This window comes from Micromonospora marina (assembly GCF_900091565.1).
Taxonomy (GTDB): domain Bacteria; phylum Actinomycetota; class Actinomycetes; order Mycobacteriales; family Micromonosporaceae; genus Micromonospora; species Micromonospora marina.
Map to the genome: position 1 here is coordinate 54423 of NZ_FMCV01000024.1, position 55267 is coordinate 109689.

A 55267-nucleotide genomic window follows, 5' to 3' on the forward strand; every position below is an offset into this window, starting at 1 on the left:
CCTGCGCCGGGTCGGCGCCGACCTGGAGGACTCGCTGGCCCGGCTGACCGACCTGGCCGCCGTCGGCTGACCGAGCCCGTCCCGGCGTCGCCCGCGATGGTGACGGCCCGGCGTTCCCGCCAGGGACGCCGGGCCGTCGTCGTCTCCGCCCGAGGTGTTAAGAAGGGGCCCCTCCTCTACCGGAGGCGTTAAGAAGGGGCCCTTCCTTCAGCTGTCGCCGCCGGTCTCGCCGACCGGAGCGGCGTTGACGTCGTCCAGCGCGTACTTGCGGGCCGCGTCGGCCGGCACGTGGGCCGGCACCACGCCGCGCAGCGCGAGCTGGCGCAGCGTGGCCACCGCGACCGACTCGGCGTCCACATGGAAGTGGCGGCGCAGCGCGTGCCGGGTGTCCGACATGCCGAAGCCGTCGGTGCCGAGCGAGGTGTAGTCCCCGGGTACCCAGCGGGCGATCAGGTCCGGTACCGCGCGCATCCAGTCGCTGACCGCGACCTTCGGCCCGTCGGCGTCGGCCAGCTTCCGCGCGACGTACGGCACCCGCGGCTCCTCGCCCGGGTTGAGCAGGTTGTACTCCTCGCACTGGACCGCGTCGCGGCGCAGCTCGGTCCAGGACGTCACCGACCACACGTCGGCTGACACGCCCCAGTCCTCGGCGAGCAGCTGCTGGGCCTTGAGCGCCCACTGCATGCCGGTGCCGGAGGCGAGGATGTTCGCCTTCGGCGCGTCGTCGCCGACCTGCGGTGCGGGGGAGTAGCGGTGGATGCCCTTGAGGATGCCCTCGACGTCCACGCCCTCCGGCTCGACCGGCTGGAAGATCGGCTCGTTGTAGACGGTGAGGTAGTAGAAGATGTTCTCCTGCGCCTCGCCGTACATCCGGTGCAGGCCGTTCTCCACGATGTGCGCCAGCTCGAAGGCGAACGCCGCGTCGTAGGAGACCACCGCCGGGTTGGTGGCGGCGAGCAGCAGCGAGTGGCCGTCCTCGTGCTGGAGGCCCTCGCCGTTGAGTGTGGTCCGGCCGGCGGTCGCGCCGAGCACGAAGCCCCGTGCCATCTGGTCCGCCGCCGCCCAGAACCCGTCGCCGGTGCGCTGGAAGCCGAACATCGAGTAGAAGATGTACAGCGGGATCATCGGCTCACCGTGGGTGGCGTACGCCGTGCCCGCGGCAGTGAACGAGGCCACCGACCCGGCCTCGTTGATCCCCTCGTGCAGGATCTGGCCGGCGGTCGACTCCTTGTAGGACAGGAACAGCTCCCGGTCCACCGAGGTGTAGCGCTGGCCGTGCGGCGAGTAGATCTTCTGGGTCGGGAACAGCGAGTCCATACCGAAGGTACGGGCCTCGTCCGGGATGATCGGCACCCAGCGCTTGCCGAACTCCTTGTCCTTCATGATGTCCTTGAGCAGGCGGACGAAGGCCATCGTGGTGGCGACCTTCTGCTTGCCCGACCCGCGCTTGACGTCGGAGAACCGCTCGGTGCCCGGGATGGTCAGCGTCTTGCGCGCGGTGCTGCGCGTGGGCAGGTAGCCGCCGAGCTGCTGACGCCGGTCCTTCAGGTAGGCGACTTCGTCGGACTTCTCACCCGGCGTGTAGTACGGCGGGAGGTAGGGGTCCTCCTCCAGAGCCTTGTCCGGGATGTCCAGGTAGAGGCGGTCGCGGAAGAGCTTCAGGTCCTCCAGCGTCAGCTTCTTCATCTGGTGCGTGGCGTTACGGCCCTCGAAGTGCGAGCCGAGCGTCCAGCCCTTGATCGTCTTGGCCAGGATCACCGTCGGCTGGCCGGTGTGCTCCATCGCCGCCTTGTAGGCCGCGTAGAGCTTGCGGTAGTCGTGGCCACCCCGCTTGAGGTTCCAGATCTCGTCGTCGGAGAGCTGCTCGACCATCTTGCGGGTCCGCGGGTCGCGGCCGAAGAAGTGCTCCCGGACGTACGCCCCGGACTCCGCCTTGTAGGTCTGGTAGTCACCGTCGGGCGTGGTGTTCATCAGGTTGACCAGCGCGCCGTCGGTGTCCGCGGCGAGCAGCGGGTCCCACTCGCGGCCCCAGACGACCTTGATGACGTTCCAGCCGGCGCCCCGGAAGAACGCCTCCAGTTCCTGCATGACCTTGCCGTTGCCGCGGACCGGTCCGTCCAGACGCTGGAGGTTGCAGTTGATCACGAAGGTGAGGTTGTCCAGCTCCTCACGGGCGGCCACGCCGATCGCGCCGAGCGACTCGACCTCGTCCATCTCGCCGTCGCCGAGGAACGCCCAGACGTGCTGCTGGGAGGTGTCCTTGATGCCCCGGTGCTGCAGGTAGCGGTTGAACCGCGCCTGGTAGATGGCGTTCAACGGGCCGAGACCCATGGAGACGGTGGGGAACTCCCAGAAGTCCGGCATCAGCCGCGGGTGCGGATACGACGGCAGCCCGCCACCGGGGTGCGACAGCTCCTGCCGGAAGCCGTCGAGCTGGCTTTCGCTGAGCCGGCCCTCCAGGAACGCCCGCGCGTACATGCCGGGGGAGGCGTGACCCTGGTAGAAGATCTGGTCGCCGCCGCCCGGGTGGTTCTTGCCCCGGAAGAAGTGGTTGAAGCCCACCTCGTAGAGGGACGCCGAGCTGGCGAACGTGGAGATGTGCCCACCGACGCCGATCTCCGGGCGCTGCGCCCGGTGCACCAGCATCGCGGCGTTCCACCTGATGTACGCCCGCAGCCGCCGCTCGACGTGCTCGTCGCCCGGGAACCACGGTTCGCGCTCCGGCGGGATCGTGTTGATGTAGTCGGTGGTGGTCAGGGACGGCACCCCGACCTGCCGCTCGCGGGCCCGCTCCAGCAGGCGCAGCATGACGTACCGGGCTCGCTTTGTCCCGCGCTCGTCGATGACACCGTCGAGTGACTCGACCCATTCGCTGGTCTCTTCAGGGTCGATGTCCGGAAGCTGGCTCGGCAGACCAGCGGTGATCACCGGGCGCTTGCGTTCCGTAGCCACAGGCGTTCCCTCGGTTTCGTGTGGGATAGGTCTCTAGCGCCATCCTGCCCCCTGGTGGCGTGTGCCGTCACCTCTCCCACCCTCAGACGCGACGCTGAACACAGGTACCCACCAGTAACTTTGCGCGATGACCGGGTGCGCTATCACCGGGCGCGGCGGGGAACCGGGCACTGCGGCAGAATGCGCCGTATGCGCAGTGAGGTGATCACCGTCCGGACCGGCTCCCGGCCGACCGTCCGGGACATCACGAGCGAGGCCGAGCGGTTCGTGTCCGGGGCCGGCGACGGCCTGCTGCACGTCTTCGTCCCGCACGCCACCGCCGGGCTGGCGATCATCGAGACCGGCGCCGGCTCCGACGACGACCTGCTGCGGGCGCTCGACGACCTGCTTCCCAGCGACGACAGGTGGCGGCACCGGCACGGCTCACCCGGCCACGGCCGCGACCACGTGCTGCCCGCCTTCGTGCCGCCGTACGCGACGCTGCCGGTGCTCGGCGGGCGGCTCCAGCTCGGCACCTGGCAGTCGATCTGCCTGGTCGACACCAACGGCGACAACCCCGACCGTCAGGTGCGCCTCTCGTTCCTGGCCGGCTGACCGGACCGGGCGCCGCGCGCCCGGCCCGGCCGCGCCGTCACGGGCGGACCGTCTCCGCCTCCACCGTCTGCCGGCCCTGGTCGACACCGGGGGCGGCGGTACGCGCCGCGGCCGGCGGCCGGTCGTACGTCAGGTTCAGTCCGGGTACGCGGTCCTCGATCACGAACGTGGCCCGGGTGTACGCGGGCGCGTCCGGCCGGCTCACGTACGGCAGCACGTCGAAATTCGCGGTCAGCTCGGTCGGCGTGATCGTGGTGCGCACGTACCCCCGCAGGCTGTTCTGGAAGCGCAGGTGCGGGTTGAACGCCAGCCACGGGTGCGAGCCGGTCGGCGAGTCGGCGCCGTCGCCGGTCGAGGTGATCGACGAGCAGACCAGTTCGCTGCCGACGGTGCGCGAGGTCGGGTCGGCGTAGTCCAGCTTCAGGTCGCTGGCCCAGTGCGCGTGCACGTCGCCGGTGAGCACCACCGGGTTGCGGACCCCGGCGGCCGTCCAGCCCCTGGTGATCCGGTCCCGGGAGGCGGCGTACCCGTCCCAGGCGTCCATGCTCGTCACCGTCAGCGGACCGGAGTTGTTGTCCCGCTGGGCGAAGAAGACCTGCTGGCCGAGCAGGTCCCAGCGCGCCTCGGAACGGCGGAAGCCGTCCAGCAGCCACGCCTCCTGGGCGGCGCCGGTGATCGAGCGGGCCGGGTCGGACGCGTCCGCGCAGCTCTTGTAGCCGTCGCCGCACGCCTGGTCGTCCCGGTACTGCCGGGTGTCGAGCATGTGGAAGGTGGCCAGCCGCCCCCAGCGCACCCGCCGGTAGAGCTGCATGTCGATGCCGCGCGGGATCGAGGTACGGCGCAGCGGCATGTTCTCGTAGTACGCCTGGAACGCCGCCGCGCGCCGCGCGGGGAAGTCCGGATCGGGCGCCTCGGGCACCTCGTCGGCCCAGTTGTTCTCCACCTCGTGGTCGTCGAAGACCACCACCCACGGCGCGACCGCGTGCGCCGCCTGCAGGTCGGTGTCGGTCTTGTACTGGGCGTGCCGCTGCCGGTAGTTCGCCAGCGTCCGGGTCTCCGGCCCCTCGTGGTCGCGCGGGTTGCCGCCGGGGACGTTGTAGGTGTCCTTGGCGTACTCGTACTGGTAGTCGCCGAGGTGCAGGATCAGCTCCGGCTCGGTCTCGGCCAGCCGCCGGTACGCGGTGAAGTAGCCGTGCTCGTACTGGGAGCAGGAGGCGAAGCCCATCGCGAGGGCGGACGGCATCGTCCACGGCGCCGGGGCGGTCCGGGTCCGCCCGGCCGGGGACAGCCAGCGCTCGGCGCGGAACCGGTAGAAGTACTCCCGCCCGGGCAGCAGGCCGTTCAGTTCGACGTGCACGCTGTGCGCGGACTCGGGCCGGGCCAGCCGTACGCCCCGGCGTACCACGTGCCGGAAGCGTTCGTCGGCGGCCACCTCCCAGGCCACCGGCACGACCCGTGACGGCATGCCGCCCAGGCCGTCCTCGGCCAGCGGCTCCGGCGCCAGCCGGGTCCAGAGCACGAAGCCGTCGTGGTCCGGGTCGCCGGAGGCCACGCCGAGCGTGAACGGGTCGTGGCGCAGCGGGCCGGGCGACGCGGCGGCCGCGACCGGCAGGCCGGCTGCCGCGCCGGCGGCGCCGAGCGCCGCGCCGCTGAGCAGGATGGTACGTCGGGACAGAGCCACGGTTTTCCTCCCGGAGTCCGGTTCGTCGACTCCGGGCAGCCTCACGGACGTCGATGGCCGGAAGGTGACGCGCGGACGACCGGCCGGGGATTTCCGCCGAACAGCGCTTCATGATCGGCAATCGGTTGCAGGAGGTGCCCGACCGTTCGGCTGATCGAAGATCGACTCGCCAATACGATGACCGGATGGCGCAATCCACCGTTCCCGCCGTCCACGACCGGGCGGACCTGGCCGGGGAGACCGTGCGCCGGATCCTGCACGTCGCCGCCGCGATGCGGCACCACCAGGACGAGGGGATCGCGGCGCTGGGCCTCACCCCGGCGGTCGCCCGGGCGCTGCACGAACTGGACCCGGACCGCCCGCTGCCCGCCCGTGACCTCGCCGTGCAGCTCGGCTGCGACAGGTCCAACGTCACCGGCCTGGCCGATCGCCTGGAGCAGGCCGGGCTGGTGCAACGGCGTACCGACCCGGCCGACCGGCGGCAGAGGACGCTCGTGGTCACCGGGCGGGGGCGGCAGGTACGCGACCGGCTCCGTCAGGTGATGTCGGACTCCCGACTCCTCGACGGACTGAGCACCGACGAACTGGCCATCCTGCGGGACCTGGTGCTCAAGGTCGCCGACGGCGGCTGCCCGCAGGAGTGTGGCCAGGTCTGAGCCACGCCGGGCGGAACGTGTCCGACTGGGCGAGGCGGGCCCGAGTCGGTAATGCTGTCCGCGTGACCACCCCGCGCGATCTCGACGACCGGCTCCGAGCCGAACTGGCCGCGCTCGGGGCGCCCGACCAGCGGCGCGACCTGGGCGAAGCACTGCCCGACGGCGGGCCGTTGACCGGGGCGCAGGCGCTGGCCCTGTTCGACGCGCAGCTCACCAGCCGGCTGCTCGATCTGGCCGGGCGGTGGCTGTCCGGCTTCGGCGAGGGGTACTTCACAGTCGAGTCGGCCGGTCACGAGGGCGACGCCGCGGTGGCCGCCGCGCTGCGCCCGACCGATCCGGCGCTGCTGCACGCCCGTTCCGGCGCGTTCTACTGCCTGCGCGCCGCCCAGGCCGCCGGCGCCTTCCCGCCCGCCCCCGACGCGCCGGAAGCGGACGGGTCTCGGCGCGGAAGCGACCCTGCGGGGGACGGTTCGCCCGGAGATCTCGACGCCGGCCCGGGGGAGAAGGAGGCGGAGAGCCTTCCCGTGGGCGCCGGGATCGTCGTGGACGCGGACGGTGACGCGACTGTCGCCGTACCCGATCTGCCGCAGCCCGCGCCCGACGACGCCTACGCGGCGGCGGCGCGCGACGTGCTGCGCGGCATCGTCGCCTCGGCCGAGGAGCCCGCCGCCGGCGGGCGGGCGAAGGTCTTCGGCCGCGCCGACCTGGCCGTCGTGCCGACCACCCCGGCCGCCGGCTCGCACCTGCCGCGCGCCGTCGGCCTGGGGCTCGCACTGGAGCGGCTGCGCCGCGGCGCGCAGCCCGCCGACGGCGAGGCCGAGCCGGCGCCCTGGCCCGCGGACGCCGTGGTGGTCTGCTCCTTCGACGACGGCGCGGTCGACCACGCCACCGCCACCGCCGCGCTGAACACGACCGGCTGGTACGACCACACCGGCCTGCGCATCCCGGTGCTGTTCGTCTGCGCGGACGGCGGCGTCTCCACCGAGGGCTGGGTGGCCGCCACGCTGCGGGCCCGGCCCGGCATCGAATACTTCGCCGCCGACGGCACGGACGTGGCCGCGACCTACCGGGTCGCGGCGGAGGCGGCGGACTGGGTACGCCGGCAGCGCCGCCCCGCCGTGCTGCACCTGAGCACGATCCGGCTGATGGAGCAGGGCGACGGCGACGCGGCCCGCGACCCGCTGCTGGCCACCGCGCGGCTGCTGGTGACCTCCGGGTACGCCAGTGGCGAGGAACTGCTGGCCCGGTACGACGAGCGGGGCTGGCAGCTGCGCCGCGTGGCCGAGGAGGTGCTGGACGAGCCGAAGCTCGCGTCCCCGGTCGAGATCGTGCGGGAACTGGCGCCGCGCCGGCCGGTCCGGGTGTCCCGCGCGGTCGCCGAGGCGGCGGCACACGCGGCCGGGCCGGGCGCCGGGGCGCGGGCGGAGGCGTTCGGCGGCAAGCCGCCGGAGCTGACCGGCCCGCTGACGCTGGCGCAGAGCATCAACGCCGCGCTCGCCGACGGCATGCTCGACCACCCCGCGACGGCGGTGTTCGGCCACGAGATCGCCGCCCGGGGCGGGGTGTACGGGGTTACCGAGGGGCTGCGGAACCGGTTCGGGGCGGCGCGCGTGTTCGACACGCTGCCGGACCCGACGTCGATCCTCGGGCTCGGGCTGGGCGCCGGACTGGCCGGCCTGCTGCCGGTGCCGGAGATCCGCCACCTCACGTCGCTGCACGGGGCCGAGGACCAGCTCCGCGGCGAGGCGGCCACCATGCGGTTCCTGTCCCGCGGCGCGTTCCGCAACCCGATGGTGGTGCGGGTGCCCGGCCTGGCGAGCCCGGACGGACTCGGCGGGCACGACCGCGACGACAGCTCGCTGGGGGCACTGCGGGACGTACCGGGGCTGGTGGTGGCCGTGCCGGCCCGGCCGGACGACGCCGCGCCGATGCTGCGCACCTGCCTGGCGGCGGCCCGGGTGGACGGCAGCGTCTGCGTCTTCGTGGAGCCGATCGCGCTCTACCACGTCCGTGACCTGTACACGGACGGTGACGACGAGTGGGTCGCCGAGTATGCCGAGCCGGGCACCTGGGCGGACCGGCACGTGCCGATAGGGCGGGCCCGCGTCTACGGGATCGGCTCCGCCGAGGACCTCACCATCATCACGTTCGGTAACGGGGTACGGATGTCGTTGCGCGCCGCCGCCACGCTGGCCGAGGAGGGCGTGGGCAGCCGGGTGGTGGACCTGCGCTGGCTGGCCCCGCTGCCGGTGGCCGACATCATCCGGGAGGCGTCGGCGACCGGCCGGGTGCTGGTGGTGGACGAGACGCGGCGAACGGGCGGGGTGGGCGAGGGTGTGCTGTCCGCGCTCGTCGACACCGGGTACGTGGGCGCCGCGCGCCGCGTAGCCGCACTTGACTCGTTTGTACCATTAGGTTCGGCTGCCCGTCAGGTTCTGGTCTCCGCGGAAGCCATCACCCAGGGTGCCCGTACGCTGCTGGCACGGTAAATTCCGTTCCACCCGGTGCGCCACTTGCGCGGCGAGCCGCAACTGTGTGGACTGGGCCCGACGGTGTCACCCGACGCCACGAGCAGGGATAGATGAGGAGGCACGCGACAGTGAGCGCGACCGCTGGCCAGGCCGACGGGGTACGCAGCCTGGCGGACCGGTTCGGTATCGAGCCGGGCATGGTCGTCATGGAGATGGGCTACGACGACGACGTCGACACCGATCTCCGGGACGCCCTGACCGACCGCTGTGGGGAACTCGTCGACGAGGACACCGACGAGGTGGTCGACGCGGTTCTGGTCTGGCACCGCGACGGCGACGGTGACCTGTTCGAGCTCCTCGTCGACGCCCTCGGGCCGCTCGCGGACAACGGCGTGGTCTGGCTCCTGACCCCGAAGGCCGGCCGCGACGGACACGTCGAGCCGAGCGAGGTCGCGGAGAGCGCGCAGACCGCCGGGCTCCAGCAGACCTCCACCATCAACGCCGGCCGCGACTGGAGCGGAGCCCGCCTCGTCATGCGGCGCGGGTCCAAGAGCAAGAAGTAGGGCGCGCCGCACACCCGGCGACCACGGTCGCCGGGTGTGGCAGGCTGATCACCTCCAGATCGATTCCCCCGAGGGAGCACGCATGCCCATCGAGGTTGGCGCCGAGGCGCCCGACTTCCTGCTCAAGGACCAGAACAACCAGGAGGTTCGGCTCTCCGACCTCCGCGGTCGCAAGACCGTGCTGCTGGTCTTCTACCCGCTCGCCTTCACCGGCATCTGCCAGGGCGAGCTGTGCGAGGTGCGGGACAACCTCAACGAGTACCTCAACGACGACGTCCAGGTGCTGACCGTCAGCGTCGACTCCGTGTACGCCCACAAGATCTGGGCCGACCGGGAGGGCTACCAGTTCCCGCTGCTGGCCGACTTCTGGCCGCACGGCGCGGTGGCGCAGGCGTACGGCGTCTTCAACGACGTCGCGGGCATCGCCAACCGGGGCACCTTCGTCATCGACAAGGCCGGCGTGGTCCGGTTCGCCGAGATGAACATGCCCGGCGAGGCGCGCGACCAGCAGGGCTGGCGCAAGGCGCTGGCCGAGGCCGTCGCCGCCTGAGTCCCACACCCCAGGCACGTCGTTGCGCAGGGCCGGAGGCGGACAGGTAAGCTGGCCGCTCCGGCCCGCCGTACGGGCGTCCCGGGCGCGTAGCTCAGTGGGAGAGCACTCGCCTTACAAGCGAGGGGTCGCAGGTTCGAAACCTGCCGCGCCCACCCTTCACAAGCAGCGGAAGCCGCGGACCTGCGAGCCGGGTGGTTCAGTAGCCCGGTTGGCCGCCGGCGGCGAGGCGTGCTGCTGCCTCGGCGGGTTGCGGCCCGTGGGTGATTGCGTGGGCCATCCCGCCCGCCGACGACCCGGGCGAGCCGAGCAGATCAACGCCCGACCCGCCAGCGTCCGGACGTGCGTCAAGGCCGTCTTGACATGGCGGGCCGGGCGGCAGCCCGCTCCCCGGTGGGCGGGCCGATGGCAGACCGACGGTTGCTGTCCTCATCCCGATCCGTCAGCCGTCCTGGTGGCCCCGCGATCTGGCGGAGAGCGCTGACGGCCTGCTCTACTGGCGACATGCAGGCCCGCTTCCTTTTGTGCGTCATTCTGCTGGCAGCCGGCGTGATGGTGGCGGGGGTAGGGCTCCTGGTCGCCTTCAGGTACGTTGACCAGCCAGGACCGTTCAATGAGGCGATTCTCGGCACTGCAGGCGGTTGTATGGCCGGGGCGGGTCTTCGCCGGTGGAGGAAGTACCGCCGTTTGGGCTTGGGGCACGTGCAGGGCTCAAGACAGTGTGAAGCGTCGGCAATCAGTCACCAATGACGTGGAGTTGAGGCACCGGCGACGGCTGGGCCAGGCGGCCTATGCCGCAGCGACGGCGCACACCATTAGGCAGACGAACAGGCAACTCAGCGCGCCGCAGAGCATCAGTGCGACCGTCCCAAGGCCCTCCACCGGCATATCGTAGGCGCTGAATCAGCCGGGTTGTCGCCCTGCACTGTCGACAGCAACAGGGCCAGACAGGCCGGGCCGAACCCGAATATCGATGGACTCCCCCCGAGGTCAGAGGCACGTGCGAACTGGGCTGGACCAAGCGCCCAGGACTGACAAGCGAGGGGTCGCGGGTTCGAAACCTGCCACGCCCGCGACCCTGCCCCGAGAAGATCGTTTCAGCGGGCGACAGCAGGCGCGAGATGAGAAGTTCGTGGCCGGTTCCGGTGGATGGTGTTTGACTCTTGCCGGTGATCAGTGACGGAAAGCTGCGTGCCTGCATCGAGGCTCACTGGGGACTGGCGGACGCGACGGTCCAGGTGCACAACGGCGGAATGAATTCGGCGACGTGGTTCGTCTCTGAGGGCGGCGAACGATGGGTAGCCAAGGCAGTCGAGCCGGGATCACGCCGTTTCTTCATCGGCGGGCTTCAGGTCGCGGCTCACGTCGAGGCGGCAGGCGTTCCAGCGGGCACCCCGGTAGTGACGAGGCACGGAAGCCTCGTCGCCGATGTCGACGAAGTGCCGCTCGGATTGTTGAACTGGGTCGCGGGCGCCGGGCTGCTCGGCGGGAACCCGGACGAGCAAAGGCTGATCGGGGCGACCCTGGCGCGAGTGCACGCAGCACTGAGCGGCGTGACGATCAAGGATGCTGACCGGTTTCACTGGGTTGAGACGCAGGCGCCTCATCTCGCGGTTCGTCCTTGGGTCCGAGCCTCAGTGGCGGACGCCCTTGCAGGGTACGAGGCGCTTGATGCCGGATCCTTGTCGTGGGGTCTGCTACATACCGATCCGGCTCCAGAGGCATTCCGGCTCGACCGCATGACGGGAGAATGCGGGTTGATCGACTGGAGTATCGCGATGAACGGTCCGCTGTTGTACGACCTCGCTTCGGCAGTGATGTATGTCGGGGGCATCGATCAGGCCGATCACCTGGTGGAGGCATACCTGGAGAGCAAGATGATGACGCGCGCCGAGGTGAAATACGGCTTGCCGACCATGCTCCGGTTTCGCTGGGCGGTGCAGGCTGACTACTTCGCCCACCGCCTCTTCACCGACGATCTGACCGGTGTCACGAGCGCGTCCGACAACGAGATGGGCCTGGAGAATGCGCGCCGATGGCTCGGTCGCCTGGGAGCCGAGAAGCCCTCCGGAATGCACACGGGCCACAAGACAGCGTGAAACGTCACCAGCCAGCGTGGACTCCCTGGACTCGGTGGACCGTTCGAACAGCTCTGCCGCCGACCCGGGCGGGCCAGTGTTCCATGCCCGACCCGCCATTACGTACGTGCGTCAAGATTGGCATGCGTGCTGTTACTCGCCACCGCGGCAAGGCCGTCCGTCGGCTCCAGGTGTCTCGAGGCTGACGAAGTAGCCGATCGGAACGCTTTGCCGGCGCTGCATGCCCAAGACGTCGAATCGCACGCGTTGGGTTGCGAGCGAAATCCCCGCACACGGAGGCTGGTAGTTCAGAAGGAGATCGTCGGAGAAGCGCAGGGTCACCCACACGAATATCTGATCGCCCGCCGCAAGGTCGATCGGCTTGAAGGGAGTGGCCTTCCCTCGCTCGAAGCCCTCACGGCCGGCATCCACGTTCACGTGAACCTGATCAACGGTGTAGGCTGGGCGGCCGTCGCTCGTCACTTCCTTCAGGCGGATGGTGAGCGGTCCCCGGTTGGCGATGCTGAACCCGTACTCGATGCTGCGACCGGGCTGCGCAAGGTAGCGATACTCCGTATAGGGGCCAGCAGCGGCGCTCGACAGCGCCTGCGGATTGGCACCGAAGTTCCCGTGGTCCAGCTTGTACCGCAGCGTGATCGTGAGGTATGTGGCTAGCAGCGCGAGCGCGACAATCAGGGCGGCCACTATGATCTTGCTTCGACGTCTGGCGCGGCGGCCAGCGTTCTGTACCACGGCGGAATCATAGAGCGACGACGGTGACAACCGCCGCCCGGAAACGACGGGCTGGATCGTGCTCCGCAGAATCGGATGCCCGTTCGCTGCCGACGTCAACCAGTCGGACAGGGCGGGCCGCCACCGACCGGCAGATCGGCCGCACCGACGACTTCCCGGGTCGGGGTGATGTGCCTGACATCGAACGTCGGTATCAGCTCGGGCAGCGGGTGCCGATGCCAGCAGGGGCGCCCCGTCCTAACCTGGCGCGGGGACGGTCTTGACGATCGCCGTTGCCAGGGACGTCGCCTTCTCCTGAGCGACTGCGGTGACCTCGGTGGCGGTGCTCAGTTTGGGCGGCCAGAAGGTGAGCGCCTCGACACTGATGAGCAGCGAGCCGTGCGCGAAGATCAGCCGCGCGTTGCCGGGCAGGAACGGCATTCCTTCGGCACTTTCCGGGTTCACCCGGCGCACCGTCGCCGTGGTCAGCCGCGCGCTCGTCGACCCGATGGTCATCGTGCGTGCGCCCCACCGCGCGGTGGCCATCCCGATGTTGAGCCGGAAATCCTTACTCGGGCAACGTGCGGTGCGCGCCTTACGCGCGGCCGCAGCGGCCGCCGAGGCATCGCGCAGACCGATCACCGTGACGTTCAGAAGGGTTGTCGGGGGCCGGACGTCGACGAAGATCCCTACGGGATTGACCTCCAGGCCCGCACCCCACACCTGATCGAATTCCAACCCGCCACCGTTCGACCGGTCGGGGTCGGCAATGAGCAGGTCGCAGGGTTCATAGGGCTCGCCGGCCTCGATCGTGCGTTCCCGGATGTCGTCGCCGAGATCGGCCCGCCCGACCAGCTGGCGAATCGTCGCCATCAGCGCCTCTTGCCCGGTGGGCGATGCCGACGGTGCGGGATCGACCGAGGGCGGCGGGGGTGGCGGCGGGTCGGCTTCTGTCACACAGCCGGCAAGCCCCACCATCACCAGCACGCCCGCGACGAATGATCCGCCGCGAACTCGATCGGCAAGCCTCATGAGTCCCCGCTTCCACTCGGGGTGCAGCATATGGCTGATCACGGGTCAACGAATGCCCGCGGCGTTGAGGCGCCGGGTGGCGTCCGGGTCGATGCCGGTCCGCACGAGCGAACCGGGTGTCCCCGACGAACCGGTACTGAACGCGCTCACCATCAGCACGACGAAGAGAACCGGCATGAACAGCGTCCGGACCAGCATGGCCCAGCACGCCTTGACGCCGATCCGGCTGCCGTCCTTGACGCACACGAGCTGCGTGCCGGTGAGGACCCCGCCGAGCGCCCGGCCGTTGCCGTAGCAGAGGCCGTAGAGAACCGGCACCAGTACGAACCACGACAGCGCCGCGCCGGCGAGGGCACCGCCGGAGAGGGTCACCGCACGGTCCACCACGGACAGGGCGACGACACCTACCGCGACAGCGAACAGGCACACCACGAAATCGATGAGCCAGGACATGACCTGCGTCATCGTGTCGGCCTTGACATACAACGCGCCGTTGCCGAACACCGCGATCCGCTTGGCCCTCCGGGCACCGAGCACGTGCCCTGCCTGCGCCTGGGCGGCTTCCAGTCGGGTCAGCGGCCGGTCCGTGGCGCGGACTGTCACAGCGTTCTCCTGTTGTATCGCGGGCACGACGCGCGGCTTCGCTGGATACGGGCACCGTGCCGGGCCGTGTTCCGGTGCAGAGTAGTCGACGCGAGCACCGCTCCTGTCCGACGTCGAGGCGATGCGCGGCGTTTGCTACGTCGCTGGTGTGTTGTACCGGTCCAGCGTCGCCTTGGACGTCGACGCGTCGCGGAAGACAAGCTCCCACGGACCGGTGTTCACGTCCATGTCCTTGCCGAACCCGACCCACTTCCCGGCCATCCTTCGGCCCGTCGGCTCGGCCAGGAGCTGGATCGCCCCGTGATAGCGGGCGCCCCGGTAGTAACCGGCCGGGTCGGTCTGTTCCACCCAGGTGCCGGTGATGACGGCGCCGTCCACGGTCAGGTCCAGCGACAGAGACGAGGACGCCGATCCGGGCAAGCTGCGTGCGGTCAGCCTGTCGCCGTGCTGCAACAGGACGACGAAGTGCTGCCCGGCGAAGGACTCCTCCCGGCCGCTGGAGTAGTACTGGTAGCGGCTGAGCCACACGCCCTCGAACGACCTGTGGGCCGTGGCCGGCTTGGAGGACGGCGCCGGCGTGGCCAGGCTCGATACGGGTGATGTCAGGTCGTGGCCGCCGTGTTGGTCGTCGGCCACGTGTCCACCGGGCACTGCGGCGAAGCCGAGCAGTGAGATGGGCAGACCGGTGACGACCTCCAGGGCGCGGGCGTAGACGGGACGCGGTGCGGCGATCGCACCGGACTCCCACCGCTGGACGAGTCGCTTGTTGGCGTCGTTGGGCTCGCCGACGCGGTGGCCGGCGGCTTGGAGCGCGCGGGCGAAGTCGTCCTGGCTCATGCGCATTCCGGTACGGACGCCGCGCAGCACCGTGTTGGGGGCGGTCATGCTCGCCACGATAATGCCATGTCGCCTAAATGTCGCCACCTATGTGGTCGGATTGTCGGCTCTTGTGCCGTCGCGATCGGTAACACCCGGACGTCACTGTGGACAGGCGGCGGCCGAGAGGGCCACCGCGTTTCTGCTGGCGGAGGTGGAGATGCCGAGCACTGGCGACGAACCGTCGATGAGCCGGAGCGAACAGATCCACGCGGTGGACCGAGGGGCGACGAAGAGGCGACCTCTCGCCGCTGCCGAGGTAGCTCGCGGCGAGCACGTCGGTGGGCTCAGGACCGCTCTGTCCCGGTACGGGATTCCCTTGCTGCCGCGGCGACTCGTCGGTCGGTACCTTCCGTCGTCGGCGGTGTCCGGCTTCGGCGAGCGCCTTCAGGCCCTGGAGCAGGAGATCGCCCGACGCCGTCTGCTGGACCAGGCGCGAGGTGGGCAACGGTCCCTGGACGGCGACGCCACGCGGGAACGCCGCGTCTCGTACGACGCGTACCTGTCCGCCGCCGCGTTGACGTTCGCCCGGCGGCATCGGCCGGTCTGGTGCTGGCGACGGTGGAGACGGGTCTGCCGGTGCGGCGCCGACCTGCCCTGTCATTCGCGGCACCGGCTTCCGATCAATCGTGGTCACTGGCCGCAGGGGAGTGACGAGTGATCGGCGGGCCGGAGGAGACGATCCTCGCGGTTCACGTACGGGGACTCGACGGTATGTGTGCCGGCTGCCGGGCGTGGTGGGCGCGGCTCACGCCGTACCCCTGCTGGCAGGTGGAATGGGCGACCAGCCGGCAGGCGCGGGCGGTCACCGCGCGGTTCCTGGAGGGTGCGCGGTGACCACCCACGGCCCGGTCATGCCGGTCTGGAGCTGCGGTGGCTGCGACCTGCCCTGGCCGTGTCCCACGCGGAGACGGGAGCTGCGCGCGGAGTACGCCGGTGCGCCCGTGTCGCTGGCCCTCTACCTCGGCGCCTACCTCGTGCAGGCCTCCGAGGACATGCCGTGGGCGCCTGCCTGCGCGCTGCACCGCCGCTTCGTCGGGTGGACCCGGGAGGCCGGTCCGCGGGGGCGGTGACTGCTCAGCCGCGCCGCTCCCGCAGCCGCCGCCGGAACCGCATCCACTCGGCCGGTACGACGAGGCAGCCCGCCACGGCGCGGGCGGCGCCAGCGCCGCGAGAAAAGTGGGGACGGAAATGCGATATACCTGAGAGGCATATTCATGACTCTCAGGCATATCGCTCGGAAGTGTCACCCTTCAGAATGGGGATGACCCTCCGTGATCGAACGACCCGGCTTCGCCGGGGGGCGCGAACGCCGTCACCCGCCGGTCCGGGACCGGGGCGGTGAGCGGCAGCGTGGGCCAGGCCGCCAGGTCGTGGAGCATCTGCCGGTCGTGGGTGGCCACGACCACTGCCGCCGGCGTCGTCAGCAGGGCCGCTGTGAGGTCGTCGACCAGCGGCGCGGACAGGTGGTTCGTGGGTTCGTCGAGGATCAGCAGGTCGGGACGTTCGACCAGGCGTAGCGCCAGGTTCAGCCGCCGTTGCTGTCCGTGCGACATCCGGCCGACCGGGGTACGCCGGGCCTCGGCGTCGAGCAGGTTCGTCGCGCCCAGCGGCAGGGCCGCGCCGGAGCCGAGGCGCCCGGTGGAGCGCAGCCGGCCCACGTGCTGCTCGTACAGGTCGTGGGCGAGCAGCAGGGGAGGCCAGTCGGGCACCTCCTGACCGAGGTACGCGACGCGCGCCCCGGACGGGTGGCGGACCTCCCCGGTCGACGGCACGAGGTCGCCGGCCAGCACGGAGAGCAGCGTCGACTTGCCCGCACCGTTGGGTCCGGTCACCAGCAGGCGGTCCCCGCCGTCGAGCGTGAGCGTGACCCGGGTACGCAGGCGTCCGGTCACCGTCACGTCGTGGCACTGCAGGATCGGCAGTCCGGCCCGGGTGTCCAGCGGCGGCCAGCGCAGCGGCTGAGGTGGCTCCGGGACGGTGATCCGGTGTTCGTCGAGCGCTTCCTGCCGGCGTCGCAGCGCCTGGACCAGCCCGGGGGCGCGGGACTGGCGCTGGTGCTTGCCGTGGCCCTTGTCCGGACGCCAGCCGGTGCTGAGCCGGCCCTGCGCCTCCCGTACCGCGTCGGCCAGGCGCTGGTGCTCGGCCTGCTGCGCCTCGTGGTCGCGTACCCAGTGCGCGAAGTCGCGGCGGCGCCCGTCCTGCCAGGCGGTGTAGTCCCCGGCGTAGCGGCGCGGGCGGCCGTCCGCGCTGGGGTCGAGGTCGAGGAACTCCGTGGCCACGTCCCGCAGCAGGGCGCGGTCGTGGGTCACCAGCACCACACCGCCCGGGTGGTCGCGCAGCCGCGCGGTGAGGAAGGCCAGGCTGTCCGCGTCGAGGTGGTTGGTCGGCTCGTCCAGCATCAGCAGGTCGACCCGGGCCCCGAGCAGGCACGCCAGCCGGACCCGGTAGCGCTGGCCGACCGACAGCGTCGCCAGCGGGCGGTCCCGGTCCGGGCAGGCGTCGAGACCGGCCAGCGCCACGTCGACGCGCCGCTGCGCGTCCCAGGCGTCCAGCCGGGTCGCCGCGTCGAGCGCTGTGGCGTACGCGTCGTCCGCGCCCGCCCGGCCGGCGGCCAGCGCGTCGGCGGTGTCGTCCAGCGCCCGCAGTGCGCATTCGGACTCGCGGATCGCCTCCCGGACGAGCGTGCCCACTGTCTCGCCGTGGCGCGACTCCAGGTTCTGCCGGGCGACGCCGAACGTGCCCAGCCGTTCCACTGCGCCCTGGTCGGGCGCGATGATGCCGGCCAGCACGTGGAGCAGTGTGGTCTTGCCGCGGCCGTTCTCGCCGACGATGGCCAGGCGTGATCCGGCGGAGACGGTCACGCTGACGTCGGACAGCACGACCCGGCCGCCGCGTACCACGCGGACGCCGTCGGCGCGCACGTGCGCCCGGTGCCCGGCGGGCAGCAGGCCGCCCTGGGTGGGAATGTTGTCGAGGTTGTTCACAGTCCGCTCTCGGCTCGTCGTGGAGCCGGGCAGCGCGAGGACACCGCCCGGCGGGAACGCCAGGACGGCGGAGCAGAGCTGGTACGTCAGAAGAAGCCGGTCACCCTGCCGCCGTCAGCGGAGGGACCAGGGCTTCACGACGGTGGCGTGGAATTTCATGCGGGCGAGCCTACCCGGGGCCGGACCGTGGGTCGCCGGGATTATCGGCGGAGGCGGGCGTCGGCCTCGGCGTCGAGCAGGTTGTTGAGCGTCAGCGCCGAGTTGATCAGGGCGAGGTGGCTGAACGCCTGCGGGTAGTTGCCGATCTGCTCACCGGTGGAGGCGATCTCCTCGGCGTACAGGCCGAGGTGGTTGCTGAAGGTGAACATCTTCTCCAGGGTGAGCCGCGCGTCGTCCAGCCGGCCGGAGCGGGCCAGCGCCTCGACGTACCAGAACGTGCACATGTTGAACGTGCCCTCGTGGCCGGGCAGGCCGTCGGGGGAGTGCAGCGGGTCGTAGCGGTGGACCAGGCTGTCCGAGACCAGGTCCCGCTCGATCGACTCCAGGGTGGACAGCCAGAGCGGGTCGGTGGGCGTGACGAAGCCGACCGCCGGCATGTAGAGCAGCGCGGCGTCGAGCACGTTCTCGTCGTACGCCTGCACGAAGCTGCCGCGTTCCCGGTGGAAGCCGCGGGCCATGACCTGGTTGTAGATCTGGTTGCGCTGCTCGGTCCAGCAGCTCATGTCCCCGGGCCGGCCGGTCCGGTCGGCCAGGCGGATGGCCCGGTCCAGCGCCACCCAGGACATCACCCGGCCGAACGTGTAATTGCGTGGGTGGTGGCGGCTCTCCCAGATGCCGGCGTCGCGCTGGTCCCAGTTGTGGCAGAGCCAGTCGATCAGGCGCACGGTGCTCTTCCACACCTGGTGCGACACGCGGATGCCCTGCTCGTCGGCGAGGTGCATGGCGTACAGCGCCTCGCCGTGGATGTCGAGCTGGAGCTGGTCGGCCGCGCCGTTGCCGATCCGCACCGGTTGGGAGCCCCGGTATCCCTCCAGGTGGTCGAGCACCTCCTCGTGCAGGTCCGAGGAGCCGTCCACCCGGTACATGATCTTTAGTGGATCCTGGTGGTCGCCGGCCTCACGGATGCGCTCGTCGAGCCAGTCCATGTACCGGCTGACCTCCTCGGTGAACCCGAGGCCGAGCAGGGCGTGCACCGAGAACGAGGTGTCGCGTACCCAGGTGTAGCGGTAGTCCCAGTTGCGGGTGCCGCCGACCAGCTCGGGCAGCGCGGCGGTCGGCGCGGCGATCATCGCGCCGGTCGGCGCGTACGTCATGAGCTTGAGCGTGATGGCGGAGCGCTCGACCATCTCCCGCCACCGCCCGGTGTAGCGGGAGCGTTCGACCCAGCGCCGCCAGTAGTCCCGGGTCCACTCGAACATGCCCTGGACCTCTTCCGGCGGGATGATCCGGGGTTCCTCGCTACCGGTCTCCAGGATCACCCCGCCGGTGTCGCCCTCGTTGAGCGTGCCGTAGACGATGAGGTCGCCGCCCTCGATCCGGACGTCCGCGGTCTGCGCCCACCGTTGCCGCGCCAGGTCGATCGGGTTGAAAGTGAGCGTCGCCGACGGGCTGCGGAACAGGAAGCCGTTGCGGTGCCGCTCCAGCCCGTGGCTCTGGCGCGCGTAGTCGAACCGGGGCCGGCACTCCACCCGGAAGCGCATGCTGCCGCGCACCATGGTGACCATGCGCACGATGCGGTGCGAGTCGGTGACCCGTTCGCCGGTGACCGGCATGAAGTCCACCACCTCGGCGACGCCGTCCGCACTGATGAACCGGGTGATCAGGATCGGGGTGCCGGGCAGGTAGAGCTGCTTGGTGACGTACCGGACGTCGTGCGGGGCGATCTGGAAGAAGCCGCCCTTGTCCTTGTCCAGCAGTCCGGCGAAGATGCTCGGCGAGTCGAAGCGCGGCGCGCAGAACCAGTCGATCGTCCCGTCGCAGGTCACCAGCGCGGCGGTCTGGAGGTCGCCGATGAGCCCGTGATCCTCGATCGCCGGATAGCCCTTCACATCGCCCCCCAGGTTCCGCCTGCCTTCTCCGACCCAACCTAAGGGAACAATTGTCAGGTTAGGGACGATTCGTGGTCACTCACCCTGCCGCGCGCCACGCCGCGCCTCGACCGCCCGGCGGGTCTCCTGCTGCACCAGGTCCGCGTTGATCATCGCCGCGGTCCGGGCGCCCGCCGCCGCGGCGGCCCCGACCTGCGCCGACAGGTCGGTCACGTTGCCCGCCACCCACACCCCGGGGACATCGGTACGCCCCGACTCGTCGGCCGGCAGGTACTCACCCATCCCGCTGGGGTGCGGTTGCGGGCGCAGGCCGACCCCGGCCAGGAATCCGGCGCGCGCCACCATCCGGGGAGCGACGCTCAGCACCTCGCGGTCGACCGTGCGGCCGTCCCGCAGGCGTACCCCGGTCAGCCGGTCCCCGGCCGTCTCGACCGCCGCGATCTCGCCCTCGACCACCGGTACGCCACGCGCGGCGAGCTGCTCGGCCTGCTCGTCGGTGAGCGGCGGCGCGGTGTGCCGCAGGTAGACCACGTCGTCGCTCCACTGCCGGAACAGCAGTGTCTGGTGCACCGACATCGGGCCGCTGCCGATCACTCCGATCGGCCGCTCGCGTACCTCCCAGCCGTGGCAGTACGGGCAGTGCACCACGTCCCGCCCCCAGCGCTCGCGCAGGCCGGGCACGTCGGGCAGCTCGTCGACCAGGCCGGTGGCGACCAGCACGTGCCCGGCGCGTACCCGGCGGCCGTCGGCGAGCGCCACCGCGAACCCGGCGCCGTCGCGGTCCACCGCCTCGACCCGGCCCTCGGTCAGGTGCCCGTCGTGGCGGCGCACCTCGTCCCGGCCGCGCGCCAGCAGTTCGGCCGGCGGCACGCCGTCGTGCCCCAGCAGGCCGTGCACGCCGTCGGCGGGCGCGTTGCGGGGTTCGCCCCCGTCCACCACCAGCACCGACCGGCGTGCCCGCGCCAGCATGAGCGCGCCGTTGAGCCCGGCCGCGCCGCCGCCGATCACCAGTACCTCGTAGTTCTCGGTCATCGTGACCACCTCCGCGACCAGAGTGCCGCCGCGCCCGGCGGACTGCAAACTCCTTTGCCGATGCGGCAAACTGATGGCATGGACGACGACCTCGACCAGGCCCTCGACGCGGTCGGCCCCCGGCTGCGCGCGCTGCGCCGCGAGCGCGAGACCACCCTCACCGACCTCTCCGCCGCCACCGGCATCTCCGTGAGCACCCTGTCCCGGCTGGAGTCCGGCGGTCGCAGGCCCACGCTGGAACTGCTGCTACCGCTGGCCCGCGCGCACGGCGTCACGCTCGACGAACTGGTCGGCGCCCCACCCACCGGCGACCCGCGTATCCACCTGCGGCCGGTCGCCGCGTACGGGATGACCATGCTGCCGCTCACCCGCCGGCCCGGCGGCATCCAGGCGTACAAGCTGATCATCCCGGCCGGCGGCCGGTCCGAGCCCGAGCCGAAGACCCACGAGGGGTACGAGTGGGTCTACGTGCTCAACGGGCGGCTGCGGCTCGTGCTCGGCGAGCACGACCTGGTGCTCGAACCCGGTGAGGCGGCCGAGTTCGACACCCGGGTACCGCACTGGTTCGGCTGCGCCGACAGTGAGGGGGTGGAGTTCCTCAGCCTCTTCGGCAGCCAGGGGGAACGCGCCCACCTGCGCGCCCGCCCCCGCGCGTCCCGCTGAGACCGGCACTGCGGCAAACGCACCCGCGACGGCACCGGCGGCGCGACGATCGGCGGGTGACCTATGCGGACGTCGGCGGGCTGCGGATCTGGTACGAGGAGCACGGCGACGGCCGACCGCTGGTCCTGCTGCACGGCGGATACGGGTCGGCGGAGACGTTCGCGCCGGTCCGGCAGGCGCTGGCCGCGCGCCGCCGGCTGATCGCCGTGGACCTGCGGGGCCACGGCCGCACCGGAGGTCTGGACCGGCCGCTGCGGTACGAGTCGATGGCCGACGACGTGGCCGGGCTGCTGCGTCACCTCGGGCTGCCGCGGGCCGACGTGCTCGGCTACTCGCTCGGCGGCGCGGTGGCCCTGCGGACCGCGATCCAGCATCCCGCCCTGGTCCGCCGCCTGGTGCTCGTCTCCACGCCGTTCCGGCGGCGCGGCTGGTACCCGGAGACGCTCGCCGCGATGGCCGCCCACGACGAGCGCACCGCCGAGCGCATGCGCGGCACCCCGTCCCACCAGCGGTACGCGCGGGTCGCGCCCCGCCCGCAGGACTGGCCCCTGCTCTGGGCCCGCAGCGGGGACCTGCTGCGGCGGGACTACGACTGGTCCGCCGAGGTGGCCGCACTGCCGATGCCGGTGCTGCTGGTCTTCGCCGACGCGGACGAGATCCCGGTCGGCCACGCGGCTGAGTTCTTCGCCCTGCTCGGCGGTGGCCGGCGGGACGCGGGCGGCGACGGCGCCGACCGTCCCGCGTCCCGGCTGGCGGTGCTGCCCGGGTTGACCCACTACGACGTGGTGGCCTCACCCGCGCTGCCGGCGGCGGTGCTGCCGTTCCTCACCCATCCGGCGCGCGCGCCCGGCTGACTCACCCCATGAGCACGCAGTGCACCGGGTGGTCAGCCTGATCTCGGCGAGCGCCGCCGCCACCCGGGTACGCAAGACGTGGCTGGTGTGGTCGAGTGGACACGACAGGTCCGGGGTGCTCATCCGCCCGGCGTATCGACGATTTCGTGCCGGATGATCCGGCTCGGACCCGGTACGGGCCCGGATACGATCTTGTGAGATGTCGTCGGCGAGAGAGGTGTGGTGCGGTGAGCGACGTGCGCGGCAGGCAGGTGTTGGTGGGTTACGACGGGTCTCCGGCCGCTAGCGCCGCCATCGAGGCGGGCGCGCTGCTGTTCCCCGGCGCGCACGCGTGGATCGGGCATCTGTGGACGCCTCCGTTCGCCAGCGAGGAACTGCGTAAGCGGCTCTGGACCGGCACCCGCAACATCAACGTGTTCGTCGAGGCGATCGAGCGCGAGGGTGGCCGGGAGGCCGACCGGATGACGGCGGTCGGTGTGATGCTGGGGCGGGCCGCCGGCTGGGACGCCGAGCCGCTCGTGTGCCGCAGCTACGGCGGCGAAGGGCTCCGCCTCGCCGAACTGGCCGACGAGAAGCAGGCCGACGTGCTGCTGCTCGGCTCGCGGGGCCTCGGCGGCGCCCGCGCCGTGCTCGGCAGCGTCTCCGACATGGCCGTGCACTACAGCCCGCGTCCCGTGCTGGTCGTGCCGCACCCGCTGCTGACCGACGAGTACGACGCGCTCGCCGCCGGGCCGGTGGTGGTCGGCTGGGACGCCTCGTCCGGGTCCGAGGCCGCACTCGCCGCCGCCCGCCGCCTCTTCCCCGAGCGGGAGATCGTCCTTGCCGCCGTCGACGGAGACGAGGGGGACACGCCCGCCCCGGAAACCGCCGACGGGCAGCCGGTGACCACCGTGCGCGTGCGCGCCGGCGGCGGTGCTCCCGGCCGCGCGGTGGCCGACGCGCTCTCCGCCGTCGCCACCGAGCGCAAGGCGAGCCTGGTCGTGGTCGGCTCGCGCGGCCGGACGGTGGTCCGCAAGATCCTGCTCGGCAGCGTCGCGATGGCCACGCTGCACCGCGCCCACCGGCCGGTGCTGGTGGTGCCGCAGAGCCCGGTCCGGGAAGCCGAGTAGCCCTCCGCGCCGATCGGACCATCGCGGGTGTCTCCTCGGCCAGGGAGACACCCGCGTCACCGCCGTCCGCGGCGCAGCCGCCGGTTCGCCGCCAAGCCGCCGAGCACCAGCGCGACCAGGCCCACCCCCCACCACACCCGGCCGCCCGGGCCCCACGGTGGATCGGCCTCGCGGACCCGGCCGGCGTGCACCACCGAGTCCGCCACGTCGACGGCGAGCACCTGGTCCGGCGCGGTGAGCACCGTGACCGGGGCGGCGGCACCCGGTGTCAGGCTCAGAACCCGGATCGACCGCACGTTGCCGTACGCGGTCCGCTGGTCCATCTCCAGCCCGTCGGCGTACCAGCTCGGCGCGCTCGGCTCGGGCCGGTACGCGACCACCCACGCGGTCCCGTCCGGCAGCCAGGCCCCCTTGCCGGCGAGCGCGGTGCCGGGCGGCAGCGGTAGTGCGGCTGTCTTGCGTAGCACGAGCGTGTACGGTCGGCCCGGCACCGGAAAGGCGATCGGGCCGAGACCCCGCACCTCCAGCGACAGGTGATCAGCACGAGCCGTGCGGCGCGCACTGAACGCCCCCACGCTCGGCTGCCCCAGAAGGCCCACAAATCGGTCACGCGGCGCGGCGGAGGTCGACATGGCCGTACGGTAGCTAACCACACCGCGGCGCTCTACGTTGGTAGCCCGATCAGGGTGTGGACACGGAAGCCGGTTGGAGTGGACGGTGCTGGACATCGAGCGGTTCGACCTCGACGAGATCGCGTTCGCGCTGTCGGACCAGAATCTCTACGACGAGCATCGGCATCTGATCAACCCGGAGAACGGAGAGATCATCCTGTGGACTCGGGAGGGTGGCATCGACGGCACGAATCCGATCGATCTCGACGATTTGGATCTTCCCGCGATCCGACCCTTGCCGTCGTGCATCTGGTACCAGGGCATGGCAGACTTCACGGACCTCGTCAGCGACGACCGAGCAGCCCACCGACTCGCCCGCGCGATCAACGGCCGCGGCGCGTTCCGCCGGTTCAAGGACGAGCTGCACGAGAAGTACCCACACCTCCTGCAGGCCTGGTACGACTTTCGAGACACCCGAGCAGCCCGCCGGGCGGTCGAATGGCTACTCGACGAATCGCTGCTCAGCCAGCAAGCCGCAGAGCGCTTCTCCGCCGAGCATCCCGACCCACAAGTCCCCTGACCACGGCCCGGCACAGCGATGCGGAAATTCCAGCCGCCCGCAAAGCCGGCATCGGCCGGCCACGCGCCGTGAACCATCGGATCCGCCTCGCACGTCCGTCAGGCTGCTTCGGACAACTCCACAGCGCCGTTTGCCACCGCCAGATGAAACGTCAACCCGGTGACAGCGGTCATCCGCGCCAGCTCCTTCAGGGTGGGCGTCTTCTCGCCGCTCTCCAGCCGGGCGACGTTGGGCTGGTGGACCGTGAGTAGATCGGCCAGCTGCTGCTGGGTCAGACCGTGCTCGGCCCGGTAACGGACCAGAGTGATCGCCACCTGCCGGGCGAACACTCCCTCGTCCCACGCCTGGCGAAATGCCGGGTCCTGCCGCTGCTCGGCGATGACGGCATCCAGCGGCGCCATGTCGGAAAGGTTCATCAGTGCCCCTCCTCATCCTGCTCGATCTTGTTGAGCCGATCCTCCGCGCTGCGGACGGCCCGGACGAAATCGCGCGGTTTGACGGCCGCCTCCGGACCGATCGCCCCCACCACGAAGATCACGTCCCCCATCTGACGGTAGAACGCCCGCCACGGACTTCGCCCGGCCCTCGGCCGCAACTCACGCAGCCGATCGGCGTCCTTGATCGCACTGGAATGCGGAAACGGCAGTGTCGGCCCCAGCGCCTCCAGCTTCTGAAAGGCGTTGACGATCGCGACTCGCTCCGGAGTCGGCAACGCTGCCAGCTCCGCGACCGCCTCGGGGTGCACAACCACAGACCACACCAGGCGACTATACCAAAAATTGTATAGCCGCCATTCGCGAGCCTGGTCTCGAACACTCGGACCCGGGCGCCATCAACGCGAGCCGTGGCGCGATCCGCCGAGGGCGGCTCGGCCGACGTCAGGAGTCGCTAGCGGGCTCGTTCCCCGACCGGCGCAGTCTCATCTCGGCCTCGGATGCCTCTTCGGGGTGTCGACCGAGCAGCCGAGCACCTCGGCCACCTGCGCCTCGGTCAGGTCCTCGTAGTACCGCAGCACCACCACGGCCCGCTGCCGTGCGGTGAGCCGCCGCAGCGCCGCCACCACGCTGAGCCGCAGCGCCGTCTCGTCGGTGTGGTCCCCTCCGCCGTGCTCGGCCGGCGTCGCGTCCAGCCGCTCGGCCACCCGCCGGCGGCGCCACCAGGAGACCTGCTCGTGGTACATGGCCCGGCGCACGTACGCCTCCGGATCTCCCTCCCGGATCCGCCGCCAGTGGCGGTAGGTGCGGGCCAGCGCGCTCTGCAACAGATCCTCGGCGAGCTGGTGATCGCCCGTCAGCAGGTACGCGGTCCGCGACAACGCCGGTGACCGCTGCACCACGAACTCCCGGAACGACTCCGACATGCCCACCCCCTCACCGCAATGAATGCCGGTCGGGCCCTCGATGGTTGAGGCGGCCGTCCCCGCGGCGGGCGCTGGCCCCCGTCGATGTGCGGCAACTGCGGCCGGGCCGGACGCCCCTCGCATGTGGTCAGTCCCGCCTCCGACACCGTCTACGTCCTCGCCTTCGACATCGCCGTGGACCGGCTCGTGGCCGCCCGCGTCGGGCTCGGCGGTGTGGTGTCGGCGCGGCTGGAGGCGGAACGGCCACGGGCCGGGGCCGACCTCGACTCCGTGGTCTCGGTGCTCGCCGACTTCGGGCGGGCGCTGCACCACGCCGCGCCACCGGGATCGGCGTGCGTGGGCGTGGGCGCCTCCTACTGCGGCATGATCCGGCCCGGCGACGGGATGGTGCGGTTCGGACCGGACATGGGGTGGGTGGACCAGGCGTTCGGCTCCGAGCTGGCCCTGCGGCTGGATCTGGGCCTGCCGGTCCTGGTCGGCAACGAGGCGCACCTCGGGGCGCTGGCCGAGCATCAGCGCGGTGCCGGAGCCGGCGTGCAGAACCTGGTCTACCTGTACGGTGACGTGGGCGTGGGCGGCGGGATCATCGTGGGCGGGGAACTGCTCGACGGCGACGGCGGGTACGCCTCCGAGGTCGGGCACATGCTCGTGAACCCGTACCAGGGGCGGCCCTGCGGCTGCGGCTCGCGCGGGCGCCTGGAGGCGGAGGTCGGCGAGCGGGCGCTGCTCGACGTCGCGGGCCGCCCGGCGCAAGAGAAGGGGCGGGAGGCGGTCCGGGCGGTGATCGCCGCCGCCGTGCGCGGAGAACCGGCCGCGCAGGACGCGCTGCGGCCACATCGGTGACTGGCTGGGCATCGGCGTGGCGAACGTGATCAATCTGTTCAACCCTGGCGTGGTGATCTTCGGAGGCACGCTCAGCGAGGTCTTCCCGGTCTGCGCCAGCCACGTCCGCAGCCGGATCGCGGCGAACGTGCTGCCCATCTCCCGCGACAAGGCCCCGCCTGCGCGTGTCCGCACTCGGCTACGACGCCACCTTGATCGGCGCCGCCGAACTGGGCTTCTCACCCTTGTTCGCCGACCCGCTGGCCGTCCCCGCCTCCGGGTGACTCCGCGCCCTGCGCCGCCGCGCGTCCAGCCCTCTCAATCGCGTTGATCTTGCATTTCCGGCCCTGACAAAGCGCGCCAAAGCGGCATCCAGGGGGCCGAAACTGCAAGATCGCCGGGGCGGGGCGGGGCGGGGCGGGGCGGGGCGGGGCGGGGCGGGGCGGCGGCGGTCAGGGCGTGAGGCGGTGGGTCAGCCAGGGGAGCAGTGCCTCGCCCTGGAGACGCTGGAACTCCCGCACCGTGGGGATGCCGGGCGGCGGGGGCTGGCGGGCGCCGTCGAGGAAGAAGCCGGTGAACCCCGCGAGCACTCCGGTCAGGTCGGCCGGGTCCACGCCGACTGTCAGCGCCCGGGCGGCCAGCAGCGCATCGGGGTCGTGGCCGCCGTACACCTGCACGTTGACGACGGTGAGCAGCGTGTCCAGCCAGGCCGGGCCGCGACACGCCCACGGCCAGTCGACGACGGTGACCGATCCGTCCGGGCCGACCAGCAGGTTGTCGGCACGCACGTCGATGTGGCAGAGCGTGTCGCCGTCCAGCGCGGCCAGTCCCCGGTCGGCAGCGGCGCACAGCTCGGGCAGGTGGGACCGGGCCCACGGGTCGAGGCCGCCCGGCGGGTCGGCGGCGAGGCACCGCCAGCCGCCGAAGTCGTGGGCGAGGTGTTCCGCGGCGGTGGGTGTGGTCGCGTCGGCGGGTGCCGGGGTGAGCGCGGCGGCCATCGTCTCCAGCGTGGACAGCACGGCGGTCAGCTCGTCGGCCCGCCACGGGGTGGCCGGATGCCGGCCCTCGACGTCGGCGAAGACGAGCGCGATCCAGTGGCCGTCGTCGTAGCTGCCGAGCAGCCGGGGCGCGGGCGTGTCCGGCGGCAGGGCGGCGGCGATGCGGGCCTCGGCGCGGTGCAGGCCGGGGCTGCGGTCGTTCTGCGCCGGGCTGACCGCCTTGACGAAGGCCCGGCCACCACCGGCGGTACGGACGCGGTCGGCGGTGCCGGGGGAGAAGCCGCCCGGCTGGGTCACCGCCGCCACCACCCGGTCGCCGAGGACGGCCTCGACGCCGTCGCGGACGTGCGGGGGCAGCTCGTGCCAGTGCAGCCGGGTTTTCGTCACGGTCCCACGGTGCGTGACGCCCGCCGCCGGGGCAACCGGGTTAGCCGTTGCGCGTGTAGCTCAGGACGACCACCCCGGCGTCGAACGGGAGCGCGGAGGTGAGCGTGAGCCGCCGCGGGTCGAAGCCGCTGTCGACGAGCTTGATGCCGCTGCCGACGACCACCGGGTTGAGCTTGACCACCAGCTCGTCGATCTCGTCGAGGAGCTGACCGGCGAGCTGCCCGCCGCCGCAGAGCCAGATGTCGCGCCCGGGCCGGGTCTTCAGCTCGCGGACGAGGGCCACCGGGTCGCCGTCGACGACGTGCACGTCCGGGTAGTCGGCCGGCGGCAGGGAGCGGCTGAACACGTACTGCTCCAGGTGGGCGTACGGGCTGGTGACGCCGAGCTTCAGGCCCGGCTCGTAGCTGCCGCGGCCCATCAGCACGGTGTCGAAGCGGCCGCTGGGCGGGGAGTCGACGCCGAGCTGGGCGTGGGCGAACGTGGGCAGCGCCTGGGGCCACTCGGCCACCAGGTGGGGCGCCAGGTCGGGTGTCAGCGGGAGGAAGTCGAACGTCCCGTCGGGTGCGGCGATGAAGCCGTCGAGGGTGCTGGCGACGAAGTACACGAGCTTGCGCAAACCGGCTCCGATGTCCGAGGTGATCCACGACGGCTGTCGTGGTTCGGCAGCGAATGTACAACACCTGTCGTGGTTGTTGCTAGTGTGTTCGCGTGGCCAGGAATCCGGAACGCCGTACCCTGCTCGCCGACGCCGGGCTGCGGGTGCTCGCCGACGCGGGCGCGCGGGGGCTGACCCACCGCGCGGTCGACGCCGAGGCGGGGGTGCCCACCGGCACCACCTCGAACTACTTCCCGTCCCGCGCGGCGCTGCTCGCCGGCCTGGCCGAACGGATCTTCGACCGGATCGCGCCCGACCCGGCCGTGCTGGCCGACCTCGGCCGCCGCGAGCCGTCACTCGCGCTGATGACCGACTACCTGCGCGACATCGTCGCGCGCACCACCCGCGAGCCGGGCCTCACCCGGGCGCTGTTCGAGCTGCGGCTGGAGGCCGCGCGCCGCCCGGAGCTGCGGGCCGCACTCGGCGGTGTGCTGCGCCGGGGGTACGCCGACGACGTCGCCCACCACACCGCCGCCGGACTGCCGGGCGGGTCGTACGAGGTGGCGCTGCTGCACTACGCCGTCGACGGGCTCCTGCTCGACCTGCTCACCACCTCCATCGACGCCGGGTTCGACACCGATCAGGTGGTCTCGGACCTCGTCTCCCGTCTGGTCGGCGACGCCGCCGGTTGAGCCTCCTCGCCGCGCGTTAACCCGGGGCGGCCAGCGGGAACGCTGGCGCGGACGCCCCTGGGAAGGAGCAACGGATGAGGGAACGCACCGGACTAACCATCGGCGTGCTCGGCTCCTACGGCGGTCGCAACCTCGGCGACGAGGCGATCCTCACGGGCCTGCTGGACGATCTGCGGCGACACGAGCCCAACGCCCGGATCATCGTGTTCTCCCGCAACCCGGCGCACACCGCGCTGGCCCACCCCGAGGTCGAGGCGGTGCCGTGGGAGGGCGTCAGCCGGGTCGACTCGTCCCCGGTGCTCAACCAACTCGACCTGCTCATCCTCGGCGGCGGCGGGATCCTCTACGACAAGGAGGCCCGGCGCTACCTGCGGGTGGTCCGGGTCGCCCAGGAGCGAGGGCTGCCGCTGATCACGTACGCGGTCGGGGTCGGTCCGCTCACCGACACGCTGGACAGCGGCATGGTGCGCGAGACGCTGGCGCAGGCCGTCGAGGTGACGGTCCGCGACCAGGAGTCGCGGATGGTGCTGGAGGAGGCCGGCCTGGTGAACCCGATCACCGTGACCGCCGACCCGGCGTTCCTGCTCGAACCGGAGGAGTTCCCCCAGCAGTGGCTGCGCGAGGAGGGCGTACCGGCCGGCTCCCGGCTGGTCGGGCTCAGCGTGCGCGAGCCGGGCCGGGCCGCCGAACGGCTCGACGTGGACGGCTACCATCGCCTGCTCGCCCAGATCAGTGACTTCCTGGTGCACCGGATCGACGCGTACGTGCTGTTCGTGCCCATGGAGCGCGACGACATCCGGCACTCCCACGGCGTGCTGTCGCACATGACCGCCGCCGACCGGGGCCGGATCCTGCACGGCGACTACCGTCCGGCCCAGATCCTCGGGCTCATGCGCCACTTCGACCTCGCGGTCGGCATGCGGCTGCACTTCCTGATCTTCGCGGCCATGATGGGCACGCCGTTCCTGCCGCTGCCGTACGCCGGAAAGGTCTTCGACCTGGCCCAACGGCTCGGTGTGCCGGCGCTGCGCGGCGTGGAACGGGAGGTGGAGGGCCCGTTGCTGGCCGAGGTGGACCGGTTGTGGGACGAGCGGGCGGCCCGCGCCGACGAGACCGCGCGCCGGGTGGCGGAGGTCTGCGAGCAGGCACGCGGCACCTCGCAGGTGACCCGCAGCGTGCTGGACAGCATCCGTGCCCGCACGCTGACGCCGGCGGTGTGAGCCGGGCCGTCAGACCGCCGGGCCGCGCCAGGAGTAGACCCACTCCCGGCCCGGCTGGTCGTCCGACTCCAGCTCGTAGATCTGCGCCTCCGCGAGGCCCTTCGACCCGAGGTGGTGATGGGTCAGCGGCGGGCGGCCGTTGCTGTCCAGCTCGACCATGACGGTCTCGCCGTCGGCCGCGCCGCCCACCAGAGGGATCTGCACCGTGGAAGCCATGGGCCCATCCTGCCCCGGCCGGCCCGCCCGCGCAGGAGGATCACGCGGGGCGGCGGACCGGACACACCGCGTACTAGGGTCCGGGGATGGCGCACCCGACGATCGATCCGGCACTCGGTCCGGTCCTCGCCCGCACGGGCGACGAACGGGCGATCCTCGACGCGTTCCTCGACTTCCACCGGGCCACAGTGCTGCGTAAGACGCGCGGCCTGACCGACGCCGACGCCGCCCGGCGCCTGGTGCCCTCGCTGACCACCCTGGCCGGGCTGCTCAAGCACCTGACGGTGGTCGAGGGGAACTGGTTCCGCTGCCTGTTCGCCCCGGAGCCGGGCGACGTCTACGTCACCTCACTGGACGACGCCGACGCCAGCTTCGCGCTGGGCGCCGGCGACACCGTCGAGTCGCTCGTCGCCGCGTACGAGGCGGCCTGCGACGAATCCCGCCGGGTCGCCGCCCGGTTCGACCTCGACCACGTGGTGCCGCACCCGCAGCTCGGCGAGGTGTCGCTGCGCTGGGTGCTGGTGCACCTGATCGAGGAGACCGCCCGGCACGCCGGGCACGCCGACATCCTGCGCGAGCTGACCGACGGCGAGACCGGCGCGATCTGACCGGTCACTCGCGGGGCAGCAGCCCGTCCGGATACTCCATCCCGTCGTGGGTGCACGCGGCGGCCGCCACCCGGGCGGCGTACCGGGCCGCGTCGAGGACGCCCGCGCCGCGCAGCCGGGCGGCGATCACCCCGGCCGCGAACGCGTCCCCGGCGCCGTTGGTGTCCACCACCGGCCCCGGCGGGGTGGCGGCGGGCACGTGCGTCGGCGGCACGCCGGGCGTGTGCAGCGTCGCGCCCGCCGCCCCGCCGGTGACCAGCACCGTCCGCGGCGCCAGCTCGGCGGCCTCCTTCGCGGCCCGCTCGCCGAGCCGCGTGTCGCTCACGAAGACCAGGTCGGCGATCCGGGCGAACGGACGGTGGTAGTCGTTCTCGCCGTCCCAGTCGTGCAGGTCGGTGGAGACCGACGTGGCGGCGCGCAGCACCCCCAGCGAGTCCCGGGCCCAGTCCATGATCGACAAGTGGACGTGGGTCGCCTCGGCGACGAGAGCGGCCAGCTCCGCCTCGCCGAAGGGCGCCGGCCCTGACCACGGACGCGGATCGTGCAGCGACATCCGCCGCCCCGCCGGATCGACCAGGTTCACCGAGCGGCGGGTACCGGTCGGTGCGTCGGCGAGCGTGGTCCGGATCGAGGTACGCGCCAGCGCCGCCCGCACCACGTCCCCGGCCGCGTCGGCGCCCAGCACGTCGACGAGCGCCACCCGCAGGCCGAGCGCGTGCGCGGCCAGCGCCACCCCGGAGCCGGTGTTGCCGATCCGCAGGTCGATCGGCGGCACCAGCAGCGAGTCGGCCACGGGCGGTGGCAGGGCGGGCACCCGGGCGCGGACGTCCACACCGAGCCCGCCGATCACGAGAAGGTCGACCATGGCGCCGACGATAGCGGCGTCCGGCGGCCTATCCTGACTCCCCGGGCGCCGCCTTCGGCCCCGGCGTCGGCGAGGGGGAGCAGTGCTGGTCATCCACGGGTTGTGGCTGCCCGGCGCCGGGCTCGCCCTGTGGGCCGAGGACAGCACGCTTCCGGCCCGCGCGCCCCGCCGCCCCGGCCGCGTCCCGCGTGAGCGCCCGCACCCGTTCGCCGCCGGCCACGTCGCGCTCGCCGCCGCGCTCGACGGCGTGCCGGGCGAACCGGTCTCCGTCCTGCTGGACCTGCCGACCCGGGCCGGCTCGCCGCTTGACTCGCCGGAACTGGTCCGGGCCACCGTCGGGGAACCGGTCCGCGGCCCGGTCACCCGCGCCGGGTGGCGGGCGCCCGCCCTGGGGTACGCCCCGGACGCCGCGTACGCGCTGCTGCGCGCGCCCGTGCCGGGTGCGGTCGGGGCGAGCCTGCGTCACCTGTGCGAGCTGGCCGACTTCGCCGCCGACCTGGTCGTACGCGGGCGGCTGCTGCCGGTCGCGCTGGAGGCGTACCCCGGTGGTCTGTCCGACGGCGGGTCGGCCGCGACCGGCCGCCGGACCCCGGCGGCGCGGGTGCCGGCGGCCTCGGGCGTCGCGGGGTCCGGGCGGCGGTTGCGGGCCGTGGGGGCGGACGACGTGGCGACCGGGTGGGCGCTCTGGCGGCCACTGCTCACCGGCACCGACGCGACCTGGACGCGTGACCTGGCGATGGCGTCGCCACCGGCCGCCCGCGCCGCCCGGGAATGGCGACCGGAGGCTTGGAATGCCCCGGGCGGCGGCGGGCGCTCGCCGGGAGGGGCCGTCCGGGGCGGCGGGGACCGCGGCGGGGCGAGCGGTCCGGCGGACGACGCGTGGGCCGGGCGGGCCGACGACATCGGGGCCGGTGAGCTGGTCGCGGACGCGCTGGACGGGCTCGTCGACGCCGCCGCCCGGGTGGCGCTGGCCGACACCCGGCTGCACCGGGGGATGCGCCCGGTCGGTGCGGTGCCGCGCTGGCTGGCCGCGCTCACCGGACCGCAACGCGCCTTCCCGGCCGAGCCGGCCGCACTGGCGACGCTGCGCGAGGAACTGGACGCCTGGCAGCGCGACGCCGCCGGCGGTGCGGTACGGGCCACGTTCCGCCTCGTCGAACCGGCCGTCGACCCGGTCGCCGAGCTGGTCGAGGACGCCGCCTGGCGGGTCGAGTTCGGCCTGCACCCGGCCGACGAGCCGGGGCTCGTGGTGGACGCCGCGCACATCTGGCAGCGGCCCGCGCCCGCGCTCGCCGCCCGGGGCGTGGAGCCACAGGAGACGCTCCTGGCCGAGCTGGGCCGGGCCAGCCGGCTGTGGCCCGAGGTGGACGCCGCGCTGCGTACCGCCGCGCCCGAAGGCATGGAACTGGACGCCGACGGCGCGCACCGGTTCCTGCGCGAGGGCGCGCCGGTGCTGCACGCGGCCGGGTTCGGGGTGCTGCTCCCGTCGTGGTGGCGGCGGTCCTCGTCCCGGCTGGGCGCGCGGTTGCGGGCGCGCAGCCGTACCGCGCCGGGCGCGGTCGCCACCACCGCCGGGAAGCTGGGCCTGGACGCACTCGTCGACTACCGCTGGGAGCTGGCGCTCGGCGACCAGCCGCTGACCGCCGAGGAACTGGCGTCGCTGGCCGACCTGAAGTCGCCGCTGGTCCGGCTGCGCGGCCGGTGGGTCGAGCTGGACCCGCAGCGGCTGGAGGCCGGGCTGAAACTGCTGCGGTCCTCCGGCGAGCTGACGGTGGCAGATTTGCTCCGGATGGGACTGTCCGGTGACGACCGGGCCGGTGAACTGCCGGTGCTGGACGTGGTCGCCGACGGCGCGCTGGGCGAGCTGCTGGCCGGTGAGGCCGAGCGGCGGCTCACCCCGGCCGACCCGCCGCCGGGCTTCACCGGGACGCTGCGGCCGTACCAGCGGCGCGGGCTGGCCTGGCTGGCGTTCCTCCAGTCGCTCGGGCTCGGCGGGATCCTCGCCGACGACATGGGCCTGGGCAAGACCGTGCAACTGCTCGCGCTGCTCGCCGGTGACCCGCCGGAGGCCGGGCCCACACTGCTGGTCTGTCCGATGTCGCTCGTCGGCAACTGGCAGCGGGAGGCGGCGAAGTTCGCGCCCGGGCTGCGGCTGCACGTGCACCACGGCGCCGAACGCGCCCGGGGCGAGGGCTTCGCCGCCGCCGTGCGGGAGGCGGACCTGGTGCTCACCACGTACTCGGTGGCGGCCCGGGACGCGTTCGAGCTCGCCGGCGTCGACTGGCACCGGGTGGTGGTGGACGAGGCGCAGGCGATCAAGAACGCCGCGACCCGGCAGGCCGAGGCGGTCCGGTCGCTGCCCGCGCGGCACCGGGTCGCGGTCACCGGTACGCCGGTGGAGAACCGGCTCGCAGACCTCTGGTCGATCATGCAGTTCGCGAACCCGGGGCTGCTCGGACCGGCCGCGACGTTCCGCAAGCGCTTCGCCGAACCGATCGAACGGCACGGCGACGCCGAGGTGGCCGAGCGGCTGCGCCGGATCACCGGCCCGTTCGTGCTGCGCCGCCTCAAGACCGACCCGTCGATCATCACCGATCTGCCGGAGAAGCTGGAGATGGAGGTGGTCTGCAACCTCACCGCCGAGCAGGCCGCGCTCTACCGGGCCGTGGTCGACGACATGATGGCGAAGATCGAGTCCAGCGACGGGATCGAGCGGCGCGGGCTGGTGCTGGCCACCATGACCCGGCTCAAACAGGTCTGCAACCATCCCGCCCAGCTGCTGCACGACGGCTCCACCCTGGGCGGCCGGTCCGGCAAGCTGGAACGCCTCGACGAAATCGTCGACGAGGTGCTCGCGGCGGGGGAGAAGGCGCTGCTGTTCACCCAGTACGCCGAGTTCGGCGGCATGCTGCGCGGGCACCTGTCGGCGCGTACCGGCCGGGAGGTGCTGCTGTTGCACGGCGGCGTCGGCAAGGCCGAACGGGACGCCATGGTGACCCGGTTCCAGTCGCCGCAGGGGCCGCCGCTGTTCGTCCTGTCGCTCAAGGCCGGCGGCACCGGGCTCACCCTGACCGCCGCCAACCACGTGGTGCACGTGGACCGGTGGTGGAACCCGGCCGTCGAGGACCAGGCCACCGACCGGGCGTTCCGCATCGGCCAGCGCCGCCGCGTCCAGGTCCGCAAGTTCGTCTGCGCCGGCACGGTCGAGGAGAAGGTGGCCGCGATGATCGCGGACAAGCGCAGCCTGGCCCGGTCGGTGGTGGGCAGCGGCGAGCAGTGGGTCACCGAGCTGTCCACCGACACGCTGCGCGACCTGTTCCGGCTGGAATCCGGGGCGGTGGTCGAGTGAGCCCCGGTTTCGACGACTACGGGCCGCCGGTACGCGTCGAGGGCGGCCTGCGGGCGCGCAGCACCCGGGGCGCGATCGGGCAGTCCTGGTGGTCCCGGCGGTTCGTGGAGGTGCTGGAGTCGTTCGCGCTGGGCTCCCGGCTCACCCGCGGCCGGGCGTACGCGCGGCGGGGGCAGGTGCTCCGGCTGGACGTGACACCCGGGACGGTCACCGCCGAGGTGCAGGGCTCCCGGCCGCGGCCCTACCCGGTACGGATCGGGCTGGCCGCGTACCCGGAGAAGACGTGGCGGCGGATCGAGGCCGAGCTGGCCGGGCAGGCGTTCTTCAGTGCCCGGCTGCTCGCCGGTGACCTGCCGGCCGAACTGGAGGAGCTGTTCGCCGAGACGGGCGCGCCGCTGTTCCCCGCCGCGATCGGCGAGCTGGACCAGAGCTGCGGCTGCCCCGACTTCGCGGTGCCGTGCAAACACCTGGCGGCCACGTTCTACCTGCTCGCCGAGGCGTTCGACGCCGACCCGTTCCGCCTGCTGCACTGGCGCGGCCGGTCCCGTGCCGATCTGCTCGACCGGCTGCGTATGCTGCGCGGCGCCCACCCGGGCGGTGCGCCGGAGCCGGCTGCGCGCGTCGGTCCGGAGTCGGCCGCGGGTGCCGGTCCGGAATCGCCTGCGGGCGGCGGTCCGGAGTCGGCTGTGAACGCCGGGCCGGAGCTGGCCGGAAACGCGACGAACGGTGTGCCGGTGGTCGGCGCGGCGCGGGCCCTGGCCGGGTTGCGGGCGGTCGAGCCGGACGCCGAGCTGGACCGGTTCTGGCTGGCCCCGGTGGCGCTGCCGGACCGGCCGCCCACGCTCGCCACCGGCCCGGAGCTGCTGCTGCGTCAGCTCGGCCCACCCGGGGCCGCGGTCGGCGGGCCGGGCCTGGCCGAACGGCTGCGCCGGGCGTACCGGGAGTTCGGTCGCGGCGAACCCGCGTCCCCCAGGGAGTCCAGCAGCGGCCAGGCCGAGCGTTAAGAAGGGGCCCTTCCTCTACCGAATGCGTTAAGAAGGGGCCCTTCCTTCAGAGCAAGCGGCGGCGGAAGCGCCACATCACCGCGGCGTTGGCGACGAGCACCACCGCGCAGATCGCCCCGGCCAGCCGCCCGACGAGCACTGTCATCGCCGGCAGCGAGGCCCACAGCACTATCGTCAACAGCATCATGTACCGGCCCCGGCGGCCCTTGATCCGGCTGTCCAACCTGGCGAAGAAGCGTGGATCACTCTCCCGCAGATGACGGGTGATCTGTTCGAACCTGCGCTGATCCTCTTGGCTGAGCATGGCGGTGCCTTCCCCTCACGGCTTCAGCGGTTCGGCGGCATACCCGGATCGGAGGGCGGTCACGCGCCGCCGCTGCTGCTGTTTCGGGGGACCGGACATGCGGAACGAGGTTCTCAGCGCAGGCTTATCCGTACCTTAAGTTTCGGTGAGGCGACGAATGCCCCCGGCGGCGTGGCCGGGGTGCGGAACCTCGCGTCCGGGCGGTGCGCGCCCGGGTCGGCCCTGCTCCGGAGGCCGCCGTGCCCCCGCCGCCGCGACGGGTCCGCCCCGGCGGGCCTGAGCACCGTCTTAAGTGCGCGTACGAGCGCCTCCGGCGTGCCTTGAGCTGCCGGGACCGCATGGCTAATTTCCGTAGGCAACTCTCCGGCAACCGTCGCCGCCCCTGCGACACCCGACCCCCCGGGTGGCAGGCGAGCCGGCGCTCGAAGAAAACGGGATAGGTACATGGCCGACCTGAACGTGCCACCGCGTCGCCCCCGGGACGACCGCGGCTGGGACGGATACCAGCACCCCCATCCGGACGGGTACCGCGACCCGCACGCCGCGCCGTACGCCGGTGCCCAGCCCGCCGCGGGGCCGCAGTGGGTCGGGCCGAACGGCTTCGCCCCCGCCGCGCCCGCCCCCGCCGGTTACCCCCAGCCCGGCGGCTACGCCCAGGCCGGCGGCTACCCCCAGGCCGGCGGCTACGCCCAGCCTGCCGGCGGGTACGGCCCGCCGCCCGGCGGTGGACTGCCCGACCTGGACGACGACGGCGACGAGGCCCCGAAGCGGGGCCGCCGCCGGGCGCTCGCCACCCTCGGCGGCGCCGTGGTGGTCGCCGGTGGCGCCGCCCTGGCGATGTCCCCGCAGGTGCGCGGCCTGTTCGGTGACGCGCCGGCCGGTGACGCCACCGGCACCGTGACCACCGACGGCAGCGCCGCCCGGCCCAGCGGCCAGCAGCCGAGCACGGTACGGACCTACACCGAGCAGAACGAGAGCTACATGGGCTCCCGGGCCGGTGAGGCGCTCAAGCGCAACGCGCCGTCCGGCGGCCAGCTCTACGGCAGCCCGGCCGAGGCCGCCGCGGCGACCAAGGTGACGGTCAAGACGGTCCTCGCCAAGGATCCGATCCGGCACCTGCTGAGCCGGACCACCTTCGGTCCGACGTCGGAGATGATGGCCGAGGTCAAGCGCGTCGGCATCGACGACTGGCTGCGCGAGCAGCTCCAGCCGGAGAAGATCACCCCGACCAGGGCCGAGCTGAAGCTGGCCGAGCTGCAGTCGCTCAAGCTCAGCCCGACGCAGCTGCGCGACCAGCGTGAGCAGCTCAAGGAAAAGCGCGTCGACCCGGCCCGGGAGACGGTGGACGCGACCATCGCCCGGCAGATCTGGTCCGACCGGCAGCTGTTCGAGGTGATGGTCGACTTCTGGAACGACTTCCTGCACGTCGCCGCCGACTTCGACGGCGGGGAGAACTACCGCAACGCGTTCGACCGGGACGTCATCCGCAAACACGCGCTCGGCAGCTACCCGGAGATGCTCGTCGCCGCGAACAAGCACCCGGCGCTGCTGCTCTACCTGAACCAGGTCGACTCCCGTAGGAACGCGGTCAACGAGAACCTGGCCCGGGAGAACCTGGAGCTGTACTCGGTCGGCGTCGACGGCGGCTACACCGAGAAGGACGTCCGCCAGGCCGCGCTGCTCCAGACCGGACGCGGTGTCGCCGACGGCAAGTACAAGTTCTTCGCCGAGCGGCACTACCTCGGCAAGGTGCAGATCCTCGGGTTCAGCCACGCCAACAACTCCGACGATCCGGTGGCCGCCGACAAGGTCATCGACTCGTACATCCGCTACATCGCGACGCACCCGTCGACCGCGCGGTACGTGGCACAGAACCTAGCCACCCGGTTCGTCTCCGACACCCCGCCGAAGTCCGTGGTGGACCGGCTCGCCAAGGCGTACACCACGAACAAGGGTCAGATCCGCCCGGTGCTGGCGACGCTGTTCAGCTCGTCGGAGTTCTGGGCCGCGGTCGGCCAGAAGGTACGCCGCCCGATGGAGTACCTGGTCGCCACGTACCGGGCGCTCGGCGTCTCGCCGGACGCGGCCCCCGGATTCTCCGGCGACCAGCGGCGCACCCCGTTCGCGCAGGGCCTGCGGCAGATCCAGGACAAGATGCGCGAACTCGGCCAGTACCCGATGGGCAAGCCCACCCCGGACGGCTACGCCGACGTCTACCTGGCCTGGACCTCGGCCGGCACCATGATCGACGGCTGGAACGAGGCGGGCGACCTGATCGCCGGCCGGCGCAAGCAGTTCACCTTCGTCAAGCCGGAGAAGCTGGTGGCGAAGCCGCCGTCCACCGCCGGGGCGTACGTGGACGCGCTGGCCCAGCGGCTGGTGCAGCAGAAGCTCAGCGCCAAGGAGAAGTCGCTCGTGCTAGCCGTGGCCGGCGTGGCCGAGAGCGCCAAGGTCGACGCCACCTTCAACGGGGCCATCGCCGCTGTCGCGCGGACGATCCTCGCGTCCCCCCAGCACCACCTCCGGTGAGGCATTCGATGGAGATGACCGTGAACCCGTACCCCCTGCACCCCGAATGCCCCGACCTGCGGCGGCTCGCGGACAACCCGGCCGAGGCGCTGCTGCGCGCTGAGGCGGACATCGTCGCGGCCGAGAACGCGGCCGAGGCCGACCGGTACCGCCGGCTGGAGGAGATCGAGGAGGCGCAGCAGGACGGCCGGGGCGTCACCCGGCGTACCTTCGTCGCCGGTGCCGCCGCGACCGCCACCGCGCTGGCGACCGCCCAGTTCGTCACCACCTCGGCGTCGTTCGCCGCGACCAAGACCGGCACGCTGATCCACGTCTTCCTCTACGGCGGCCTGGACGGGCTGAGCCTGGTCGCACCGGCGAACGACCCGGTGCTCGCCAAGGCCCGCCCCGAACTGCTGCTCGGTGAGGACTCGCTGGCGCTGGCCCGCGGCTTCAAGCTCACCAGCGCGTTCGCGCCGCTGGACAAGTGGCTCAAGGCCGGGCAGCTCGGCTTCGTGCCGGCCGTGTCCGACCCGCGGCTGTCCCGCAGCCACTTCCAGGCCGCCGACGCCTGCAACCTGGGCGGCCTGCCCGGTGAGACCGGTGGCCGGGGCTGGCTGGACAGTCTGGTCGACTCGCTCGGCAAGGGCACCGCGTTCCGCAGCGTTGGCATCGGCAGCACGCTGCCCCGCTCGCTGGTCGGCGTGAACGGCGCGATCTCCCTCAACAGCGTCGGCGACCTGCGGCTCAACGGCGACGACAAGTACCGGGCGGCCACCGAGAAGGCCATCCGCGGCCTGTTCACCGGCATCAACCACCCGGTCGAGGAGGCGGTGCAGGAGGGCATGGGCGCGCTGGCCACCGCGCAGAAGCTCGCCGCCAAGCCGTACGCCGCCGCCGAAGGCGTCGAGTACCAGGGCGTCGGGAACGCGTTCAAGCAGCTCGCCCAGCTCATCAAGGGCGGCGCGAACGTGCGGGTCGCCACCGTCGGCATGGGCGGTTACGACACCCACGAGAACCAGGGCACCCGCGAGGGTGGCCAGCTCTGGCGGCGGCTCAACGAGCTGGCGAACGCCATGGCCGCGTTCTTCACCGACCTGGGCGACCGGGCGGCCGACGTGACCATCATGGTGTCCAGCGAGTTCGGCCGGCGGGTCGGCTCGAACGGTGGCGGCACCGACCACGGGCACGGCGGCGTGGTCACCGTGCTGTCCGGCCGCAAGCTCGCCGGTTCGCTGCTCGGCACCTGGAACGGACTGGACAAGCTGGACAGCGGCGACGTGCCGGAATACAACAACATGTTCAACGTCTACGGGTCCGTCGCGCAGGGCCGATTCGGCCTGACCGCCGCTGAGGTGGACAAGGTCTTCCCCCGGCAGAAGTTCACCCCGGTCAAGATCTACGCGTGACGTACCAGGACACCCGCGCCGCCGGCCGCCGTACCGGGCACTCCGCCCCGTACGGCGGCCATCCGGCTGCCCCCGTACCCACGGGTCGTCCGCGCCGCGGACCCGGCGGCCGGCGTGCGCTGGCGGTGGCCTTCTGGCTGGGCCTGGTCGCCGCGGTCGTGCCGTGGTGGCTGGACACCCCGGCCGGATCGCTCGCCGACACCGCCGACCTGCTCACCGCCGGTGGCCGGATCACCGGGCTGATCGCCGGCTACCTGCTGCTGGTGCAGGTGCTGATGATGAGCCGGCTGGGCGTGCTGGAACGCGCGCTGGGCGGCGAGCGGATCTCCCGGCTGCACCGGGATCTCGGCGCGACGCTGCTGGTGGCGGTGCTCGCGCACATGTCGCTGGTGGTGGTCGGCTACTCCCGTCAGGAACGCAGGACGGTGCTCGGCGAGGTCGGCGCGCTGCTGACCGACTACGAGGACATGGTCTCCGCGTTCGCCGCCGCGGGCATCCTGGTCGCTGTCGCGTTCACCGCGGTACGCGCCGTGCGGCGCCGCCTGCCGTACGAGCTGTGGCGGCTGCTGCACGCCGCGAGCTACCTCACGCTGCTGCTCGGCTACGCGCACCAGTTCAGCAACGGCGCGCAGCTCTACGAGTCCGGCCCGGTGCGTACCGGCTGGATCGCCGCGTACCTGCTGGTCGTGGCCGCGCTGGTGTGGGGCCGGGTGCTCGCGCCGCTGGTGTTCAACCTGCGGCACCGGTTGCGCGTCGCCGACGTGGTGGCGGAGAGCCCGGACACCGTTTCGGTCTACCTGACCGGGCAGCGGCTCAACCAGATCGACCTGCTCGGCGGGCAGTTCTTCCGCTGGCGGTTCCTCAACCCCGGCTGCTGGTGGCAGTCGCACCCGTTCTCCGTCTCCGCCGCCGCCAACGACCGCTGGCTGCGGATCACCGTCAAGGTCGTCGGCGGGTACACCGCCGAACTGCGCGACCTCACGCCCGGTACCCGGGTCTGGGCGCAGGGCCCCTCGGGCACGTTCACCGCCGCGCACCGCACCCGGGAACGGGCGCTGCTCATCGCCGGGGGCAGCGGCATCGCGCCGCTGCGGGCGATGCTCGAGGAGCTGCCGCCCGGCGCGGCGCTGATCTACCGCGCGCGTACCCCGGCCGACGTGCTGCTGCACCAGGAGCTGGACTGGCTCGCGCAGGCCCGGCAGACGTCCGTCTGGTACGTCGTCGGCCGCCGCGACGACCCCGGCCCCCGCCAGGTGATGAACCCCGAGGGCCTGCGCCGCCTGGTGCCCGACCTGACCCGCCGCGACGTCTATCTGTGCGGTCCCGGCGGCCTGGTCGACGAGGCGGTCGCCGCGCTGCGGGCGGCAGGCGTGCCCCGCCGCCAGATCCACCTGACCGCGTTCGAGCTGTAGAAAGGCGTAAACGATGCGTCGCGCGCTGCTCGCGATCACCGGCCTGGCCGCCGGCACCACCGCACTGGTGGTGCTCAAGGGCGCGCCGGGTGTCGGTTCGTCAGCCCAGGACGTGCCGACCGCGCTCGCCCCGGTCGCCCCGGGCGGTTCGGCCGCGCCCGAGCCGCCGTCGCCCACCGGCTCCGCGCCCGCCGTCGTCACCCCGTCGCCGCGGACTTCGGCGAAACCCACGCCGAAGCCGTCCGCCGAGCGCAGCGCGGCCAGCCGGGGCGGCACCCGCACCAGCACCAGCACCGCGCCCGCCGCGCCCCGGACCACCACCAGCGCGCCGAAGGTCGCCACCCGCACGGTGACCGGGCCGTCGGTCAGCTACGATTACGGCTCGCTCCAGGTCCGGATCACGCTCAGTGGCAGCCGGATCGTCGACGCCACGGGGATCGGTCTGCCGCTGGGCGGGCAGTCCGGGCAGCGCAGCGACGACGTGCAGGCCCGCTACAGCGGTACCTCCGGCGAGGTGGTGGCCCGGCAGAGCGCGAACCTGAGCACCGTGTCCGGGGCCACCTACACCAGCACCGCGTACCAGCAGGCGTTGCAGGCCGCGCTGGACAAGGCGTGACGGCTGTTCGTCCCGGCCTGCGCCGGGTCGAACACATCATGGGTACGGCGATCAGCCTCGACCTGGCCGACGACCTGCCCTTGGACACCCTGCACGATCTGGCCGGGGAGACGTTCGGCTGGCTGCGCGAGGTGGACGCGCGGTTCAGCACGTACCGCGACGACAGCGAGGTGTGCCGGGTCGACCGGGGCGAGTTGCGGGTCGCCGACGCCTCCGCCGACCTGCGGGAGGTGCTCGCGGCCTGCGCCGACCTGTGGACCGCCACCGACGGGTTCTTCGACGCGTACGCGACCGGGCGGCTCGATCCGTCCGGCTACGTGAAGGGCTGGGCGGCGCAGGTCGCCTCGGACCGGCTGGTGGCCGCGGGTGCGCCGAACCACTGCGTGAACGCGGGCGGCGACGTGCGGGTACGCGGCCACGACGCGACAGGTGAACCGTGGCGGATCGGGGTGCGTCATCCGTGGGAGGCGGCGGCGACCTGTCTGGTGCTGACCGGCACCGACCTGGCGGTCGCCACCTCGGGCGTGTACGAGCGCGGCCACCACGTGCTGGACCCGCGGCGGGGCGTACCGGCGACCGGCCTGCGCTCGGTGACAGTGGTGGGTCCGGACCTGGGTGTGGCCGACGCGTACGCGACAGCGGCGGTCGCCATGGGCGAACCGGGCCTGGCCTGGCTGGACCGCCTACCGTCCCCCTGGCAGCACGCCGTGGTGACGGAGGATTCCCACCTGCACCACTCCCGCACCCTCCCCACCCTCCCGCCTTCCTGACCCGCCCCCTCGCCCCGTCGAGGTCAGCGGAGGGGGCGGTGGAGGATGGCGGGGCGGGAGCCCGTCGGGCGGGGGCGGCCGGGCCGTACGCCCAGGGGGCGGGTGAAGGCCCACGGGTGCAGGCGGCGGCGGGGCCGCGCCGGCTCGGTACCGCCGGTGTGGCGGGCAGCGTCGTCCCTGGACATGGTCAAACCCCCGCTCTGGCGCACGCGCGCCCTCGCCAGGTTCAACGAGTCCGGTGCCGGGGAGGTCGCTGTCCGCCACCCGTCCGGGTCACCGGACCGGCCATGGCCAGGAGGATCGTCAGCGGCCCCGGCGGGGCAGCGGGAGGTGGCCGGGGAACAGGTCGGCGCCGAGCGTCACCCCGGCCGCCCGTAACGCGGCGATCAGCGCGTTCTGCACCAGGTAGGAGTCGGGTAGCTGCCAGCGTGCCTGCTCCGGGGCGACCACCCAGCGCACCGTCCCCTCGGGCAGCCGGGTCGGTGGAGCGGGGATCCACGAGCCGGGTCCGTGGCGTACCACGTGGAAGCAGTGCTCCAGCTCGGGCCGCAGCGGGTCGCCGGGCCGGACCAGGAACATCCAGCGGCCGGTCGGGGTGACCAGCGCCGGTCCGCGTACGCCGAAACCGGCGGGATGGGTGGCGACCGCGTCCAGGACCTGCCGGCCCAGGTGGGTGGCGACCTCCAGGACGTCGAAGGCGCGGCCGGTGGGCAGCAGGATGCCGTGCGGGCGGCTGCGCCACCAGGTGGCCACGCGGGCCGGGTCGGCGCTGGCGCCGTGTTCCCAGTCCTCCAGGGCGGGGTGGCAGCCCACCGTCGGGCAGCCGGCCCGGCCGCAGACGAACCGGCTGTTGGCCAGGCAGGCGCCGGGGGTGACCGGCCAGCCGTGCAGCGCGTACCGCACCGCGACGCGGCGCAGCCGGACCCGTTCCAGCGGCGACAGGTGAGCGACGCGCGGCCGGACGTTCCTCCACATGTCTGCCGTCCCCTCTGGTCCCGCCGAACCGTCCACAAGCCACATGTCGAAAGCCGTCACTGCCGTCACCCACGCTCGTTGAGGTGACTAACGGTCGGTGCAACTTGCACGAAAACTACGAGAACTGGCTGGACGGTGGACGCACAACCTGTGCGATCGGCGCGAGCCTGAGGGACGTGGGGGGAACGGCCGGGGCCGTGAGGGGGAGGGAGCAGGAATGGACGAACTGCCCATAGGCCGGCGGGTGGCGTACTGGCGGAGTCGCCGCAAGATGTCCCAGCAGGTCTTCGCCGACCGGCTCGGCAAGTCCAAGAGCTGGGTGGACAAGGTGGAGCGCGGCGTCCGCCGGCTGGACAAGTTCTCCGTGCTCTACGAGATCGCCGACATTCTCCAGATCGACGTGCAGTTGCTGCACGGCAAGGATCCGGAGCGGCGTACCGACGCGCTCAACTGCATCGACCAGGTCGAGGTGGAGGAGATCCGCACCGCCCTGGAGCGGTACGACTCGATGAGCGCCTACTTCGACGCGGCGCCCTACCCCCCGCCGCTGGCCGACATGCGCAAGGCCGTCAACCACGCCTGGCTGACCTACCAGTACGGCCGCTACGGCATGCTCACCCGCGCGTTGCCCAAGCTGCTGCGCGACGCCCAGGCGGCGGACGCCGGCTACGCCGGTGACGACCAGGTACGCGAGGCCGCCCACCTGCTCGGGCAGGTCTACCAGATCGCCTCCTCGGTGCTGCGCAAGCTCGGCGAGTGCGACCTCGCCTGGCTCGCCGCCGACCGGTCGATGGCGGTGGCCCAGCGGGCCGACGACCCGCTGCTGGCCGGCATCGCCACCACGAGGGTCTGCAACGCGCTCGTCGCGATGGGCCGCCCCCGCCCGGCGCTGGAGCTCAACGTCCGCATCGCGGGCCGGCTCGCGCCCGGCGGCGACAACGACGTCGGGCCGGAACGGATCTCCGTGTACGGCATGCTGCTGCTCCAGGGCGCGATGGCGGCCGCCCGGATCGGCGACTCGGCGACCGTGGACGACCTGCTCACCGGTGCCGAAGAGGCGGCCAGGCTGCTCGGCGGCGACCACAACCACTACTGGACCTCCTTCGGCCCGACCAACCTGGAACTGCACCGCGCGGCGGCGGCGGTCGAGCTGGGCGACGGCGGCCGGGCGGTGGAGACCCACCTGCGGCTGGCCGAGCCCGCGTTCAACGCGCTGCTGCCGGAGCGGCGCGCACACCACCTGCTCGACCTGGCCCGGGGCTACTCCCAGATCGGTGACGTCGCCAACGCCGGGGACATGCTGCTGCGCGGCGACCGGCTCGCGCCGTCGGAGATCCGGTGCCGGCCGATAGCGCACGAACTGATGTCCGAGATTCTCCGTCGCACACGTGGTGCGCCGCCTCCGCCGATCGCGGAGTTGGCTGAACACATGGGAGTCGGAGTATGAGCGGTCCGGAGACCGCCAACGGGCACCGGCGGGTGCTCTACGTCATCGCCTGCGGTTCGCCGCTGGCCCGTCACGTCGGCCGGCTGGTCGACCTCGCCCAGCGGGAGGGCTGGACGGTCTGCGTGGTCACCACGCCGGACGGCGCGAAGTTCGTCGACCGGACGGAGCTGGCCCGGCAGACCGGCCATCCGGTCCGTACGCACTACAAGAACCCGGGTGACCCGGACGTGCTGCCCCCGGCCGACGCGATTCTGGTGTGCCCGGCCACCGTCAACACGATCAACAAGTGGGCGGTCGGCATCACCGACACACTGGCGCTGGGCCTGCTGGTCGAGGCGCAGGGGATGGGGGTGCCGATCGCCGCCGTCCCGTACACGAACGAGGCGATGGCCGCGCACCCGGCGTTCCGGGCCGGCCTCGACCGGCTCTCGCAGTGGGGCGTCCGGGTGGTCTTCGGCGACCACGTCGTACGCCTGCACCCGCCCGGCACGGGGGAGCGGCACGCGGACGCCTTCCCCTGGGACGCCGGCCTGGCCGCCCTGCGCGGCGCGGACCGCCCGGTCGCCCCGGTCGGCTGAGGCGCGAGCGTGGCTCCCGGCGCGCCCGGGAGCCACGCTCGGCGGCGCTCGGCGTGTACCGGCCCGGACGCCGGTAAGCTGGCCGCCCGTGAGCACAACAGTCGCCGGCGTCGTGGCCGCGCTGGACCGCCGTTATCCGCCCGCCTGGGCCGAGGAGTGGGACCGGGTCGGCCTGGTGCTGGGCGAGCCCGACCGCCCGGTGCACCGGGTCGCCTGCGTGGTGGACGTGGTCCCGGAGACCGTGGACGAGGCGCTCGACGCCGGCGCGGACATGATCGTCGCGCACCATCCGCTGCTGCTGCGCGGCGTCTCGTCGGTGGCCGCCACCACGTACAAGGGCCGGATCGTGCACCGGTTGATCAAGGCGGACGTCGCGCTGCACGTGGCGCACACCAACGCCGACGTGGCCGACCCGGGAGTGTCCGACGCGCTCGCCGCCCGGTTCGGGCTGACCGGGCTACGCCCGCTGCACCCGCCCCGCCCCGGCTCGCCCGCGGCCGGGCCCGGCCGGGGCATCGGCCGCATCGGTGAGCTGCCCACCCCGATGACGCTCGCCGAGCTGACCCGGCTGGCCGCCGCCGTGCTCCCGGTCACCGCCTGGGGAGTTCGCGCCGCCGGGGATCCCGGGCGTATGGTTCGTACCCTCGCCGTCAGCGGCGGCTCGGGGGACGGCTTCCTCACCGAGGCGACCGCGGCCGGGGTGGACGCGTTCCTCACCGCGGACCTGCGTCACCACCCGGCCGGGGAACACCTCGCCGCCGGTGGCCCGGCGCTGCTGGACGCCGCCCACTGGGCGACGGAGCGACCCTGGCTGGACGACCTGGCCGCCTACCTGGCCGCCGAGCTGGACGTCGAGACCGTGGTGTCCGACCTGGACACCGACCCGTGGACCGTGCACGCCGCCGCGCCCCGGCCGGACGACAAGGAGCCCCGACGTGAAGGCTGACCCGAAGGTGCAGCGCCGCCTGCTCGACCTCCAGGCGATCGACACCACGCTGGCCCAGCTCGCGCACCGCCGCCGCACCCTGCCGGAGCGCGCCGAGCTGGAGGCCCTGGCGCGTGAGCTGTCCGCGCTGGAGGACGAGCGGGTCCGCGCCCAGGTGGCAGTCGACGACCTGGACCGGGACATCGCCCGGATCGAGAAGGACGTCGACCAGGTGCGGGCGCGCAAGAGCAAGGACGAGGCCCGGCTGGCCTCGGGCAGCGGCCCGGCCCGGGAGCTGGAGGCGATCCAGCACGAGCTGGTCTCGCTGAACCGCCGGCAGAGCGACCTGGAGGACGCCGAGCTGGAGCTGATGGAGCAGCGGGAGACCGCGCAGGGTGTGCTCGACGGCGTGGAGAGCCGGATCGCGGCGGCCCGCGAGCGCCGCGCCGCGACCGAGCAGCGCCGCGACGAGACCCTGGCGGAGATCGCCAAGGAGGAGGATTTCAAGCGCTCCGCCCGCCAGCCGCTCGCCGGTGACCTCCCGTCGGACCTGGTCGGCCTCTACGACAAGATCCGCGAGGACACCGGCCTGGGTGCCGCGCTGCTGACCGGTGGTCGCTGCGGCGGCTGCCGGCTGGAGCTGTCGGGTGCCGATCTGGCCCGCATCCGCAAGACCGACCCGGAGGACGTGGTCCGCTGCGAGGACTGCCGGCGGATCATGGTCCGGACCAACGAGTCGGGACTGTAGCCGCCGTGGCGGTGCGCGCGGTCGTGATCGAGGCCGACGGCGGTTCCCGGGGCAACCCCGGCCCGGCCGGCTACGGCGCGGTGGTCCGTGATCCGGAGTCCGGTGAGGTGCTGGCCGAGCGGTCCGAGTCGATCGGTACGGCGACGAACAACGTCGCCGAGTACCGGGGCCTCATCGCCGGGCTGGAGGCCGCCGCCGAGCTGGGCGCGGCCGAGGTCGAGGCGCGGATGGACTCCAAGCTGGTGGTCGAGCAGATGTGCGGCCGCTGGCAGATCAAACACCCCGGGCTGCGCCCGCTCGCGGCCCAGGCCGCCGGGCTGGTCAGCCGGTTCGCCGCCGTACGGTTCACCTGGGTGCCCCGCGACCGCAACCGGCACGCCGACGCCCTGGCCAACGCGGCCATGGACGCCGCCGCATCCGGCGCCGCACCGGCCGAGGTCGTACCGCGTGGCGTGGCCGCGCCCGAGCCGGGCGTACGGGAGGCGGCGGTCGTGCGGGCCACCGGCACCGACCCGGCCACCACGCCGGCCTCCTGGGAGCCGCGCCCGACCGAGGAGGCCACCCGGCTGATCCTGGTGCGGCACGGCGAGACCGAGCGCACCGTGCAGAAGCGTTACTCCGGCCGGGGCGACGTGGCGCTCACCGAGCGCGGCCGGGCCCAGGCCCGGGCCACCGCCGCCCGGGTGGCCGCGCTGGCGCCGTCCGTCGCGGCAGTGGTCAGTTCCCCGCTGTCGCGGTGCACGGCCACCGCCGAGGCGGTCGCCGCGCAGGTCGGCAACCCGCCGGTACGCACCGACGACGACCTGATCGAGTGCGACTTCGGGGTCTGGGAGGGGCACACGTTCGCCGAGGTACGCGAGGGCTGGGCGGCCGAGCTGGACGCCTGGCTCGCCTCCACCCGGGTGGCCCCGCCGCGGGGCGAGTCGTTCGTGACGGTCGCCGAGCGGACCGGGCGGGCGGTCGACCGGCTACGGTCGGCGTACCCGGGGGAGACGGTCGTGGTGGTCTCCCACGTCTCGCCGATCAAGCTGGTGCTGCGCGACGCGCTCGCCGCCGGAGACGCGTTCCTGCACCGGCTCTACCTGGACACGGCGGGCATCTCGGTGCTGGACCTGTACCCGGACGGCGGCGTCGCGGTCCGCTCGGTGAACGACACCTCGCACCTCACGGACGTCTGACGGCCGTTCGGCGCATGCCGGCGGCCGTTCGGCGCATCGACATCACCTGATCGGACGTGACCCCCGTCACAGGGTCGTAGCCTCCGGCCGTCAATGGCCCGCTACGAATGCCCGGAGGGTGTCACATGTCCGCACCGGAACCGGAGGCGCTCGACACGGCGCGATCCAGGGCGAAGGACAAGAGTCCCTGGAACTGGTTGCTCTTCATCCCGATCGTGGTGCCGCTGATCCCGGCACTGTTCAACGCCGACTCGCCCCGCCTGTTCGGGTTCCCCCGCTTCTACTGGCTGCAACTGGTCTGGATCCTGCTGGGCGTCGGCACCACCACGCTGGTCTACCAGATGACCAAGAAGCGGGGTGACCACTGATGTGGCGGGACCACCTCACCGAGATCATCGTCTTCACGCTGCTGTTCCTGCTGGTCAGCGCCATGGGCTTCGTGGCGGCCCGGTGGCGCAGGCCGACGGACATGGCCCACCTGGACGAGTGGGGGCTGGGCGGGCGCAGCTTCGGCGGCTGGATCACCTGGTTCCTGGTCGGCGGTGACCTCTACACCGCGTACACGTTCGTGGCGGTCCCGGCGCTGATCTTCGGGGCCGGCGCGGCGGGCTTCTTCGCCGTGCCGTACACGATCGTCATCTACCCGCTGGTGTTCCTGGTGCTGTGCCGGCTCTGGTCGGTCTCGCACCGGCACGGGTTCGTCACCCCGGCCGACTTCGTCCGCAACCGGTTCGGCTCGCCGATCCTGGCGCTGCTGGTCGCCATCACCGGAATCGTCGCCACCATGCCGTACATCGCGTTGCAGCTGGTCGGCATCGAGGCGGTGCTGAAGACCATGGGCGTCACCGGGGACACCGCGCTGGCCCGGCACCTGCCGATCATCATCGCGTTCGCGATCCTGGCCGCGTACACGTACCAGTCCGGCCTGCGCGCCCCGGCGCTCATCGCGTTCGTCAAGGACTCGCTGATCTACGTCGTGATCCTGGTCGCGGTGATCTGGCTGCCGTACAAGCTCGGCGGCTGGGGCGCCATCTTCGACGCGGCCGACGCGAAGTTCCAGGCGTCACCCGCGCCCGGCGACGGCATCCTGCTCAACCAGAACAACCAGATCCAGTACGTGACGCTTGCGTTCGGCTCGGCGCTGGCGTTGTTCCTCTACCCGCACAGCATCACCGGTGTGCTGGCCAGCCGGAACCGCGACGTGATCAAGCGGAACATGTCCGCGCTGCCCGCGTACAGCCTGCTGCTGGGGCTGATCGCGCTGCTCGGCTACATGGCCATCGCGGCCAACGTGAAGCCGCTGCCCGGCGCGAAGGAGGGCACGACCGACGGCAACACGGTGGTGCCACTGCTGTTCGACCAGCAGTTCCCGGACTGGTTCGCCGGGGTGGCGTACGCCGCCATCGGCATCGGCGCGCTGGTGCCCGCGGCGATCATGTCGATCGCGGCGGCGAACCTGTTCACCCGCAACATCTACAAGGAGTACCTGAAGCGGGACGCCACCCCGGCGCAGGAGGCGAACGTCTCGAAGATCACCTCGCTGGTGGTGAAGGTCGGCGCGGTGGCCTGCATCGTCTTCCTCGACCCGCAGTTCTCCATCGACCTTCAGCTCATCGGCGGCGTGATCATCCTCCAGACGCTGCCGGCGGTGGCGCTGGGCCTCTACACCCGCTGGTTCCACCGGGGGGCGCTGATCGCCGGCTGGGCGGCCGGCATGGGCCTGGGCATGTGGATGCTCTACCAGATCGGCAACCCGGCGACCGGGAAGAAGCACTTCGCCGGGTCGGCGTTCCCGCTGGACAAGTTCGGTCTCGACACGCCGAAGACCATCTATGTCGGCATCGTGGCGGTGCTGGTGAACCTGGTGGTGGCCGCGCTGCTCACGCTGGTGCTGCGCGCGGCGAAGGTGGCCGACGGCCCGGACGGGACCACGCCGGACGACTACTTCGCCGACGAGGGCGACCCGCGCGTGACGCCCGGCGCCAACCGTGACGCCGCCTCCGCGCACGAACCGGTCGCGTGAAGGAGGGGCCCCCTATTAACGCCTCGTGCATTGAAGGGGGCCCTTCCTAACAACCACCTCAGCGACGGCGGTTGCGCGCGTCGAGCGCCTCGTTGAGGCGGTGCAACATCTCCGCGAGCGTCCCCGGTCCGCCTCGGGCCAGGCGGCGAGGATGTCGCCGTACAACCGGGTGCGGGCCGCCCGGACGGCGGCCATCCGCTGGAGCCCGCTCTCTTCACCACGTACATCGCGGTCACGGCCGTCGGCATGATCCCGGCGACGCTCGCCAGCGAGCGGTTCGGCTCCAACGGTGCTCGTCACCGGCGTCTCCGTCGTCGGCCTGGCCGCCATCGGAGCCTCGTTCAGCAGCGACATCGTGCAGCTCTCCGTGCTGCGCGGCGTCTGGGGCCTGGGCAACGCGATGTTCTTCGCCACCGCCATGGTGATGCTGGTCAACCTGGCCAACGACAGGGAACGGGTGGTCGGCCTGTCCGAGACCGCCCTCGGGCTCGGCTTCGCCGTCGGCCCGCTGATCGGCGGCCTGCTCGGCGAGGTGAGCTGGCGACTGCCGTTCTCCGTCTGCGGCGTGTTCATGGTGCTGGCGCTCGGCGTCGCCGCCCGCAAGCTGCGCGAACCGGCGAACAGGCAACAGCCGGTACGCCTCGGCCAGTCTCCACCTACCGCAGGCCCGCGTTCGTGACGCTGTGCGTGGTCACCGCCGCGTACAACCTCGTCTTCTTCGTCGTGCTCGGCTACCCGCCGCTGTTCCTGCGACTCGACGTCATCCCGCTGGGCCTGGCGTTCACCGGCTGGGCCCTCGGCCTGGCCGCCGGCATCCTGCGCATCGGGCACCGGCTCACCCACCGCATCGGCGCGGTGCAGACACTCGGCGTCGCACTGCTCGGCCTGCTGATCTGCATGGTCCGGTTCGCCACGTCCACCGGCGCCGCCATGTCGCTCGGCTCCGCCGACCGGCGTGCCGCCGCCACCGGGGCGTTCCTACCTCGCGTTCGGTCACCTCATGGCGGCCGGCTACCGCGAACGGGTCATCTGGAACCGGGGCGCCCGCCGGGCCGAGCACGCACCGGAGGAGCCGGTGGGGGAGGCGTACACCGGTTCCGGCCCGGGCCCGCCGGTGTCAGGTCAGCGCGCGCCACAGCAGGTAGAAGCCGATGGCGGTGCCGAACGCCACGATCACCGTCTTCCACACCACCTGCGGGAGCCGGCGGGCCAGCCGCGCGCCCGCGTACCCCCCGAACAGGGTGGCCGGCGCGACCACCGCGACGGCCGCCCAGTTCACCGGGCCGAAAAGGGCGAACACCACGAGCGTGGTCAAGCCCACCACCGCCGAGAGCAGGTTCTTCACCGCCGACACCCGGGCCAGCGTCGCGTCCAGCACCAGCGCCAGCCCGGCCACCAGCATCACCCCGAGCGCCGCGCCGAAGTAGCCGCCGTACACGGTGCCGACCGCGACCATGGTATGCGCCGTGACGGTACGGCGGCGCGCGCCCAACCGTTGCGGATGACCGACCAGCCGGCGCAGCGGACCCTGGAACGCGAGCACCGACGTCGCACCCAGCACGAGGAACGGCACCACCAGCTCGAACGCCCGCGCCGGGGTCGCCAGCAGCAGCACGCATCCGGCGATCGGGCCGACGACGGCGGTGGGCAGCAGCGACCACAGCTCCCGCCCGCGCGGCAGGTCCACCCGGCTGCCCGCCACGCTCGCCACGTACCCGGGGAAGACCGACACCGAGTTGGAGACGTTTGCCGCCACCGGCGGCAGTCCGGTGGCGATCAGCGCCGGAAACGTGATCAGCGAGCCACCACCGGCCACCGCGTTGACAGTGCCCGCGGCGAGACCGGCGGCGATCAGGAGCGCGGCGTCGGAGAGATCCATGATCTCCCGAGGCTAGTCGGTCGGGCGGCGAGTGCGCATCGCGCCAGTTCGGGGAAGCGGCTGTATCGAGGGCCGGTTCATGCCGCCACCTCCCCGAAGTGGCAGGCGCGCACTGGCGAGCCGGGGTGGAAATGGGCGCGGCGGGTGCGTCGTTAGGATGAAAGCGCGACGGACGAGTCGACCGGGCGGTCGCGTCGACGGGCTCCGGCCCGTCGCCGAGGAACGTCCGGACTCCACAGGGCAGGGTGGTTGCTAACGGCAACCCGGGGTGACCCGCGGGACAGTGCCACAGAAAACAGACCGCCGGCCCTTAACGGGACGGTAAGGGTGAAACGGTGGGGTAAGAGCCCACCAGCACCCCGGGTGACCGGGGTGGCTCGGTAAACCCCACCCGGAGCAAGGCCAAGAAAGGGCCGTCACCGCAAGATGACGACCCGCGCAGACGCTTGAGGGCTGCCCGCCCGATGTCTGCGGGTAGGCCGCTGGAGCCTGCCGGCGACGGCAGGCCGAGATGGATGGCCGCCGCCGGTGCGCCTGCAGGCGTGCCGGTCACAGAATCCGGCGTACAGGTCGACTCGTCCGTCGCCCACCAGCTCAGAGACCTGACCGAGGCTCTGAGCTGGCTCTATGTCCTGGCGTCGATGGTCGTCCTTGGTCAACTTTGGCCGGCGTTTGACGCCCTGACGACGCCCTGACGCCCTGGAGACGCCCTGAGCGCGGGCTCAGTCCACCTCTTCTCGGGTCGGGCTGGCTGTGCCGCTGTGGGCCGTCTCCGGGCCTGTGCTCGATGGTTCCGGGGTGGGGCCGGCGACTGTGGGGGAGGGTCGGGCACGCCCTGGCGGTGGAGCTGGTGCCGCGACCCGGTGACTCGGTGGCAAGCCAGTCCCGGGGTTGGACTGGCGCGGCAGGCGGAAGCCCCGACCCCGATGGCGGTCGAGGTGCCGGCTTCCGTACCGCTCGCTGGTAGGCCGGCTACGCGAATCTGCCGGTGCCGCCCAACCGGATATCCAGGTCTCGCAGAAGGGCACCGAGCCGTCTACTGGCCTCGGCGTCCGAGTAGGGAATCGGCCGGCCTGCGGCCTGATGCTCGCCCAGGTCGTACAGCGCGACGCGAAGGTACTCGGCGGTGGCGAGGTCGAGACGCAGCTCGATCGAGTCGTCCATGCTGCGACCGTAGGACTTTGCCGTCGTGTGGTGTGAGGGCGGTGTCCCGGCGGCTGTCGGTGGCTCACCGCCCCGGCGCCGTAGGCGGCCGGCGGCTTGCCGCCGGCCGGGCTTGCCGCCCTGCACCGCGCGGAGCGCGGTGCGCCTTGATACAAGAAAGACCTATTCGGCAATTGATCGACCCGCCGATCCTCTAGTACGGCAGCCGCCATTGGCGGTCTGACCTGGTGGGATGCGGTGGGGTGATGCGACGTGGACGCAGCCGCCTGTTGATCATGTGTTTGTGAGGACGACAAGATCGAAGGCGGCTGCTGCTGCCAGGGTAACGGCTGGCCGGGCGGTGCGGGCACGGGGCGAGTTGTTGGAGCGGGTGCGGTCGTGCTTCGTCCAGACGCGGACGTGGCAGCACGCGGGCCGGTACGTGTCGGCGCTGGTGAGCAGGTTGCCCAAGCGCAACGGGTGGAGCATCGCCGAGTACGTCGGGGACGTCACGCCGGACCGGACCCAGCGGTTGTTGAACCGTGCGGTGTGGGACACCGAGGG

Annotated in this window: 55 protein-coding genes, 1 tRNA gene, 1 other RNA gene and 1 pseudogene (1 of these 58 running past the window's edge); 37 read left to right on the plus strand and 21 right to left on the minus strand. The window is 72.4% G+C overall.

The features are described 5' to 3' along the window. A protein-coding gene (locus GA0070215_RS23285; RefSeq protein WP_018787096.1) for an SRPBCC family protein crosses the window boundary here: on the plus strand, positions 1-70 show its final stretch. It extends 377 nt beyond the left edge of the window; 70 of the gene's 447 nt are visible here — the last part of the coding sequence; its start codon lies off the left edge, out of view; the stop codon is at positions 68-70. Between the two features lie 137 nt (positions 71-207). Here the strand turns inward: GA0070215_RS23285 and aceE are convergent, their stop codons facing one another. Further along, complete coding sequence (gene aceE / locus GA0070215_RS23290) at positions 208-2952, minus strand: pyruvate dehydrogenase (acetyl-transferring), homodimeric type (protein ID WP_091049783.1); 2745 nt, start codon at positions 2950-2952, stop codon at positions 208-210. 189 nt (positions 2953-3141) lie between these two features. Here aceE and GA0070215_RS23295 point away from each other — a divergent pair, with 189 nt between their 5' ends. Next, entirely contained in the window at positions 3142-3546 is a 405-nt protein-coding gene (locus GA0070215_RS23295; protein ID WP_208600411.1) for a secondary thiamine-phosphate synthase enzyme YjbQ, read from the plus strand. 37 nt (positions 3547-3583) lie between these two features. Here GA0070215_RS23295 and GA0070215_RS23300 read toward each other — a convergent pair whose 3' ends face one another. Continuing rightward, positions 3584-5227, minus strand: coding sequence for an alkaline phosphatase D family protein (locus GA0070215_RS23300; protein ID WP_018787093.1), 1644 nt, complete (start codon positions 5225-5227; stop codon positions 3584-3586). A 185-nt stretch (positions 5228-5412) separates the two neighbouring features. Here GA0070215_RS23300 and GA0070215_RS23305 point away from each other — a divergent pair, with 185 nt between their 5' ends. From GA0070215_RS23305 to GA0070215_RS23330, 6 genes are all read left to right on the plus strand, one after another. Then, on the plus strand, positions 5413-5883 hold the full coding sequence (locus tag GA0070215_RS23305; protein WP_018787092.1) for a MarR family winged helix-turn-helix transcriptional regulator: 471 nt from the start codon (positions 5413-5415) through the stop codon (positions 5881-5883). A 62-nt stretch (positions 5884-5945) separates the two neighbouring features. Next, a complete protein-coding gene (locus GA0070215_RS23310; protein ID WP_091049789.1) occupies positions 5946-8372 on the plus strand; it encodes a transketolase C-terminal domain-containing protein in 2427 nt (808 codons plus the stop codon). A gap of 110 nt (positions 8373-8482) precedes the next feature. Then, entirely contained in the window at positions 8483-8917 is a 435-nt protein-coding gene (locus GA0070215_RS23315) for a DUF3052 domain-containing protein (RefSeq protein WP_013287823.1), read from the plus strand. 82 nt (positions 8918-8999) lie between these two features. Next, the gene (locus GA0070215_RS23320) at positions 9000-9467 is read left to right on the plus strand and encodes a peroxiredoxin (protein ID WP_018787090.1); all 468 of its coding nucleotides are present in this window, start codon (positions 9000-9002) and stop codon (positions 9465-9467) included. A gap of 83 nt (positions 9468-9550) precedes the next feature. Continuing rightward, positions 9551-9622, plus strand: a tRNA-Val gene (locus GA0070215_RS23325). 1014 nt (positions 9623-10636) lie between these two features. Beyond that, positions 10637-11566: a phosphotransferase enzyme family protein gene (locus GA0070215_RS23330; protein ID WP_091049794.1), complete on the plus strand. Its 930-nt coding sequence runs from the start codon at positions 10637-10639 to the stop codon at positions 11564-11566. Between the two features lie 132 nt (positions 11567-11698). Here GA0070215_RS23330 and GA0070215_RS23335 read toward each other — a convergent pair whose 3' ends face one another. The 4 genes from GA0070215_RS23335 to GA0070215_RS23350 all read right to left on the minus strand — a co-directional run bounded on the left by GA0070215_RS23335 (position 11699) and on the right by GA0070215_RS23350 (position 14806). Then, a complete protein-coding gene (locus GA0070215_RS23335; protein WP_141708240.1) occupies positions 11699-12298 on the minus strand; it encodes a hypothetical protein in 600 nt (199 codons plus the stop codon). Positions 12299-12535: 237 nt separating this feature from the next. Further along, positions 12536-13309, minus strand: coding sequence for a hypothetical protein (locus GA0070215_RS23340; protein ID WP_244167106.1), 774 nt, complete (start codon positions 13307-13309; stop codon positions 12536-12538). A gap of 45 nt (positions 13310-13354) precedes the next feature. Beyond that, on the minus strand, positions 13355-13912 hold the full coding sequence (locus tag GA0070215_RS23345) for a hypothetical protein (protein ID WP_091049803.1): 558 nt from the start codon (positions 13910-13912) through the stop codon (positions 13355-13357). Positions 13913-14047: 135 nt separating this feature from the next. Then, complete coding sequence (locus GA0070215_RS23350; protein ID WP_091049807.1) at positions 14048-14806, minus strand: helix-turn-helix domain-containing protein; 759 nt, start codon at positions 14804-14806, stop codon at positions 14048-14050. 346 nt (positions 14807-15152) lie between these two features. Here GA0070215_RS23350 and GA0070215_RS23355 point away from each other — a divergent pair, with 346 nt between their 5' ends. The 3 genes from GA0070215_RS23355 to GA0070215_RS23365 are packed head-to-tail and all read left to right on the plus strand — an operon-like array spanning position 15153 to position 15861. Next, the gene (locus GA0070215_RS23355; protein WP_244167107.1) at positions 15153-15449 is read left to right on the plus strand and encodes a hypothetical protein; all 297 of its coding nucleotides are present in this window, start codon (positions 15153-15155) and stop codon (positions 15447-15449) included. Beyond that, positions 15446-15625, plus strand: coding sequence for a hypothetical protein (locus GA0070215_RS23360; RefSeq protein WP_018787085.1), 180 nt, complete (start codon positions 15446-15448; stop codon positions 15623-15625). The genes GA0070215_RS23355 and GA0070215_RS23360 overlap by 4 nt, the downstream gene beginning before the upstream one ends. Further along, a complete protein-coding gene (locus GA0070215_RS23365; RefSeq protein ID WP_091049812.1) occupies positions 15622-15861 on the plus strand; it encodes a hypothetical protein in 240 nt (79 codons plus the stop codon). Before GA0070215_RS23360 ends, GA0070215_RS23365 begins: the two co-directional genes overlap by 4 nt. A gap of 180 nt (positions 15862-16041) precedes the next feature. On the opposite strand, the gene GA0070215_RS23370 is transcribed toward GA0070215_RS23365, so the two are convergent. The 3 genes from GA0070215_RS23370 to GA0070215_RS23380 all read right to left on the minus strand — a co-directional run bounded on the left by GA0070215_RS23370 (position 16042) and on the right by GA0070215_RS23380 (position 20855). Continuing rightward, positions 16042-17775: an ABC-F family ATP-binding cassette domain-containing protein gene (locus GA0070215_RS23370; RefSeq protein WP_244167108.1), complete on the minus strand. Its 1734-nt coding sequence runs from the start codon at positions 17773-17775 to the stop codon at positions 16042-16044. Between the two features lie 200 nt (positions 17776-17975). Beyond that, on the minus strand, positions 17976-19823 hold the full coding sequence (locus tag GA0070215_RS23375; RefSeq protein ID WP_091049816.1) for a glycoside hydrolase family 15 protein: 1848 nt from the start codon (positions 19821-19823) through the stop codon (positions 17976-17978). Positions 19824-19898: 75 nt separating this feature from the next. Beyond that, positions 19899-20855, minus strand: coding sequence for an NAD(P)/FAD-dependent oxidoreductase (locus GA0070215_RS23380; protein ID WP_091049922.1), 957 nt, complete (start codon positions 20853-20855; stop codon positions 19899-19901). A 78-nt stretch (positions 20856-20933) separates the two neighbouring features. Between GA0070215_RS23380 and GA0070215_RS23385 the strand changes: the two genes are divergently transcribed. From GA0070215_RS23385 to GA0070215_RS23400, 3 genes are all read left to right on the plus strand, one after another. After that, positions 20934-21518: a helix-turn-helix domain-containing protein gene (locus GA0070215_RS23385; protein ID WP_091049820.1), complete on the plus strand. Its 585-nt coding sequence runs from the start codon at positions 20934-20936 to the stop codon at positions 21516-21518. A 56-nt stretch (positions 21519-21574) separates the two neighbouring features. After that, complete coding sequence (locus tag GA0070215_RS23390; RefSeq protein ID WP_091049824.1) at positions 21575-22372, plus strand: alpha/beta fold hydrolase; 798 nt, start codon at positions 21575-21577, stop codon at positions 22370-22372. 227 nt (positions 22373-22599) lie between these two features. Next, complete coding sequence (locus GA0070215_RS23400; RefSeq protein ID WP_091049828.1) at positions 22600-23481, plus strand: universal stress protein; 882 nt, start codon at positions 22600-22602, stop codon at positions 23479-23481. A 56-nt stretch (positions 23482-23537) separates the two neighbouring features. Here the strand turns inward: GA0070215_RS23400 and GA0070215_RS23405 are convergent, their stop codons facing one another. Next, positions 23538-24113, minus strand: coding sequence for a hypothetical protein (locus tag GA0070215_RS23405; RefSeq protein WP_141708241.1), 576 nt, complete (start codon positions 24111-24113; stop codon positions 23538-23540). Positions 24114-24198: 85 nt separating this feature from the next. On the opposite strand from GA0070215_RS23405, the gene GA0070215_RS23410 reads away from it, so the two are divergent. Next, the gene (locus GA0070215_RS23410; protein ID WP_091049926.1) at positions 24199-24672 is read left to right on the plus strand and encodes a UPF0158 family protein; all 474 of its coding nucleotides are present in this window, start codon (positions 24199-24201) and stop codon (positions 24670-24672) included. A 98-nt stretch (positions 24673-24770) separates the two neighbouring features. Here GA0070215_RS23410 and GA0070215_RS23415 read toward each other — a convergent pair whose 3' ends face one another. The 3 genes from GA0070215_RS23415 to GA0070215_RS23425 form a co-directional block, all read right to left on the minus strand. Then, on the minus strand, positions 24771-25088 hold the full coding sequence (locus tag GA0070215_RS23415; RefSeq protein WP_091049835.1) for a helix-turn-helix transcriptional regulator: 318 nt from the start codon (positions 25086-25088) through the stop codon (positions 24771-24773). After that, a complete protein-coding gene (locus GA0070215_RS23420; RefSeq protein ID WP_167361552.1) occupies positions 25088-25432 on the minus strand; it encodes a type II toxin-antitoxin system RelE/ParE family toxin in 345 nt (114 codons plus the stop codon). Before GA0070215_RS23420 ends, GA0070215_RS23415 begins: the two co-directional genes overlap by 1 nt. A 159-nt stretch (positions 25433-25591) precedes the next feature. After that, complete coding sequence (locus tag GA0070215_RS23425; RefSeq protein ID WP_091049842.1) at positions 25592-26032, minus strand: SigE family RNA polymerase sigma factor; 441 nt, start codon at positions 26030-26032, stop codon at positions 25592-25594. Between the two features lie 123 nt (positions 26033-26155). Between GA0070215_RS23425 and GA0070215_RS23430 the strand changes: the two genes are divergently transcribed. Together GA0070215_RS23430 and GA0070215_RS29885 are read left to right on the plus strand one after the other, a co-directional pair. Further along, complete coding sequence (locus tag GA0070215_RS23430) at positions 26156-26875, plus strand: ROK family protein (protein WP_244167109.1); 720 nt, start codon at positions 26156-26158, stop codon at positions 26873-26875. 52 nt (positions 26876-26927) lie between these two features. Beyond that, entirely contained in the window at positions 26928-27185 is a 258-nt protein-coding gene (locus GA0070215_RS29885) for a hypothetical protein (RefSeq protein WP_425254696.1), read from the plus strand. Between the two features lie 121 nt (positions 27186-27306). Here the strand turns inward: GA0070215_RS29885 and GA0070215_RS23435 are convergent, their stop codons facing one another. Both GA0070215_RS23435 and GA0070215_RS23440 read right to left on the minus strand, forming a co-directional pair. Beyond that, positions 27307-28239 carry a phosphotransferase gene (locus GA0070215_RS23435; protein ID WP_091049844.1) on the minus strand — a complete coding sequence of 311 codons (933 nt, stop codon included), beginning with the start codon at positions 28237-28239 and terminating at the stop codon, positions 27307-27309. A gap of 40 nt (positions 28240-28279) precedes the next feature. Further along, positions 28280-28855 (minus strand): dihydrofolate reductase family protein, encoded by a 576-nt coding sequence (locus GA0070215_RS23440; protein WP_091049847.1) that lies wholly within the window; start codon positions 28853-28855, stop codon positions 28280-28282. A 92-nt stretch (positions 28856-28947) separates the two neighbouring features. Here GA0070215_RS23440 and GA0070215_RS23445 point away from each other — a divergent pair, with 92 nt between their 5' ends. Together GA0070215_RS23445 and GA0070215_RS23450 are read left to right on the plus strand one after the other, a co-directional pair. Continuing rightward, the gene (locus tag GA0070215_RS23445; RefSeq protein WP_091049852.1) at positions 28948-29526 is read left to right on the plus strand and encodes a TetR/AcrR family transcriptional regulator; all 579 of its coding nucleotides are present in this window, start codon (positions 28948-28950) and stop codon (positions 29524-29526) included. Positions 29527-29600: 74 nt separating this feature from the next. Next, complete coding sequence (locus tag GA0070215_RS23450) at positions 29601-30746, plus strand: polysaccharide pyruvyl transferase family protein (RefSeq protein WP_091049855.1); 1146 nt, start codon at positions 29601-29603, stop codon at positions 30744-30746. Between the two features lie 9 nt (positions 30747-30755). Here the strand turns inward: GA0070215_RS23450 and GA0070215_RS23455 are convergent, their stop codons facing one another. Further along, complete coding sequence (locus GA0070215_RS23455) at positions 30756-30962, minus strand: hypothetical protein (protein ID WP_018787070.1); 207 nt, start codon at positions 30960-30962, stop codon at positions 30756-30758. Positions 30963-31048: 86 nt separating this feature from the next. On the opposite strand from GA0070215_RS23455, the gene GA0070215_RS23460 reads away from it, so the two are divergent. Beyond that, on the plus strand, positions 31049-31570 hold the full coding sequence (locus GA0070215_RS23460) for a DinB family protein (protein ID WP_091049859.1): 522 nt from the start codon (positions 31049-31051) through the stop codon (positions 31568-31570). Between the two features lie 4 nt (positions 31571-31574). Here GA0070215_RS23460 and GA0070215_RS23465 read toward each other — a convergent pair whose 3' ends face one another. Further along, the gene (locus tag GA0070215_RS23465; protein WP_091049863.1) at positions 31575-32435 is read right to left on the minus strand and encodes a carbohydrate kinase family protein; all 861 of its coding nucleotides are present in this window, start codon (positions 32433-32435) and stop codon (positions 31575-31577) included. An 82-nt stretch (positions 32436-32517) separates the two neighbouring features. On the opposite strand from GA0070215_RS23465, the gene GA0070215_RS23470 reads away from it, so the two are divergent. After that, on the plus strand, positions 32518-35784 hold the full coding sequence (locus GA0070215_RS23470; RefSeq protein ID WP_091049871.1) for a DEAD/DEAH box helicase: 3267 nt from the start codon (positions 32518-32520) through the stop codon (positions 35782-35784). Further along, positions 35781-36788 (plus strand): SWIM zinc finger family protein, encoded by a 1008-nt coding sequence (locus GA0070215_RS23475; RefSeq protein WP_091049876.1) that lies wholly within the window; start codon positions 35781-35783, stop codon positions 36786-36788. The genes GA0070215_RS23470 and GA0070215_RS23475 overlap by 4 nt, the downstream gene beginning before the upstream one ends. A gap of 46 nt (positions 36789-36834) precedes the next feature. Here the strand turns inward: GA0070215_RS23475 and GA0070215_RS23480 are convergent, their stop codons facing one another. Continuing rightward, on the minus strand, positions 36835-37092 hold the full coding sequence (locus GA0070215_RS23480) for a DUF3040 domain-containing protein (RefSeq protein WP_018787065.1): 258 nt from the start codon (positions 37090-37092) through the stop codon (positions 36835-36837). Positions 37093-37536: 444 nt separating this feature from the next. On the opposite strand from GA0070215_RS23480, the gene GA0070215_RS23485 reads away from it, so the two are divergent. The 5 genes from GA0070215_RS23485 to GA0070215_RS23505 are packed head-to-tail and all read left to right on the plus strand — an operon-like array spanning position 37537 to position 43807. Further along, positions 37537-39621, plus strand: a complete 2085-nt coding sequence (locus tag GA0070215_RS23485; protein WP_091049880.1) for a DUF1800 domain-containing protein — start codon at positions 37537-37539, stop codon at positions 39619-39621. 8 nt (positions 39622-39629) lie between these two features. Further along, positions 39630-41009: a DUF1501 domain-containing protein gene (locus GA0070215_RS23490; RefSeq protein WP_018787063.1), complete on the plus strand. Its 1380-nt coding sequence runs from the start codon at positions 39630-39632 to the stop codon at positions 41007-41009. Next, positions 41006-42421, plus strand: a complete 1416-nt coding sequence (locus GA0070215_RS23495) for a ferredoxin reductase family protein (RefSeq protein WP_091049884.1) — start codon at positions 41006-41008, stop codon at positions 42419-42421. Before GA0070215_RS23490 ends, GA0070215_RS23495 begins: the two co-directional genes overlap by 4 nt. Before the next feature lie 13 nt (positions 42422-42434). After that, positions 42435-43037: an FMN-binding protein gene (locus tag GA0070215_RS23500; protein WP_091049887.1), complete on the plus strand. Its 603-nt coding sequence runs from the start codon at positions 42435-42437 to the stop codon at positions 43035-43037. Positions 43038-43075: 38 nt separating this feature from the next. Next, on the plus strand, positions 43076-43807 hold the full coding sequence (locus tag GA0070215_RS23505) for an FAD:protein FMN transferase (RefSeq protein WP_091049890.1): 732 nt from the start codon (positions 43076-43078) through the stop codon (positions 43805-43807). A gap of 303 nt (positions 43808-44110) precedes the next feature. Here GA0070215_RS23505 and GA0070215_RS23510 read toward each other — a convergent pair whose 3' ends face one another. Further along, positions 44111-44782: a bifunctional DNA primase/polymerase gene (locus GA0070215_RS23510; protein ID WP_018787059.1), complete on the minus strand. Its 672-nt coding sequence runs from the start codon at positions 44780-44782 to the stop codon at positions 44111-44113. 217 nt (positions 44783-44999) lie between these two features. Here GA0070215_RS23510 and GA0070215_RS23515 point away from each other — a divergent pair, with 217 nt between their 5' ends. From GA0070215_RS23515 to GA0070215_RS29285, 8 genes are all read left to right on the plus strand, one after another. After that, positions 45000-46229 carry a helix-turn-helix domain-containing protein gene (locus GA0070215_RS23515; RefSeq protein ID WP_026268286.1) on the plus strand — a complete coding sequence of 410 codons (1230 nt, stop codon included), beginning with the start codon at positions 45000-45002 and terminating at the stop codon, positions 46227-46229. Next, on the plus strand, positions 46226-46807 hold the full coding sequence (locus GA0070215_RS23520) for a flavoprotein (protein ID WP_018787057.1): 582 nt from the start codon (positions 46226-46228) through the stop codon (positions 46805-46807). Before GA0070215_RS23515 ends, GA0070215_RS23520 begins: the two co-directional genes overlap by 4 nt. An 88-nt stretch (positions 46808-46895) precedes the next feature. Next, the gene (locus tag GA0070215_RS23525) at positions 46896-47753 is read left to right on the plus strand and encodes a Nif3-like dinuclear metal center hexameric protein (RefSeq protein WP_091049894.1); all 858 of its coding nucleotides are present in this window, start codon (positions 46896-46898) and stop codon (positions 47751-47753) included. Beyond that, a complete protein-coding gene (locus GA0070215_RS23530) occupies positions 47743-48480 on the plus strand; it encodes a zinc ribbon domain-containing protein (protein WP_018787055.1) in 738 nt (245 codons plus the stop codon). The genes GA0070215_RS23525 and GA0070215_RS23530 overlap by 11 nt, the downstream gene beginning before the upstream one ends. A 5-nt stretch (positions 48481-48485) precedes the next feature. Further along, complete coding sequence (locus GA0070215_RS23535) at positions 48486-49658, plus strand: bifunctional RNase H/acid phosphatase (RefSeq protein WP_091049897.1); 1173 nt, start codon at positions 48486-48488, stop codon at positions 49656-49658. A 125-nt stretch (positions 49659-49783) separates the two neighbouring features. Next, positions 49784-50026, plus strand: a complete 243-nt coding sequence (locus tag GA0070215_RS23540; RefSeq protein ID WP_018787053.1) for a DUF3311 domain-containing protein — start codon at positions 49784-49786, stop codon at positions 50024-50026. After that, on the plus strand, positions 50026-51681 hold the full coding sequence (gene mctP / locus GA0070215_RS23545; protein ID WP_018787052.1) for a monocarboxylate uptake permease MctP: 1656 nt from the start codon (positions 50026-50028) through the stop codon (positions 51679-51681). The genes GA0070215_RS23540 and mctP overlap by 1 nt, the downstream gene beginning before the upstream one ends. Positions 51682-51970: 289 nt before the next feature. Then, entirely contained in the window at positions 51971-52360 is a 390-nt protein-coding gene (locus GA0070215_RS29285; RefSeq protein ID WP_244167110.1) for an MFS transporter, read from the plus strand. Between the two features lie 438 nt (positions 52361-52798). Here the strand turns inward: GA0070215_RS29285 and GA0070215_RS23560 are convergent, their stop codons facing one another. Continuing rightward, a complete protein-coding gene (locus tag GA0070215_RS23560; protein WP_091049901.1) occupies positions 52799-53560 on the minus strand; it encodes a sulfite exporter TauE/SafE family protein in 762 nt (253 codons plus the stop codon). A 173-nt stretch (positions 53561-53733) separates the two neighbouring features. Between GA0070215_RS23560 and rnpB the strand changes: the two genes are divergently transcribed. Further along, positions 53734-54142, plus strand: an RNA gene (gene rnpB, locus GA0070215_RS23565) — RNase P RNA component class A. A gap of 390 nt (positions 54143-54532) precedes the next feature. Here rnpB and GA0070215_RS23570 read toward each other — a convergent pair. After that, positions 54533-54724 carry a hypothetical protein gene (locus GA0070215_RS23570; RefSeq protein WP_091049905.1) on the minus strand — a complete coding sequence of 64 codons (192 nt, stop codon included), beginning with the start codon at positions 54722-54724 and terminating at the stop codon, positions 54533-54535. 340 nt (positions 54725-55064) lie between these two features. Here GA0070215_RS23570 and GA0070215_RS29890 point away from each other — a divergent pair. Then, positions 55065-55267 (plus strand): annotated as a pseudogene (locus GA0070215_RS29890) (IS701 family transposase); the annotation flags it as partial.

Coding starts and splice junctions, on each gene's coding strand:
- GA0070215_RS23295 (WP_208600411.1), top strand. CDS start 3,142: ATGCGCAGTGAGGTGATCACCGTCCGGACCGGCTCCCGGCCGACCGTC.
- GA0070215_RS23305 (WP_018787092.1), top strand. CDS start 5,413: ATGGCGCAATCCACCGTTCCCGCCGTCCACGACCGGGCGGACCTGGCC.
- GA0070215_RS23320 (WP_018787090.1), top strand. CDS start 9,000: ATGCCCATCGAGGTTGGCGCCGAGGCGCCCGACTTCCTGCTCAAGGAC.
- GA0070215_RS23340 (WP_244167106.1), bottom strand. CDS start 13,309: ATGAGGCTTGCCGATCGAGTTCGCGGCGGATCATTCGTCGCGGGCGTG.
- GA0070215_RS23380 (WP_091049922.1), bottom strand. CDS start 20,855: ATGACCGAGAACTACGAGGTACTGGTGATCGGCGGCGGCGCGGCCGGG.
- GA0070215_RS23385 (WP_091049820.1), top strand. CDS start 20,934: ATGGACGACGACCTCGACCAGGCCCTCGACGCGGTCGGCCCCCGGCTG.
- GA0070215_RS23405 (WP_141708241.1), bottom strand. CDS start 24,113: ATGTCGACCTCCGCCGCGCCGCGTGACCGATTTGTGGGCCTTCTGGGG.
- GA0070215_RS23415 (WP_091049835.1), bottom strand. CDS start 25,088: ATGAACCTTTCCGACATGGCGCCGCTGGATGCCGTCATCGCCGAGCAG.
- GA0070215_RS23425 (WP_091049842.1), bottom strand. CDS start 26,032: ATGTCGGAGTCGTTCCGGGAGTTCGTGGTGCAGCGGTCACCGGCGTTG.
- GA0070215_RS23450 (WP_091049855.1), top strand. CDS start 29,601: ATGAGGGAACGCACCGGACTAACCATCGGCGTGCTCGGCTCCTACGGC.
- GA0070215_RS23455 (WP_018787070.1), bottom strand. CDS start 30,962: ATGGCTTCCACGGTGCAGATCCCTCTGGTGGGCGGCGCGGCCGACGGC.
- GA0070215_RS23460 (WP_091049859.1), top strand. CDS start 31,049: ATGGCGCACCCGACGATCGATCCGGCACTCGGTCCGGTCCTCGCCCGC.
- GA0070215_RS23465 (WP_091049863.1), bottom strand. CDS start 32,435: ATGGTCGACCTTCTCGTGATCGGCGGGCTCGGTGTGGACGTCCGCGCC.
- GA0070215_RS23480 (WP_018787065.1), bottom strand. CDS start 37,092: ATGCTCAGCCAAGAGGATCAGCGCAGGTTCGAACAGATCACCCGTCAT.
- GA0070215_RS23485 (WP_091049880.1), top strand. CDS start 37,537: ATGGCCGACCTGAACGTGCCACCGCGTCGCCCCCGGGACGACCGCGGC.
- GA0070215_RS23490 (WP_018787063.1), top strand. CDS start 39,630: ATGGAGATGACCGTGAACCCGTACCCCCTGCACCCCGAATGCCCCGAC.
- GA0070215_RS23500 (WP_091049887.1), top strand. CDS start 42,435: ATGCGTCGCGCGCTGCTCGCGATCACCGGCCTGGCCGCCGGCACCACC.
- GA0070215_RS23505 (WP_091049890.1), top strand. CDS start 43,076: ATGGGTACGGCGATCAGCCTCGACCTGGCCGACGACCTGCCCTTGGAC.
- GA0070215_RS23510 (WP_018787059.1), bottom strand. CDS start 44,782: ATGTGGAGGAACGTCCGGCCGCGCGTCGCTCACCTGTCGCCGCTGGAA.
- GA0070215_RS23515 (WP_026268286.1), top strand. CDS start 45,000: ATGGACGAACTGCCCATAGGCCGGCGGGTGGCGTACTGGCGGAGTCGC.
- GA0070215_RS23520 (WP_018787057.1), top strand. CDS start 46,226: ATGAGCGGTCCGGAGACCGCCAACGGGCACCGGCGGGTGCTCTACGTC.
- GA0070215_RS23540 (WP_018787053.1), top strand. CDS start 49,784: ATGTCCGCACCGGAACCGGAGGCGCTCGACACGGCGCGATCCAGGGCG.
- mctP (WP_018787052.1), top strand. CDS start 50,026: ATGTGGCGGGACCACCTCACCGAGATCATCGTCTTCACGCTGCTGTTC.
- GA0070215_RS23560 (WP_091049901.1), bottom strand. CDS start 53,560: ATGGATCTCTCCGACGCCGCGCTCCTGATCGCCGCCGGTCTCGCCGCG.
- GA0070215_RS23570 (WP_091049905.1), bottom strand. CDS start 54,724: ATGGACGACTCGATCGAGCTGCGTCTCGACCTCGCCACCGCCGAGTAC.